Source organism: Falsochrobactrum tianjinense, assembly GCF_019100495.1.
GTDB classification, from domain to species: Bacteria; Pseudomonadota; Alphaproteobacteria; order Rhizobiales; family Rhizobiaceae; genus Brucella; species Brucella tianjinense.
In genome coordinates this window covers 1-57408 of the sequence record NZ_JAHRVA010000004.1, presented here as the reverse complement: position 1 = coordinate 57408, position 57408 = coordinate 1, and the positions used below count along the sequence as shown (strand labels likewise).

Sequence of the window (57408 nt, the reverse complement as noted above, 5' to 3'; positions counted from 1 at the left end):
TTGCTGATATAGTGAAAATTATACCTCGTCGGGTGCGGTTCATTTTTGCTGCTTTTCATTCCAGCGCAGGACGAATTGTGATTTCTCGAAGATAAGAACCACGATCAGCGAAATGGCAAAGGGTATCAGAAGATAGAGCAGGCGAAAAACAATCAGTGCAGCCAGCACATCGGCCTGATCCATATCCGGCAATCCGGTGAGGAAGACCAGTTCGAGCACGCCTAGTCCCCCTGGCGCGTGTGAGATCAGTGCCGCTGAAAAAGAGACAAGGAAAATTCCGAGAATGATCAGAAAACCCGGATTACCAGCCTCTGGCAGCGCAAAGTATATGATGCCGGCTGCGCCGATCAGTTCCAGTGGGGCGACGATCAGTTGCTGGGTGACGACTGATAAGCGCGGATATTCCAGGCGGAATTTTCCAATTTGTAGCGGGCGCAATTGCAGCCAGCTTCCGAATATATAAAGCAATATGAAAGCCAGCATGACCAGCGCGATGGCGATGGAAACCGCTGGCGTTAGCTCCTCATTGAAGCGCATGAGAATATGCGGCTCCAGAAGCAGAACGATACTGGATGTGATGATGACGCCTAGCACGAAGGTAAATGAGCAGAAGGCTATCAGGACTGCAATTTCACTGCCGGGCATGCCTTGCGATGAATAGGCGCGGTATCGTACGACAGCACCCGAGACCACAGAGGCACCGATATTGTGCGAAAGGGCATAGGTGGTGAAGGAGCAAAGAGCGATAAAAAGCCAGGAGATTTTGCGGCGCAGATGAAGCAGCGCGATACGATCATAGCCTGCAAGCGAACTATAGGCGAGCAAAGCGGCGGCTGATGCCAGCAGCCAGTGATGCGCGCGGATCGCATAAAGACTATCTATGACATCATCAAGTGAAATGCTGCGCAGCTCGCGATAGAGAAGCCATGCGGAAACAGCGACTGCGCCCAAGCCTATGACCGGCCAGATATAATCCTTGATTTTCATTAATCGGCCACCGCACCTTTATAAATAGCCGGGCATGAGGTCATCATGCCCGGCTTGAGGGTCACTTCTGCGTAATAGCCGTCTCCTCGGCGGCTTTGTGGGCGTCCTTGTGACGCTGCCACCAGTCGCCGAGCAGAAGAAGGATCGGAGCCGCGATGAAGATCGATGAGGAGGTCGCGATCACGATGCCGAACAGCATGGGCACGGCAAAATTGTGAACGGCGCTACCGCCCCAGATCGCCATGGGCAGCATGCACAGGAAAGTCGTGAGCGATGTATACACACAACGCACGAGCACCTGATTGATACTTATATCGATGATTTCACGCAGCGGTTTGGACTTGTAGAGCCGCATGTTTTCACGCATGCGGTCATAGACCACCACCTTGTCATTGACCGAATAGCCGATGCTGGTGAGTAGGGCTGCAATGGCAGTCAGGTTGAAATCGAGCTGCATGAGCGCGAAAAAGCCTACCATTTTGGTTGTATCGAGAATGAGTGTCACAATTGCGCCCATCGCGAAGAACCATTCGAACCGCCACCACAAATAGACCAGCATGCCGAGAGCCGAAAGCACGACGGCGATAAAGCCGGAGCGCGCCAACTCGCCCGAAACCTTCGGCCCGACAACTTCGGTACGCTCGATCTTCACGCCCGGATCGAGTTCAGTTACGGCTTCGCGCATCTTGTTGACGGCAATCGTCTGCGCTTCCTCGCCCCCTTCCTGGCGCTGGATACGGATCAGCACCTGACTGGGGCTACCTGCTGTCTGAAGCGCTACTTCTCCCAGTTCTAGCGAGCCGAGTTTCTGGCGCAATTGCGCCAGATCGGCTGGTTGGGAGGTGGTGATTTCCGCCTGAATGCCGCCCATAAAGTCGATGCCGTAATTAAGGCCGGGCTTGAGAAACAGGAAAATCGACGCGACCGACAGCACGATGGAAACACCGATGCCGAAGAAGCGCGCATTCATGAAGCTGATGCTCGTCTTTTCCGGCACGAATTTCAGGAAAGGCTCGATACGGAGCACCTTGAGCTTACGCTTGCGCACAAACCAGGCCATCGCCATACGAACCAACGTCACATCCGTGAACATGGAAATAGCGATACCCAGCATCATGGTGATCGCGAAACCGCGAACCGGCCCCGTGCCGAACATGAAGAGCAGCAATGTCGAGATCAGTGAGGTAACATTGGCGTCTACGATTGTCGCAAAAGCGGCATGGAAGCCTTTATCGAGCGCTGCCATTGCGCCCAGGCCTTTGCGCGTTTCTTCACGGATACGCTCATTGATGAGAATATTCGCGTCGACCGCGATGCCGATACCCAGAATAATACCCGCTATGCCGGGCAAAGTCAGCGTTGCTCCAATAAGGCTCAATGCTGAAAAGGTCAGCAATGTATGCAGCAGCAACGCCACATTGGCAATCGTTCCCCAGACGCCATAAAGCAGCTGGATGAAGACGGCTACGAGAACAAAGCCGATGATACCGGTTATCAGGCCCATTCTGATGGCGTCGCCGCCCAGATCGGGACCGACAGTGCGTTCTTCGATAACGGTCAGCGGTGCAGGCAGGGCGCCTGCACGCAAGAGGGCAGAGAGAACGACCGTGTCCTGAACCGTGAAGCTGCCGCTGATCTGACCGGAGCCACCAGTGATCGGCTCGCGGATGACCGGTGCACTCAAGACCTTACCATCGAGGACAATGGCGAAGGGACGGTTTACATTCTTGGTGGTGATATCCGCAAACTGACGCGCACCGAGGCTGTCAAAGCGGAAGGAAACGATCGGCTCATTGGTGCGCTGGTCGAAGCCGGCGCGCGCATCGGTGAGGCGCTCGCCGGAAAGCGCGACCTGATCCTCGATCGGATACTTGATATTCGGATCCTTGGAATCAGGCAGAATGCTCACACCGGGCGGCGGAGTATCGTTGGGGTTGGCGTCCGCGACCATGTGGAAGCTCATCTTCGCAGTACTGCCAAGAAGCTGGCGAAGCTCGGCCGGGTTCTGAAGACCGGGAAGTTGAACCACGATGCGGTCGGAACCGACGCGCTGGATCGACGGTTCGGCAACACCGACCTGGTCGACGCGCTGCCGGATGATTTCAAGGCTTTGCTGAAGCGCGGAATCGAGACGGTAATTGAAGCCAGCCTCGGTCAGTGTCAGGCGAACCTGATTGTCGTTCGACGTTACGTCGATATCATTGATCGCGGTTCCGAATCCGCTGGTATTGACCTGCGAGATCAGCGTACGCAGGGCCGCATCGGCTTTTGCGCGCTGCTCGGCATCGGGGATCGTAACAATAACGGAATCGCCTACGGCGCGGATCGACTGCGGCTGGATGCGTTCCGCGCGCAACTTGCTGCGGGCGTCATCAAGCACTGCCCGCATGCGGTCCTTCTTGAGACTTGCCGCATCTACTTCCAGAACGAGATGGGAGCCGCCGCGCAAGTCGAGACCAAGCGTAACCTGCCGTTTGGGGAACCAAGAGGGCAGCGCGTCGAGATGCTGTTGAGTGAAAAAGTTGGGCAAGGCGATAATGACGCCAATCAGAACGATCAGGCCATATAGCACGGCGACCCATTTTGAAGTACGCATGAGTTCAGGTTCCGGAGCTTGCGCGTCTATAAATTTCCATTAAAAAACAGGGTTTTATGACGCAATTCTTGTGAAATGATTCAGGATTGGTTCCGGCCAATCACATTGAAATGATTCAGATGGCCGGAGGCGGCGCCCGCGCGCTCGCATGGTAGCTAGCCGTGATTTTCAAGGGGCGGAGAATGGCTGCCGTTTCGACGGGCCCCGAATCGTAAAATGCCATATCCGCAGACCGGGCGAGGAGACCGTTGCTGTTTCCGCCCGGATAGGCCACTTTGATTTTTGTCGAGGCAGCTTCCACGAGGATTGCCCGTATGGTCTGCGAGAGGGATGCGGATTGCTGGCGCGGGGGGATTGCAGATGTGTCTTCAACCTGCTGTGCCGTGTTATTCCGGGGAATGTTACGAGACGACTCATCGCTTAACGCTGCGAAATCCACGGCGAATATAACGGCTGCAAGCGAAAGGACGCATGTCACAAACAGCATGAAGCCATGCTGTCGGTAACGGTCGGCGTGCCAATGCCTTGTGTTGATGCCGTTAATCAAACGCCCGGACTTCCCTTTGTCATTGCGTAGTAATGAGCTGATTATAACACTCTTTGCGAATCCTCATTAACCATTTGTGTCCACACGAACAAGGAAATACTGGTGAAGAGGTCTATCGTGGCATTATTCGTATGGTTGGTGGAAACAGATATTTCCAGGTGGAAGCGGCTTTGTCGCTTCTGGGACCTGCCTTATGTTGGAGCATCGGACTTGAAACTGGCAGAGTTCAAATTGGCGTATACTTCAAGCTTGCGCATTCTCGCATTTGTCGTGCTTTCTGCATTTTTCAGCGGCCTTGCAGACGTACAGGCTCGGGACGCTCCGGCGCAAGGGGTCGTGCAGCAGCAAGGGCCTCAACTCGACGATCTCAAGCAGCAAGCGAAAGCCATCGCTGATCAACTGCAACAGCCAGCAAGCAGCGACGAGACGCTGGTCAATTTCAGATTGCAACTGGACGGGCTTTCCAAGAGACTGCTGGATACGAGCGATACTCTTCGCCACCGGCTGGCGGAAATCAACCGCCGGATGGAGCAACTCGGCGCGGTTCCTTCCTCCGATACGTCTGCGGAGCCAGCTATTGTTACGGAGGAACGTTCTCGCCTGAGTGCTGAAAAAGCGGAAATCAATGCGGTATTGGGCGACACGGAAGACACATCGCTTCTTGTAAAACAAATGTTTGCCAAGGTGAGCAATTTGCGCCGTGAGTTATTTACCGGCACATTGTCGCAGCGCGTAGATCTCGATTCCGCACTTGGTTCGCGGGTTGTTACGGCCGCAAGAGACCAGTTTGCCGAGCTTGGTGCCATCCTGGGTTCATGGTGGCGCTTTGTTATTACTTTCAAGCTCAATTCATTTCTGGCCGCAACCTTTTTCGCTTTCGCAGCCGCGCTAATTATACAGCGTGGCGCGCGGCGGGTTTTGGGGCCGCTTTATAAGCGGGATTCAGCGATTGAAGCGCCGCCCTATCTGAGCCGTCTGTCAGTCGCCTTCTGGTCCACCGCGATTCCGTCCGGCGCGGTCGGTGCCTTTTTCGCGACAACATACTTTTTCTTCAGTTATTTCAATATATTGAGGCCTGATATTGCAGATCTGCTGCGATCGCTTTTTATCGTTCTCGGTATTGTCTTTTTTATCAGCCGACTGGCTTTCGCCTGTATCAGCCCTTATATGCCAGCATGGCGACTTGTACCCATTGCACCACGACCGGGCCATTTTCTCGTTTGGCTGATAATAGCGATAGCGCTGGTGAATGGAGCCGATTCCTTCTTTGGCGAAATCAATCGGGTGCTTACCGCGCCACTCTCGCTGACCATGGCGAAAAGCCTGATCCTGACGCTGGTGGTCAGTCTTCTCATTCTCATTGTGGCTTTTCTCAAGCCGGTCGAGAAGGAGGACGGCGGCGTGCGACCATGGTCGCATGTGTTCCGAGCGTTTCTTGTTCTATTGGGGTTGCTACCGATTATGGCAGCCTTGCTGGGTTTTATCGGGCTGGCACGTTTCATTTCGCAACAAATCGTCGTTACAGGTGCATTTCTGGTGGTCATGTATCTGGGCTTACTGACCGGGCGCGCCATTTCAGAAGAGCAGGCTTTCGCCTCCAGCCCGGTCGGGCGCATGATGCGGGAGCGTTTTCATTGCGATGAAGCGACACTTGACCAGCTCGGCTTGATCGTTGGCATCTTCATCAATTTTGCAGTCGCATTGATCGGCATACCGCTGGTGCTCATGCAGTTTGGCTTCCAGTGGGCCGAACTCAAGAACAGTTTTTATCATCTGCTGACGGGTTTCCAGATCGGCAGCATTTCCATTTCGCTGATGGGATTGCTGACTGGTCTGGCGCTATTCGTTATCGGTTATCTTCTCACGCGCTGGTTTCAGAATTGGCTCGATAGCAATGTTATGGCACGCGGACGGGTCGATGCGGGCGTACGCAATTCGATCCGCACGGTGATCGGTTATGTCGGTCTGGTGCTGGCCGCGCTGGTCGCGGTGTCTGCTGCGGGGTTCAATCTTTCCAGTCTGGCGCTGATCGCGGGCGGACTTTCCCTCGGTATCGGTTTTGGCCTGCAAAACATCGTCCAGAATTTCGTTTCCGGCCTTATTTTGCTGGCAGAGCGCCCGTTCAGGGTCGGCGACTGGATTGAAGCCGGAGGCGTCAGCGGCATTGTCAAGAAGATCAGCGTCCGCGCGACGGAGGTGGAAACCTTCCAGAAACAGTCGATCGTGGTGCCCAATTCCAGTCTGATCAATGGTAATGTCGGGAACTGGACCCTGCGCAACAAGCTTGGGCGTATCGATATCAATGTGCAGACCGGTTATACGGAAGACCCCCGGCGCGTCCATATGCTGCTTATGGAGATTATACGCAGCCATCCTTCGATCCTGAAAAACCCGGAACCGTTTGTAGCGTTCCAGAATATGACGGATTCGCTGCTGGTGTTCGATATTTATGCCTTTGTTGCAGATATCACCGCAACCGGGGGCATCAAGAATGAACTGCGTTTCCAGATTGTCGAGCGGTTCCACGCCGAGAATATCCATCTGGCATCGTCATCGACGACATTGGTTCTCGATGCTCGCGAGATCGAGAAGCTGCCGGAGCCGCCTGAAAAGGAAAGCGCCCCTTCTGCCAAGGCGCGTCGCGTTGAATAGCAGTCACGCGACACGCTTTAGAGCGCGTTTCGATCTGACTCAATCAGATCGGCGCTCTAACTATTTGTTTTGACCGCGCATCTTGTCCGAAAGCCGCTTCACACTTTTCGGGATGCGCTTTATTATTATTCCAGCGGTTCTTCAGCTTCGCGGCTTGAGGTTCTCCGGGTCGTAAAGCGGCTTATAGCCGATGGAGACCACTTCGACCGGATAGGTTTCTCCAAAATATTCCACGCTGAGCTTGCGGCCTTCCTGACAATAGGCGCAGGGCAGATAGGCGAGCGCGATATTTTTGCCGATGCTTGGACCATAGGCAATCGAGGAAGTGTAGGAGCGGCGACCGAGTTTATCGACCAGCGTTTCTCCCGTTTCCGGATCCATCACTGGCAAAATGCCGACCGGATAGCGGGCAACGCCATTGGAATCCACATTTTCGGTCATCACCAATGTACACAGCATGGCCGGCTGGTGATCGCGCGCCTTGTATTCGAGGTGCTTTGCCTTGCCCCGGAAGTCGGCTTCCTTGACCTTGGGGCGAGCGAGATCAGCTTCGAGCAGATTATATTCGGTGCGCAGATCAGCATTCTGGAGGCGCAGGCTTTTTTCCATGCGGCGGGTATTGGCGTAGGTTTCGACGCCAACCGCAATCACGCCCGTCGAGCGCAATGCATCCCAGACGGCAAGGCCGTCCTCGTAGCGCATATGCAGCTCCCAGCCCTGTTCACCCACATAGGAAATGCGGAAAGCAGTGACATCCTTGCCCGCGATGCGGATCGGCTTGATCGCCGCAAAGGGGAAGTTTTCGATATTCAGACCGTCCGGCTCTTCGACGACTTTTTTGAGGTTCTCGCGGGCATTCGGCCCCCAGATGCCGATGGTTACATATTTTTCTGTCACATCGGTAATGGTGACGTCAAAGTCCTTATCCTGCGCCACGCGCCGCATATAGTGGTAATCGCGCGGGCCTGCATCGGCACCATTGATCATGCGAATACGATCGGTCATGCGAATAGCGGTGAAGTCGGCGCGCACCATACCCTCATCATCGAGGAAATGCGTATAGATGCCCTTGCCGATATTGGCGTCGCCGCCGATTTTTGCGGCGCAAAGCCATTCCATCAGTTCGACATGGTCGGGACCTTCAATGTCATACATAGCGAAATGCGAGAGGTTGATGATGCCGCAATCCTCGCTCAGCGCCAGATGCTCGGCATTGGATACGCGCCAGAAGTGGCGGTTATCCCATTCATCCTTGCGAAGGGGAACGCGGTCGCCATATTTTTCCAGCAGATGTTCATTGGCGGCGTAGCCATGCGCGCGCTCCCAACCGCCCAATTCCATGAAATAGCCGCCAAGCTCTTTTTCCCGCTCATAAAAGGGGGAACGGCGAATGTTGCGACCCCGTGAGAAAGGCTCGCGCGGGTGTACAGCCGGATTGTAGACCTTCATCGCGGTTTCAGTGCAGCGCTCCTCGATATATTGCTCTTGCATCTGGTGAGGATAGAAGCGTGAATAGTCGATGGCATTATGGTCGATCGCCGTGCGACCGTCCGTCATCCAGTCGGCAAGCAGCTTGCCCATGCCGGGCGCGTCCTTGACCCAGATCGCAACCGCATACCAGAGACCGCGCACTTTCTGGCTTTCGCCGATAGAGGGGCCGCCATCGGTCGTGACCTGAAGGAAGCCGTTGAAGGAATGGCTTTCATTATAGCCAAGCTCACCGAGGATGGGCGTCAGTTCGATAGCGCGTTCCAGCGGCTCGATAACCTGCTCCATGTCGAGATCGCGCTGCGACGGCGAAAGACGGGCTTCGTGCTTTTCCTGAAGCTCGCGCGGATGGCACAGGCGCGGATTGGTTTCTTCATAATAGCCCCACTCGATCTGCCCGCCTTCGGCGCTTTTGGGATCGCCAGTGTCGCGCATATAGGCCGAATTGCCCTGATCGCGCAGAAGCGGCCAGCCGATTTCCTTGCCGGTGCCTGCAAATTCATTATAGGGGCCGAAGAAGGTCAGCGGATGATCAATGGGCATGACGGGCAGATCTTCGCCCACCATTTCAGCGATCAGACGTCCCCAAAGCCCCGCACAGACGATAACATGATCCGCCTTGATGGTTCCGCGATGGGTGACGACGCCCGTGATGCGGCCATTCTCAACGAGGAGAGACTGCGCGGGGGTATTGGCGAAGCTCGTGAGCTTTCCCGCAGTTTCGGCCTGATCAATGAGCTTGCCTGCGACGGTCTGGGACCGCGGAATAACAAGTCCCGCATCGGGATCCCACATGCCGCCCTGAACCATGCTTTCTTCGACGAGCGGGAATTTTTCCTTGACCTCGGCTGGTTCCATCAGGCGGGCGCGGGTGCCGAATGCCTTACCCGACACGACCTTGCGCTTGAGTTCATTCATGCGCGCATCGTCGCCAACACGCGCCACCTCGATGCCGCCAATGCGCGCATAGTGGCCCATTTTTTCAAAGAAATTGATCGAGTAGAGCGAGGTCCAGCACGAAAGGAAGTCGTGACTGGTTGCATAGCAGAAATCGGAGGCATGGGCAGTCGACCCGATATCGGTCGGAATACCGGACTTGTCTATGCCGACAATATCGTCCCAGCCTCGTTCGACGAGATGATGGGCGACCGATGCGCCGACAATCCCGCCCAATCCGATGATGACGACTTTTGCCTTCTCAGGAAATACTGCCATTAGATGCGACCTTAGTTTGCAAGGAACAAAACTGACGAGACCATAGTGGCTGGCAAGGGGCGACAATTGTCTTTCTACGACATAATCGCACCCATGGGGCGACCGGGCATGACGCGATCAGTCCGGTTTGAGGGTCTATGCGGCGGCGAGCATTTTGCGTTCGGCGCGCTCTTGCTGTGGAGAGCGCCCGTATAATTCGCGATAGCATTTGGAAAAATGCGACGCGGAAACAAAACCGCAGGCAACAGCCACCTCCACAACCGGCATGGAAGATTGCAGCAGCAGATGGCGGGCGCGGTCAAGGCGGATTTCCAGATAATAGCGGGCAGGGGAGCGCCCCATTTCCTGTCGGAAAAGTCGCTCGACCTGGCGGCGAGACAGACCGATATTATGCGCTACATTGATGAGCGCTTCCGGTTCGGAAAGATTGGCTTCCATCATTTCGATGATGGTCAGGATTTTCGAGTTCTGGATGCCAAGGCGCGCGCGCAGGGGCAGGCGTTGACGATCATGCGGATTGCGTACGCGGTCGGTGAGGGCCTGCTCGCAAATCCTGTTGACCAGATTGCTGTCGAAATCGTCGCCGATGAGCTTGAGCATCATATCCAGCGAAGCTGTGCCGCCCGCGCAGGTATATATATTTCCGTCGACTTCAAAAAGATCGGCATAGACCTCGGCTTTGGGAAAAGCTTCGGAAAAGCCGGGCAGGTTCTCCCAGTGGATTGCGCAGCGTTTACCGGAAAGCAGACCTGCTGCGGCAAGAATATGAGCGCCGGTACAAAGGCCGCCTACCGCCACTCCGCGATTGAACTCCTCACGAAGCCAGGCAAAGACCGATTTGTTACGGAATTCTTCGACATAGACGCCGGAACAGACAAAGACCATGGATGGTCGCTGCTCGCGCGGGAGGAATCGGCGCTCTTCCTCCAGCGAGGCATTGACTGCACATTCCACACCGTTGGATGCGGTGACGGGCTTGCCGTCAACAGATGTCAGTCGCCAGCGATAGGCTTCATAGCCGAGCATTCGATTGGCGATGCGCAGCGGTTCAATTGCTGTCGCAAATGCAATCATCGAAAAATTTGGAACAAGAAAAAAAACAATAGACCGCTTAATCGATGAAGCTTGATTCATAGCCTGATCGTTCCCATTCTCAAAAGCTTTCACCGCGGTTCCCGACGCGGTTTCAGCCTTGTGCCTCCGTCATGACACGGGGACCAGATTGCGGCCCCGTTCCGGTCGTTCTTTGACCGGCTATCCGTCTGCGTCCTGCCCAACTCTACAGGGGATAGAGCATGGCGCAAACAGAATAGGCATGTATTGAGACATAGAACTTTCAGGTTGCATAGTGCGGCTAAATGCCTGCCGTATAATAGTATATGAGTGTCGGAAAATTGAGGGCAGATTGCAGCTGCCCTCAATTGATTTCAGCATCTTTTATCAAGGGATCTGTTGGGCGCATCCGGCAGGCGGTCGCTGAGATTGGGCCAGCCGATATCGTGCAAGACTTGCTCCGGTAGGGATTCGAGCACGCGAAGGCTGCGCTTTACTCGTCTTTGACGAATCCATGCCGCACGCCCTCGTGCAATAGAAACACGCGCGCGATGAAGCCAGTTGGCTGACCGGAGCGGCGGGGCCCTGTGAGCGGATAATGTTTCACACTGAATGCTCATTTTCATTCTCCTGATGAAAAGCAATAGAACGCGTTATTGCAGTTGGTGGATCTCAATCGTCGCCGACTGTGCTCCCGTCTTGACGTTCAATCAAATGAAATATAGAAAGGCTTTGGATCAGAAAAATTGAACCTCAACCAGACCGCGAGGCCACTATGACTGCACCCGTTCAGCATCCATTGCCTATGCTCGATATTGAGGTGCTACGGACGTTTGCAGCGATCTCCGATACGGGTAGTTTTTCCGCCGCAGCCAATGTGGTTTTCCGCACGCCTTCGGCGGTGTCGATGCAGATCAAGAGGCTTGAAGAACAGTTGGGCGTAGCCGTATTCGCTCGCGATGCGCGTTCGGTCACGCTGACCGTTGATGGGGAAGTGCTGCTTGGCTATGCCCGACGCCTGCTGGCGCTGAATCGTGAGGCAGTGTCGAAATTTATCGCGCCGAGCGTGACAGGCGTCGTGCGGCTTGGTTCGCCGGATGATATAGGTCAATGCGTTCTGCCGCTTGTTCTCAAGCGATTTTCCGAGACCCATCCTGGCGTAACCGTTGATGTCGTCATAGATCAAAGTGTCAATCTGCGAAAACGCCTCGATGAACGGCGCCTGGATGTAGCATTGGTCAATATTTCACACACTGTCCCCGGTAAGGGCGATACCGAGATTTTACTGGATGAGGATTTGGTCTGGGCAGGGGCCAAATGCGGCGCGGCCTATCGCCGTGATCCACTGCCGCTTTCCATATGGGAAGAGGGATGTGCATGGCGCGGTAATGCGCTGGAAGCGCTTGAGAAGGCAGGCCGGGCCTATCGGATTGCCTATATGAGTTCGCATTCGACCGGACAGCGCTCGGCGATCATGGCTGATCTTGCGGTCGCTCCGTTTGGCAAGACGTTGCTTGGTGAGGGAATCGTCGCACTTGGAGCCGAACACGGATTGCCGCAACTGGGCCGCTATCAGCTCGGCATGGCCATCAAGCCCGATGCCGCACAACATATTCAGGTTGTGGCGGATCATCTGCGCAGTGTATTCGAGGCTTACCGGCTCAGTGGGCGATTTGAGACTTTCCGCATCTGCTGACAAGCAAATAAATAGCTGCATAAACAGCGAGTTCGTTCCCTTGCCGGCGAAAAGTCCTGCGCTAGTTCTCTATATGATAGCCGGGAAACGGCTTTACCGCCAAAATACCGGGCCGGGTGCTTGAGGTAGTTTGGGAGGCATATTAGTTTGAAACGCGCGTCGCAATGGAGAGATTATCATGAAGTTATCCCGCATCGTTCCGGTTGCCGTCATTCTGTGTGCTTTCACACTTGTATCTTGTGCCAATACCGTGCGCGGCGTTGGGCGCGACGTTAAAAGCACAGCGAATGCCGTGCAGGAAACAGTAGAATAGCCGATTTTATGAGGGTCCGGACAGTTCAGTCCGGGCCTTTTATTTCAGTAGAAAGTAGCTGACGGTGAAGTGCATATCCGGGGCAGTTTTATAGGCTATTGTTGTTGTATTGATGTCCGCTGCCGGGGCCGCAACTTGCGCTTCAGCCATGAGCGCTGAAATCCGCTCATTGGGGATTGCATCACCGAACCACATTACCAGAACCGGCTTTGACACCCTGGAGGCTCCGGCTGGGGTTTCGGGATGAATAACCTGAATTGCGGGATCGAAAAGCCTGAAATTGCCAGCTATTTGCGTATTATCGGTTAGGATCGTTCTGAACTGGCCGTGTGTCTGCACTTCGGCATATAGACGCTGATAGTCCAGCTGCCCGTAAGGCGGTGTGCCAGAGCCGTATGTCAAATAGTAGCTCAGGATCGGTGGAACTATGAGCGCTGCTACGATGCCCGCCGCCGTGAAATCCGCCAAGGCACGGCTGCCGCTTCGGTAGCGGGCAAACAGGCCGGCGATGGTTGCGGGGGCGAGGAAGAGAACCGGTTGCAACCAGCGGTCCTTGATATTATTGATACCAATTATCACAACGCCCGCCAGAACGATCAGCATGCCAATGACGATGATGTGGCGCATGAATCTTTCGCCCGGCGTGAAGGCTCGTTCAGGTGCTGTGCGTTTGCCCATGTGAATTAGAGCAATGATACCGGCAATTGCCGCCACCAGAATCGAGAACAGGAACGCCGCCTCGATATAGCTCTCGATGCCGTTGATACGGTCAAGGAACAGATTTCCCGATACGCCGATTTGCAGCTTTTCCGCGCGGGCGATGACGCTTGATTTATGCTGGAGCATCCACAGACCGGTGGGGGCAATGCAGATCGTAAAGGCAAGAGCAGTGACGATAGAGAGCTTTGAGAGCAGGATCTTGCGATATTCCGGGATCGACAGGCCGGTTAGGATCAGCGTGACGACGAAAAGCGAGGCATTAAACTTACCCAGAATGGCTGCAACCATTGTGATGCCCAGAGCGGCTGCGGAAACGGGGTGGCGCGCGCGCATATGCCAGGCGAAGGCGCAGAATGCCCAACCGCAACCGGCGGTTCCAGCTACAGAATGGGTAAGTGCGCGTTGCGATTCCCAGCCGATCTGCGGAATAAGGAACAGTCCCAGCATGCCTGCCGACGCGACCGCGCGCGAAAAACCCAAGAGCCGCATGGCAGCGAAAATGCTCAGAAACAGGCTGGCGAGGATGCTGAATTTGACGATTTGCAGCGTCAGCATCGATGTGCCGAGTATGGACGTGGCAAGGCTGGCTATCCATGTATAGAGCGGCGGCTGCGAGCCGCCATAACCCCAGTCGAGATAGCTGATATTTGCGAGTTGTTCTGCATCGTCAAGCCCCGCGCCATTGGATGCGAAGGTAACGAGAAGGGCCTGAAAAGCAAAATAGCACAATATAAAAATGACCGCCAATGGCAGCCCGAAAATGGTTTTATGGGCGAGGGATGTGGCGGATGATTTGCTTATGGTCAAATTTCATATGCCCTGATAATGGCTGCGCTGTAATTGGCTGTAGTTGCGCGTAGCTTTCACAAGAAAATGGCGGTAGTTCAATCGCCATTATCAAATGTCACCTCAAAATCACGTATATTTTATGATTCGGCAGCAACGGCAAAAACCGCACTGCCTTGTGGCGCACGGTTTTGCCAAATACGCATGGCATCCCGCCAAACGATACACAGGCGGGAGAGACTAGAAGCTCCGGTACGCAATACCTGATCCGGAGCGTCGAGAGGGTGTACCCCGTCTCTCACTCCTTTCTAGCTCAACATTGTTACCGGACGGTTATCAGAGACTTAAGCAAATCTAAACAAGGCAAGTTTTTTCGTGGCTCAGAGAAATTTCCATCAAGGGCCTTTTACGCCGCTGCGCAGGAAATTGATGATAGCTGAAAAATCTTCCGTGCCATGCCCGCCGTGTTCAAAACGGCTGTAAAGTTCTTCGGCATGAGCACCGAGCGGCGTTTGTGCGCCGGTACTTTTTGCTGCTTCCTGCGAAAGTCGCAAATCCTTGAGCATGAGGGCGGCGGCGAAGCCGGGCTTGTAGGTTTTATTGGCAGGGGAGGTTGGAACCGGGCCCGGGACCGGGCAATAGGTGGTCAAGGACCAGCACTGGCCCGACGATGTGGATGCTACATCGAATAATGCCTGATGTGAAAGCCCCAGCTTTTCTGCCAGAACGAAAGCTTCACTAACGCCGATCATGGAAATGCCGAGAATCATATTATTGCAGATTTTTGCAGCCTGCCCGGCACCATCGCCACCGCAATGAACGATCTTGCCAGCCATCGGCTTCAAAAGAAGTTCGGCGCGACTGAACGCATCGTCGCTGCCGCCTGCCATAAAGGTAAGCGTACCTGCCGCAGCCCCGCCTGTGCCGCCCGAAACGGGAGCATCAACTGACAAGTGGCCGTGTTTGGCTGCAACTTCGTGGGCCTTGCGGGCCGAATCGACATCAATGGTCGAGCAGTCGATGAAAAGTGAATCTTTTCGGGCCTTCGCGGCTATGTCCTCATAAACTGAAAGAACGTGCTTACCTGCGGGCAGCATGGTGATGACCGCATCGACATCGCTTACGGCTTTGCTGGCGCTGGTTGTAATTTCAAGCCCGTTCGCCCTTGCTTCATCCAGATGCTGCGGCAGCAGATCGAAACCGATCACCTTGTGCCCTGCCTTGACCAGATTGGCGGCCATCGGCCCACCCATATTGCCCAGACCTATGAATGCGATAGTGGCCATGATGAAATCCTCCCGGAAGATGCGAAATTTCAGCGTCCGATCATGTGGCGAGCAATAATGACGCGCATGATTTCATTGGTGCCTTCGAGTATCTGATGCACACGCAAATCACGAACCAGCTTTTCCACACCGTAATCATGCAGATAGCCATAGCCGCCAAAAAGTTGCAGTGCGTCATTGGCGACATTGAAGCCCGTATCGGTAACGAACCGCTTGGCCATGGCGGACCATTTGCCTGCATCATGCGCCTTGCGATCAAGCTTGCTCGCTGCGGTGTAGAGAAGCTGGCGCGCGGCGGCGAGTTCAGTTTCCATATCGGCAAGGCGGAATTGCAATGCCTGGAAGCGGTCGATCGTCTGGCCGAAGGCTTTGCGCTGGCTGCAATATTCCAGTGCCTTGTCGATGGCCGACTGGGCACCGCCCAGCGAACAGGCAGCTATGTTGAGTCGCCCGCCATCCAGTCCCGCCATGGCGATTTTAAAACCCGAACCTTCCTCACCCAGCCGGTTTTCGACTGGCACGCGGCAATTGTCGAAGATTACTGTTCGGGTCGGCTGGGCATTCCAGCCCATTTTATGCTCGTTTGAGCCAAATGACAGGCCAGGGGCATCTTTGGGTACGATAAGCGCTGAAATTCCTTTAGGACCGTCCTCGCTGGTACGCACCATAGTTACATAAATATCCGAGGCTCCCGCGCCGGATATGAATTGCTTGGTTCCAGAGAGGATATAATCATTGCCATCGCGCACTGCCCGGGTGCGAAGCGCTGCGGCGTCGGAACCGGAGCCGGGTTCGGTCAGGCAATAGCTGCCGAGCCATTCCATAGAGGCGAGTTTTGGCAAAAACTTCCGGCGCTGTATGTCATTGCCGAAATTGTCGATCATCCAGGCGGTCATATTGTGAATGGAAATGAAAGCTGAAAAGGCGGGGCAGGCCTTGGCGAGAGCTTCGAAGATCAGCACGGCATCGAAGCGTTTGAGCGCCGAGCCACCGACATCGTCACGCACATAAATGCCACCCATACCGAGCGGTCCGGTATCGCGAATAACATCGACGGGAAAATGCTTGTCGCGATCCCATTGCAGTGCAAGGGGTGCAACACGGTCGGCAGCGAAGTCGGATGCCACTTGCTGGATGGCGATCTGATCGTCGTTGAGCTCAAACTGATTCTGGTCGACCGTATCCATGGTTTCCTCCCTATGAGTACCGCGCCTCCTCACTTGACTAGATCACAAGAGCCGAAAACTGCCAACGCTCCGCTGGAATAATATTGCTCACATTTGCAATAAACCGATGCGCATTTTTGCATATAAGATTGCGCGGCAAACCCTCATTGCCAGCACTTGAAACTTCGGATAGGCACGGTAGCATGACGCGAGCAATCATGTTTCAGGGAACGGGTTCAGATGTCGGCAAGAGCGTACTTGTCGCCGGGCTTTGCCGCGCGGCGCGGAATCGCGGCCTAAAGGTTCGCCCGTTCAAGCCGCAGAATATGTCGAACAATGCTGCCGTCAGCGATGACGGCGGCGAGATTGGCCGTGCGCAATGGCTTCAGGCACTGGCCTGCGGCGTTCCATCCTCGATTCATATGAATCCGGTGCTTCTCAAGCCGCAGACCGATATGGGCAGTCAAGTGGTCGTGCAGGGTCAGGTGCGCGGCGAAGCTCGCGGGCGTTATTATCAGCAATTGAAGCCGCAATTAATGGCGGCGGTGATGGAATCCTTTGCTCGAGTCAGTGATGGTGCCGACCTCGTATTGGTGGAAGGGGCCGGGTCTCCTGCGGAAATCAATCTGCGCGCAGGCGACATCGCCAATATGGGCTTTGCCACCCATGCGGATGTTCCGGTGGTGTTGATTGGCGATATCGACCGGGGCGGGGTGATCGCGTCTCTGGTAGGGACCCATGTCATTTTATCGGAAGAAGACCGCGCGATGGTGCGCGGCTTTCTGATCAACAAGTTTCGCGGCGACATTTCGCTTTTCGATGACGGCTTGACTGCCATAACCGGCTTTACCAACTGGCGCTCGTTCGGCGTTGTGCCATGGCTGAAAGCAGTCTCGCGTCTTCCGGCTGAAGATTCCGTCGTGCTGGAGCGTGCCATAAGTGCGCATGAAAAGGCGTTTCGGATTGTCGTTCCGATGCTGCCGCGAATCGCCAATTTCGATGATCTGGACCCGCTCAGAGCAGAGCTGGGGGTAGAAGTCGTCATGGTTCCCCCAGGATCTAAGCTTCCCGCCGATGCGGGGCTGGTGATTCTGCCGGGAACCAAATCTACGATAGCCGATATGTTTGCCTTGCGGGAAAATGGCTGGGATGTGGATATTCAGGCTCATGTCAGACGAGGGGGACATGTGTTCGGCATTTGCGGCGGTTATCAAATGCTCGGCATGTCCATCCGCGATCCCGATGGCGTGGAAGGAGAAATCCGCGAGACTGCGGGGCTGGGATTGCTCAATGTCGATACCATCATGGAGCCTGAAAAATGCGTGCGCAATGTTACGGGCCGGTCGGTGCCCCATGACGCGCCGCTTGAGGGTTATGAAATTCATGTCGGGCGCACCGAGGGAGCGGATTCAGAGCGCCCGTTTGCGATGATCGGTGCGCGACCTGATGGCGCAATATCCGCGGATGGGCGCATAATCGGCACGTATCTGCATGGCGTTTTCGGGGCGGATAGGTTTCGGCGCAGTTTTCTTGCTGCTTTGGGTATCGAACCTCATGGTGAAGGCAATTATCGTGCGGGCGTCGAGGCGGCTCTCGATGAGTTGGCGCAGGGGCTGGAAGCCAGTCTGGATATCGAGGGGCTTTTCGCAGTGGCCCGAACTGTGCAGTTGGACTGACGTGCTTTAGGGAGTTGGTGCAAACAATGGCTCTGTCCGCAAAAGTCATCTTCGTTCTTGGCGGGGCACGCTCAGGTAAGTCTTCCTATGCCGAAAAGCTGGTCGAAGCTTCCGGGTTCAAGCCAGTTTACCTAGCGACAGGACGCGCATTCGATTGCGAGATGGAAAGCCGCATCGCTACTCATCGCGACAGGCGCGGTCCACAATGGCGAACGCTGGAAGAGCCGCTCGATCTTGTGACCATGCTAAAAGACAACGCGGCTGCGGATAGTTTCGTGCTGGTCGATTGCCTGACGCTATGGCTTACCAATCTGATGATGGCGGAGCGCGATATAACGGCTGAAAGTGCTGCGCTCGTTACAGTGCTGCCAGAGCTGCATGGTCCGGTGGTTTTCGTTTCCAATGAGGTCGGGTTGGGCATTGTACCTGAAAATCGCATGGCGCGAGCATTTCGCGATTCGGCTGGCTTCCTGCATCAGTCTGTGGCGTCTGTGGCGGACGAAGTTTATTTCATGGCGGCAGGCCTGCCGCTGAGAATGAAGGGATAGTGCGAGGCGCTTGCTGATGCGATTGTAAAGAAAACAATTGAACATCCTCAAAAAATGAATCCGGAAAGGGCGTCAAATGACTGAGAAATCAGAAAAAATTCTATCCATGACGGAAGAGGAACTGAATGCGCGCCATGCGGAGAAAATGCGTAAGGTGAAAGCTGCGCGCGACAAGATTCAGGCCACCAAGACCGAAGAAAAAGGGCTGGTTATTGTCCATACCGGCAAAGGCAAGGGCAAATCGACAGCCGGTTTTGGTATGGTCTTCCGGGGGATCGGCCATGGCATGAAGATCGGTGTCGTCCAGTTCATCAAGGGCGCATGGAATACGGGCGAACGCTGGGTGCTGGAGAAGTTTCCCGAACAGGTGACGATTTCCGCATTTGGCGAGGGCTTTACCTGGGAAACGCAAGACCGCGCCCGCGACATAGCCATGGCGCGCGCCGCATGGGAACAGGCCAAGGCCATGATTATGGATGAGAGCTATGACATGGTGCTCTGCGACGAACTCAATATCGTCTTGCGCTATGATTATCTGCCGGTAGAGGAAGTGATTGAGGTGCTTGCGGCCAAGCCGGAAATGAAACACGTCATCATTACCGGGCGCAATGCGAAGGAAGAATTGATGGAAGCTGCCGATCTCGTCACCGAGATGGAAATGGTCAAACATCCGTTCCGTTCGGGGGTCAAGGCGCAGAAGGGCATTGAATTCTGATTATGCTCGATGGGTCGCAATGCGGCCTGTTACATATTTAAAAGCCAATCCATTGCCGCAAGGGATTGGTCTGATCCATCAGAAGGCGTGCCGCCAGAGCAAGACTGACAACGATCAATAGCGGCTTGATGATGCGTGAGCCGACTTTCATCGCGAGGCTCGCGCCGATTTGCGCGCCGATGAACTGGGCAATGCCCATACAGATGCCGATCTTCCAATTGATGACGCCAAAGGCGGCGAAGGTGGCAAAAGCGCCAACATTGGAGGCGCAATTGAGAAGCTTGGTGTGTGCTGTCGCCTTCAGGACGCCGTAACCAGCAAGAGCTACGAAAGCCAGCATGAAAAACGAGCCGGTGCCGGGGCCGAACAGGCCATCGTAAAAGCCGATCAGCGGAACGATCGTCATGCCAAAGAGGAAAGGTCCGATGCGACGTGAGCGGTCCAGATCGCCAATATTGGGCTTGATGGCAAAGTAGATCGCAATCGCCACCAACAGCGCAGGCAAAGCCGCGCGCATGATCTCAACGGGCAGAATGGTTGCCAGAAAAGCGCCCAGAACGGAACCGGCAAGCGAAGCAATCGCCTCCGGCCATTGCTCCTTGATATTGACATACCCTTTTCGTGCATAGGCGATTGTTGCCGATGACGAGCCGAACAGTCCCTGTAATTTATTTGTGCCGAGTGCTTCTACCGGGGGAATGCCGGCCAGAAGCAAGGCGGGAATGGTAATCATTCCGCCGCCGCCCGCGATGGAATCGATAATGCCTGCGATAAAGGCAGCCAAAATCAGAAGTAAAGTCAACGTATCGAAGAATTCGAGCATGGAGGGGTCCAGAAATTGATAGCGCACCATAGAGCAGGCAATCTTCTTGCGCCAGACGTCCTGTTGGATGTTTTTATTCGCAAAATTCATGCAAAAAGCGTCATTGTACTTGCGTTGCCCTATCGTTCCGGCAACATTAAAATGCAGAACCGGCCTACATAGGAGAAGGATGCCCATGAGCGAGAGCATCTTCGAACGCATCACAACGTTTCTGGGTAAAAAGAGCGCTGTGCAGCGCGTAGCCGAAGATCCGGCGCTGGCGGCGGAATTGCTTCTTTTGCTGCATGTGGTGTTTGCGGATGGTGATCGCCATCCGGCAGAAATCACCATCTTCAAAGAGATCATTCTCGAGAATTTCGGCATTCCTCCGGAAGAAATCCCGGAAGTTGCGGAATACCTCAAGGACTTTGCCTATGAGACCACGACCAAACAGGCAGCCAGCATGCTGGCGGAAATGGCCCCGGAACGGCGTTTGTCACTTTTAAACGATCTGATGAAGATCGCCTGCGCCGATAGCCGGATTGATCAGTCGGAGACGGCGATGATCCAACACATTGCCGAAGTGCTGGGCGTGACTGCGGAGGAATTGCGTGAGGCGCGGCAGGCCTCGCCCTGCGGCAGCTAGATGTGTCACCAGACAGGCAATTAACTAGTGTGGCGCTTCGCTTTGCGGAATTGAAATGGTGACGACGAGGTCAGCGGGCAGATCGTATTCGGCGCAGATATGTTCGCAGATTTCCATCGTCAGGCGGCGGGAAAGCGGATCGAGCGCCGTTTCATCAACTCCTTCACCGGCTTGAAAAATAATGCCGCTGCCGGGCGGGGCGGGAAAGACGGTGGATATGATGGTTGTGCCTTCGCTGTCGCCCGGTTCATCCTGCATATGGTCCTCATGGCGGATTATGCCTGCCATGGCATAGCCTTCGCCCAGACCTTCATAAGCGAGTTGAAAATACGGCACTTCGCCATCGGGTAGGATAATGCCGACAGGATCGGGAAAATTGCCTGTTATGAGCGCGGTCAATGCGGCCTTGGCGGCTGCGGTCGCATAGGTTCCGATGGCCTCTTCAGGTGTTTCGGTGGATGTTTTATTTTCTGGGAGGGTTTCATCATTCATGGACGGTTTATAACCTATCTGGTAGCTCTGACGCCAGTGCTGTGGGTCTGAAACCAGAATGCGCTCACAGTTTTCGCAGATGCACGATCTGCCGCATTCTTGTTGGAGGAGCGTGGAGTGTTTTACGCATGAACGGTTTCATGATTGCAGCACCGGCATCGGGTTCGGGCAAAACCACGGTAGCGCTGGGATTGCTGCGCGCGTTGAAGCGGATGGATGTAGCGCTGGCGCCGGTCAAGGCAGGTCCCGATTATATCGACCCTGCCTATCATCGGGCCGCAAGCGGCGCAGAATGCTTCAATCTCGACCCATGGGGCATGCGGGCTGAACTCATCAGTGCGCTTTCCTCGCGCATGACCGAGGGTGGAAAATTGCTTGTCGCGGAAGCCATGATGGGCCTTTTCGACGGCGCGTCGAACAATAAGGGATCGTCTGCCGATCTGGCGCGAATGCTCGGCCTGCCGGTCGTTCTGGTGGTGGATTGCGCCAGACTATCGCATTCGGTCGCCGCAATCGTTTCCGGGTTCAGCCAGTTTCGCAAGAATGTGCTGATTGCAGGGGTGATTCTTAATCGGGTCGGTGGTGCGCGCCACGAAGCCATGCTTCGGGAAGCCTTGGCACCACTCGGTATTCCAGTGCTTGGCGCTCTGCCGCGTGACGAGGCGCTGCTGTTGCCCGAGCGCCACCTGGGACTGGTGCAGGCGGGCGAGCACGCCGATCTCGAACGATTTCTTGACCACGCAGCGGACGTGATGGAGGCGCATATCGACTTCAAGACGCTTCGCCATATATGGCTTGGCTCCCAACGCCCGCCCGCAATGGCCAATGTGCCGCGGATTGAGCCATTGGGCAGCCGCATTGCGGTTGCACGCGATGATGCTTTTGCCTTTGCTTATGCGCATCTTTTTGAAGGGTGGCACAGGAGAGGGGTCGAAATATCCTTCTTCTCACCGCTGGCAGACGAGGGCCCTGCGCTGGACGCCGATGCTATCTATCTGCCTGGCGGCTATCCCGAAATTTTTGCCGGAAAGCTTGCAGAGGCCAAGCGATTTCAAGTGGGAACCAAGGCTGCTGCGGCGCGCGGCGTTACGATCTATGGCGAGTGCGGCGGCTATATGGTGCTGGGCGAGGCTCTGGAAGACGTCAATGGTGTGCGTCATGGGATGCTGGGCCTGTTGCCGGTGGAGACCTCCTTTGCTCGGCGAAAGCTGCATCTTGGCTATCGCACGCTGGAACCGCTTGAAGGTGCGCCGTGGAGAACGCCGCTCAGTGCCCATGAATTCCATTATGCAAGCATTGTGCGCGAAGGAGCAGCACAGCGGCTTTTCAAAGTGCGCGATGCGCTGGAAAAAAATATGGGTGAAGCCGGGCAGCGCGTTGGTTCTGTTTCAGGTTCGTTCATGCATATCATCGATTTTAATGGAGATAGTGCGTGACTATGCCTATCGAACATGGCGGGGCGCTGGATCGGGCGACTGCACGTTTTGGCGGCAGCGCCCAAGAGTGGCTCGATCTTTCGACCGGGATCAATCCCGAGCACTTTCCGCTGCCCACGCTGGGCGCGGCTATCTGGAACCGCCTGCCCGACGAGGGTCTTTTGCGGCGCACGCTTGCAGCGGCGCGGCGCTATTATGGCATTGTGGACAATGCACCGATCGTTGCTACACCCGGAACGCAGGCGCTTATCCAGCTTCTTCCCACGCTTTTGCCACCCACCACGGTGGCCATTCTGGGGCCGACCTATCAGGAGCACGGGGCGTCTTTCGCGGCGTCCGGCTGGAATGTGGTGGAATGTGCAGGGCTTGAAGATATTCCAGGCACTGCGAGTGTTGGAGTGATCGTTAATCCAAACAATCCGGACGGGCGCGTGATTGCGCGGCAGGATTTGATACGCCTTGCACAAATACTGGGCGAGCGAGGTGGCTTTCTCGTTGTTGATGAAGCTTTCGCCGATGCGCATCATCAAATTAGCGTCGCGGCGGATGTTACAAGCGTACCTATGATTGTGCTTAAATCTTTCGGCAAGTTCTTTGGGCTGGGGGGACTGCGGTTGGGTTTCATGCTTTCGGGCGCTGCCATCGCGGCGAAGGTTACGCAGCGTCTTGGCCCTTGGGCGGTATCGGGGCCGGCACTGACTATAGCCAGCCATGCTTTTGAAAACCGTTCCGAACTATCCGATTTTCGTGCAAGGATCGATTTGCGGCGTCTTGGCCTGTCTGGTGTTCTGGAGCGTTCGGGCCTCAGCGAGATTGGCGGTACGGCTTTGTTTTCGCTTGTGCAACACCCTGGCGCACATGCCCTTTATGACGCGCTTTGCAAAAGACATATTCTGGTGCGCAAGTTTTCCTATGCGCCGGAGTGGTTGCGCATCGGGCTTGCCCTGGATGATGCCGATTTGATGCGGCTGGAGCAAGCCCTGCAAGATATTCTACGCTTGAAAAACTGATTCAGGGAAACTGGCCAAGCTAATGGAAATTAAACTGATTATCCTTTCGCTGGCGCTTGTTCTGGATCGGCTGGTCGGCGATCCACCGGTCCTTTGGCAAAAAATTCCACATCCAGTGGTGCTGTTCGGCAGGGCAATCGGCTGGGGCGAGCGGCGCTGGAACCATTCCACTTCACCGGATGACAAGCTGCATCGCAGCGGCATGTGGCTGACCATCGGGTTGGTTACTTTCTGCATCCTTCTTGGACTTCTTATCGAAGCCCTGCTGCCATTGCTTGGAACTGCGGGTGCACTTGTCGAGATTATTATCGTTGCGGTTCTGCTGGCGCAAAAGAGCCTTGCTGATCATGTTCATGCCGTCGCGCAAGGCTTGAGGAAAGAGGGCATAGAGGGCGGGCGCAGGGCCGTATCCATGATTGTCGGGCGCAATCCCGAACAACTGGATGAAGGCGAGGTGAGCCGCGCTGCCATCGAAAGTCTTGCCGAAAACGCTTCTGATGGCATTGTCGCACCGGTTTTCTGGTTTATTATCGGCGGCTTGCCGGGACTTTTTGCCTATAAGTTGATTAATACTGCCGATTCCATGATCGGGCATCTGAATGATCGCTATCGCCACTTCGGGCGTTTTGCCGCCCGGCTCGACGATGTGATCAATTATATCCCTGCACGTCTGACGGGATTGCTTGCAGTTCTCGCGGCACTATTCAATATAAGCAAAGAAAGCGGGCGCGCAGCATTTTCCGTCATGTGCGCCGATGCGCGTCTGCATCGCTCACCCAATGCAGGCTGGCCTGAATCGGCCTTTGCCGGTGCATTGGGGCTGGCTCTTGCTGGTCCGCGCCAATATGGCGAGGAGAAGGTTGCCGGACCGATGCTCAATGCACAAGGCAAGCGCGATGCCGGTGCCGATGATATTGATGCGGCGCTGGCGCTGTTCTGGTCGTCCATGAGTTTGCTGACGGGGCTGATGATTGCCGCCAGCCTCATGAGGCTTATCTATCGGCTGGTATGAAATGCTTGCCTTCATAGCGCTGCAAACGGTTTGGATTGTCAGTCCTCATACCGTTCGCATCGAACTTGATGGTGCCCAACACGGTTTCAAAGGAACTGTCACTCAGAATATTCTGGACCGTGCGGTTTTGTTCCTGTGCCTGTTTGAGGGCCTCCGCCGCCAGTTCGACTGTTGCATAGCCGGTGATGGAATAGGCTCCAACCAGCGAGTCTGCCTTACGAAGCGCGTCGATGGCGGGTTTGGCCGTCGGTAGATCCTGCGGGTTCAATGGCGCAATCATGAGCGTTCCCTCGCTCAAGGGCTGCGGGCTGGGAGCAGCTTTTAAAACGCTTCCGCCTGCAATTACCAGCGAATATTTGAGGGTATGAGCACTAGCGCCGATGGCTGCAATATCATCGCGCTCGCCGCCGACATAGACATGCGTGGCGCCGGCGCGGCGTAGGCGCGCTACAAGAGCATTTTGGTTTTCAAGTCCGGGACGGTAAGTGTCAGTGAAGACGGGCTGGAGCTGTTGCTCTTTGAGTTGGGCTACAAGGCGCGCGGCGCGTTCGCGACCTTCGATGGTGCCGTCATCGATGATGGCGAAGGGCTGCGAGCGCCAGAGGCTTGCAAGAAAACTGCCGGTGGCGTGCATTTCCTTTTCGAGCCCGGTCGTCAGGTGAAAGATGGGCATGGGTGCGGTCGAGCGCCGCTCGGTGAGGGTAAGGTTGCTGATACCTGAGGCGATGACGGGAATATTGTTCTGGTTCAATACTGGCAAGGCTGCTTCCAGTGCTTCGGAACACAGAAACCCTGCCGCTATCTGGACGCCTTCCCGGATGAAGTTTTCGGCAACGGCCTTGCCGCCTTCCGCATTGCATTGATCGTCGGCTATCGTGAGGGATACATTTTTTACACTGGCGGCGACTTGCGCACCATCGCCTAATTGCTTGCCGAGGAGCGCGAAGCCGCCACTCAAGGGTGCCGCAAACCCGATGCGGATATCTTGTGAACGGGCTGGCGTTGCAATTGCCAGGCACAGGAGGGCCAAGGCCGAGAAGCTGGCAGAAAAATACTTCAGATAATTGTTGCCACGTAGTTTCGGGCGAAAAAACGCTCCATATGGCTTCAGAAACTGTTCAGGCTCAATCACGCGACCGGTCTTCTTTAAACATTTCATGGCAATTTGAACGAAAATTGGGTAGCGGTTTCCTCGCCATTGTGCAATGCCCCTAATCTGTGCAGGCAATCAGGATACAGTTCCGGGGTGGCCCGCAAGACAATACGGATGCTTATTGACGTGCAAATGGTAAAAAATATTATTTCAGATGCAGTGCCCATCGAGCCGAAGGCTTATCGCGACGCAATGAGCCATTACGCAGGGGCGGTGCAGGTTGTCACCACGGCTGGGGCCGCCGGGCGGCGCGGGCTTACGCTGACAGCATCCTGTTCAGTTTCGGATAACCCCCCGACAATTTTGGTTTGTCTGCAAAAGGTGCATGAGGAAAACCGGATTTTCATCAAAAACCGTGTTTTCGCCGTCAATACGCTGGCGGGTTCGCATGAACAATTGGCGGACGCGTTTTCCGGGCGCATCGGGCTTACACAAGACGAACGTTTCGAGCTGTCGGAATGGGATGTTCTCGCCACGGGGGCGCCGACCCTGAAGGGCGCTCTGGCGGCATTCGATTGCCATGTGACGAGTGTTCAGGAACATTCGACCCATTATGTCCTTTTCGGTGAAGTGGCGGCCTTGCGTTCGAGCGAGGACGAGGAGGCGCTGATTTACCTCAATCGCCGTTATCACAAGCTGGAGCTATAGAGGGCTGATCGGAGGCGTGATGCGCAAGCGGACCGGATTATTCGCAGGATTGTTTCTCTTATCTGCCGTTTCCGCCTTTGCGCAAGGGCCGCTTCCGCCATACAAGGACGATTATTTCTCCTATCCCGGTATTTTGGGTGCTGCCGATAATGGCGATTATAAAATCGTCGATTACAATGAAATGCGCGATATCAACGGACGCGACGCCGTGCCGGAAAAGCGAGCCAGGGACGCCTATGTCTCGCTGAAAGCTCGCGCCTACCAGAAAGATGCGGTTTTTCAAACCAGTGTCGGCTCCGTCAAGGCCATGGCGGTGGGCAAGCGGGAAGGGGCATCCTTCATCGTTATTTACCTGCATGGGCGCGGGGGAAACCGTTTGCAGGGTGTGAACGATTTCACATTTGGCGGCAATTTCAACCGTGTGAAAAATCTCGCAAGCCGCAATGGCGGGCTTTATCTTACACCAGATTTCAAGGATTTTGCGGCGGCAGGCGAAGCACAGATCGCCGGACTGATCGAGACGGTGAAAATATCCGCACCATCCGCGCCACTCATTCTGGCTTGCGGGTCACAGGGCGGGGCATTGTGCTGGCGGATTGCTTCCAACAAGAAGGCAGGGGGGCAGCTTGCCGGGCTGATCCTGATGGGATCACTTTGGGACGAGAGCTTTTTTAAATCGCTTGCTTTCAAAAGGCGCGTGCCGATATTTTTCACGCATGGAAGCCGCGATCCAGTTTTTGCCATCGACAGGCAGGAAGGCTTCTATCGCGAGATACGCAGGCGTGCACCCGGTTATCCGGTGCAGTTTCGCCGCTTTGAGAGCGGTAATCACGGCACGCCGATCCGCATGAGTGACTGGCGCGAAATGCTGAACTGGATTTTCGCGAAACAGGAATGATACGACTGTGGATGCGAAGCGAAAAATCGGTAATGTGACTTTCCTGCCACTCGACAATGGGTTGAGAGCGGTACAATGGAAGATAAATCACTCTATCGCGCAAATCCTGTGAGGTTGACCATGCACAGACCTGTCCATATCGGAGCCCGTTTCCTTGTTATTGCGATGCTGGCTCCTTTGGCTGCCGCCTGTACGACAAGCGCCCGAACCCCGACGCCTCCGGGACTATCCGAAGCACCTGTGACCGCGCCAACCATATCTGCTCGGCGCTTCATTCCAACCTCGACGGTGGCCCCGGCATTGGCGCAGCCCTGCATTACCTCTGCTGCTAATAAATATTTCTTGCCTGAACGTGCAATCAGCGCTGTCAATTCGCGCCCGCGCGCAGGCGGCGGAACGGATGTCGATCTGCAAGTTGATCTGCGTACGGCAGTCTGTCAGGTTTCTTCCAATGGTTTGGTGCGAGCGGTTATCGACACTTCGCCCAAAAGTGCTGACCAAATCGCTGCCGAAGCTGCTGCCGCGAAGGCGAAATCGGAAGCGCCGGTAACATTACCTAAAAAGCCGCGGAAGAAATGATTCAATAAATTTTCCTAACCTGTTAAAAAGGCAGGGATTCCTCTGCCTTTTTAAAGCGTATTACCGGCGGAATCCTTCACTCGCGCGCATCAGGTTTTTCGTATAATCGGCGTCTATATCGCCGCTGATGAGCGCGCCTGATTCCAATTTTTCGATCACTTCCCCATTGCGCATGACGGCAAGCCGTTCGCACATATGGGTGATGACAGCCAGATCATGGCTTACCATCACAAAGGTAAGGTTGCGATCTTGCCGTACCTGCTCCAGAAGATTAAGCACTTCTGCTTGCACGGAAGCGTCGAGCGCAGATGTGGGTTCGTCCAGCAGCAGGATACTCGGCTCTATGATGAGGGCGCGGGCAATCGCGATACGCTGACGCTGGCCGCCGGAAAGCTGGTGTGGATAGCGGAAGCGGAAACCAGACCCCAGCCCCACCTCGTCCAGCGCGCGGACGATACGCTTTTCACTGTCACCGATGCTGTGAACCGCAAGCGGCTCAAGCAAGAGACGGTCGACAGTCTGGCGCGGATGAAGCGAGCCGTAGGGATCCTGAAAGACCATCTGAACGTCACGGTAAAATGCCTTGTCGCGCGGGTTCTTGAGCTGCTTCCCGTCAATGCGGATATCGCCGCTGTCAATGGGCGCAAGCCCGGCCACCGCACGCAGCAGGGTGGATTTTCCGGAACCGGACTCACCAACCAGTCCGAAGGATTCACCATGGGCCACATCTATGTTGACTGATTTCAATGCGTGGAAATGGTCGAAATAGACGTCGATCTTATCGACGCTCAATGCCGTATTCATAGCTGCCATTCCTCCTGACGCTGCAAGGTGGGCAGGGGATGCTGATCGGCTCCGATTTTGGGCATGCAGTTGAGCAGTCCTTGCGTATAGGGATGTTTGGCGCTGGCGAGATCGCTGGCAGCAATCTCCTCAACGATACGGCCCGCATACATGACGATGACCCGATCACAGAAGGATGAGACGAGACGCAGGTCATGGCTGATGAAGATTAGGCCCATGCCGCGTTCGGCCACCAGCTTGTCGAGAATACCAAGCACTTCAAGCTGAACAGTTACATCGAGTGCTGATGTCGGCTCGTCCGCGATCAGCAATTCCGGTTCGGCCACCAGCATCATGGCGATCATGACACGCTGGCCCATGCCGCCGGAAACCTCGTGTGGATAAAGCTTCATGACCCGTTCGGCATCGCGGATTTGCACCGCTTCCAGCATGGAGATCGAGCGCTTGCGGATTTCGTCATTGCTATACTTGCCGTGGGCCTTGAGCGTTTCGGCAATCTGTCTACCGATGGACATGACCGGGTTGAGCGAATATTTCGGATCTTGCAGCACCATTGCGATGCGGCTACCGCGCAGAGCGCGGCGCTCCCGGGCCGAAATATTCAACAGGTCGATGCCGTCGAACTGGAGCGTTTTGGCCGAAATTTGCGCATGAGGCGGGGTAAGTCCCATGATCGCGCGACCAGTCTGGGATTTGCCCGAGCCCGATTCGCCGACAATTCCAAGCCGTTCGCGGCCAAGCGTGAAGCTTACACCGCGCACCGCCTCGATCACGCCCGTTCGGGTCGGAAAAGTGACGCGCAACTCGTCTACCGTCAGGAGTGGTGTCACTGGTTACTACCCCGCGGATCAAGCGCATCGCGCAGGCCATCGCCGAGAAAGTTAAAGCCAAGGCTGACGATAAGGATAGCAATGCCGGGCATGGCTGCAACCCACCATTGGTCGAGGATGAAACGGCGGCCCGATGCAATCATCGCACCCCATTCGGGCAGCGGCGGCTGTGCGCCCAGGCCAAGGAAACCCAGGCCTGCGGCTGTGAGAATAATGCCAGCCATATCGAGCGTGACACGCACGATCAGCGAGGAAGTGCAGAGCGGCATGATATGGCGTAGGACGATGCGGAAGGGCGAAGCGCCCATCAGGCGAACAGCGGAAATATAATCGGAATTGCACACTGTAAGTGTCTCGGCGCGAGCAATGCGCGCATAGGGCGGCCATGAGGTAATGGCAATCGCAATGATCGCGTTTTCAATGCCGGGGCCAAGCGCCGCGACAAAGGCAAGTGCCAGAATGAGCTTTGGAAAAGCGAGGAAAATATCGGTGATGCGCATGAGCACTGCGTCGACCCAGCCACCAGCGTAGCCTGCAACCGTGCCGACCAACAGACCGATGGGAGCTGCGATGATGGCGACCAGCAACACTACATAGAGCGTGAGACGCGAGCCGTAGATCAGGCGTGAGAGAATATCACGCCCCTGGCCATCGGTGCCAAGCAGATAGCCGGGTGTGCCTGGAGGCAAAAGGCGGGCATTGGCAAGATCACCAGAGAATGGCGAGTGGGGTGCCAGTAACGGAGCAAAGGCCGCGACCAACAACAGGGCAATGATAACGAAAAGGCCGATCACCGCCAGCTTGTTGGCTGTAAAGCGGCGCCAGACCATATAGGACCGACCGAGACGGGCCTGCATGCGCGACTGCGGGCGCTCGGAAAGCAACCAGTCGCGCCATGAGAGATTATTTGAAGCGTCTGTCATTTGGCTCATTTTGTGCGCGTCCTCGGATCGAGAAACCGATACAGAAGATCGGACAGAAGATTGAGCGCGATGAAAACCGAACCGATGATGATCGTACCACCCAGAACGGCATTCATATCAGCGTTTTGTAGCGAATTGGTGATATAGAGACCAAGGCCTGGCCAGGCGAAAATGGTCTCGGTAAGAACCGACCCTTCGAGCAGTCCAGCATAGGAAAGCACAACTACGGTGACAAGCGGCACAGCGGCATTGCGCAGCGCATGGCCCCAGATGATCCGGGTTTCTGATATGCCTTTGGCGCGGGCGGCGATGATGTATTCCTGCCCAAGCTCATTGAGCATGAAAGAACGCGTCATGCGGCTGATATAGGCCAGTGAGAAATAGCCCAGCAACGCTGAAGGCAAAACGAGATGAGAGACGATATTGCGAAAGGCCGGCCAGTCGCGCTGCATGATCGCGTCGATAAGATAAAAGCCAGTAATTGGCGTGAACGTATATTCGAAAGTGATATCGAGGCGTCCGGGGCCGGAAGTCCAGCCGAGGCGGGCATAGAAGACAAGGAGCGCCAAAAGGCCAAGCCAGAATATCGGAACGGAATAGCCGATAAGACCGATTACGCGCACGATCTGGTCGATGATGCTGCCGCGCTTTACCGCCGCCAGCACGCCCAAAGGAATGCCAAACAGTGCACCGATCAACGTGCCGATAGTGGCAAGCTCCATGGTCGCGGGAAAGACGCGGCGAATGTCGGTCATGACGGGATTGGTGGTCAGGACGGATGTTCCGAAGTCGCCTTGCAGTACGCCTTTTACATAAATGAAAAACTGCTGGTAATAGGGTAGATTAAGACCCATTTCCTCGCGCACTCGCTCAACTACGTGCGAAGGAGCACGGTCGCCGACGATGGCCAGGACAGGGTCGATCGGCACGATGCGGCCAATGAAGAAGGTGACGGCCAGAAGGCCGAGATAAGTAGTCGCGACGATGACCAGAAAGCTGGCTATCGCTGTAAGGATTGACGAGGAGCGCCGTCGGGCGCTCCTCTTGGTTGGCAGGTTCTCTGTGGTGCTCAATTGTCCGGTCGCTCTTTAAATCAATCCTTGCTGACGGGGGCGAGGAAGTTCGAATCGAAAGTCGGTCCGAGCTTGAAGTCCTTCACATTACCGCGCACGCCGGCGACTTCCGTCTGCTGGAAAATCATGACGAAGGGGCTTTGATCGAGTGCTTCCTGCTGTAGCTTCCGATAGATTTCAGCGCGCTTTTCATTGTCACGCTCCAGAAGGGCGGCTTGAGTCTGTTTGGTCAGCTCCGGAATATCCCAGGCGTTGCGCCAGGCAAGCGTCTTGTTGGCGGCATCGTCGCCATTGTCGGGATTGCTGGTGAATGCTTCCGCATTGGAATTGGGGTCCCAATAATCCATGCCCCACTGGCCGATATAAAGATCGTGATTGCGTGCGCGATATTTGGTCAGCGTCTGCTTGCCGTCGCCGGGAATGATCTCGATCTTGATGCCTGCCTGAGCAGCGTTTTGCTGGAAGGATTCGGCAATGCCAGTGACGGGCTGAGTATTGCGCACGTCGAAAGTAATGGAAAGACCATCCTTGAGGCCTGCCTTTTCAAGCAGTTCCTTGGCTTTTTCGATGTCCATCTTGTATGGATTGGAGTCTAGTGCGCCCAGAACGCCCTTGGGCTGATGGGTTTGGCGGATTTCGCCAATGCCTTTGATCAGCGTCGCGCCAATAGCGTCATAATCGATCAGATACTTGAACGCTTCGCGGACTTCCGGTTTGGCAAGGTTTTCATTCTTCTGATTGAGGCTGATGTAATAGACGGTACCCTTCGGAGCACTGACGGTGGTCAGGTCGGAATTCTTCTGAACCGCTTCATAATCGCCAGGTTCCAGGTTACGCGCCACGTCAACATCACCGGATTCGAGCATCAGGCGCTGTGTGGCGCTTTCCTTGACGTGACGGTAGAAAACACGAGCCAGCTTGGCCTTTTCGCCATAATAGTTGTCGTTGCGCTCCATGACGACGACTTCATTGGCGCGCCAGTCGCGAATCTTGAACGGGCCCGAACCGGCATAACCGGTCTTGAGCCAAGCATTGCCGTAATCGGTGTCATATTTATAGTCGTCGGTTGCCGTAACTTTTTGCGCGTGTTCTTCGAGAAGCTTCTTGTCGACGATCGCGCCCACCGTTGCGGTGAGGCAGTTGAGCACGAAGCTTGGCGCATAGGGCTTGTCGACGGTGAGAACGAAAGTGCTTTCGTCGGCGGCCTTTGCTTTTTCAGTGACGTTCTCGCCGGTCAGGCCGAACTGGGTGAGAATGAAGGCCGGGCTTTTGTCGAGGCGTACGACGCGCTCGAAGGAATAGGCCACATCTGCAGCGGTGATCGGGTTGCCGGAAGCAAATTTGGCGTCCTGCCTGAGCTTGAACGTATAGGTAAGGCCGTCATCGGATATGGTCCAGCTTTCGGCGATGCCTGGCACGACGTTTGACGTATCGCTGGGATCGAGGCGCACCAGCATGTCATAGGCGTTGCCGAGGATTTCCGCGGGACTGATTTCGAAGGACTCAGCCGGATCGAGCGTGATGATGTCATCGATGGCCCATGCTTCGACCAGCGTGTCGGCGGGCGTTGCCGTCCAGGCCGGACTTGCGGCCAGAAGGGCTGACACTGCTGCGCCCGCAGCGAGAATGCGAAAACGTCCAAAATGCATCATCTTGAGTTCCCTTTCGTGTTTTATGTAAGTTGTAGACCAGTCAGACTGCTTCGTGCCAGGCTTCTTTGAGAACTCTTATCCAGTTCTGTCTGCAAAGTTTGGCAAGCTCGTTTTCACCATATCCGGCTTTTTGCAAAGCGGCGACAAGGTTCTGCGTTCCGGCAGCATCACTTATCTCTGAAGGTATGGTCGCGCCGTCATAATCCGACCCGAGCGCCACGCAGTCTATGCCCATGCGTTCAACCATATAGTCGATGTGACGCACCATGTCGGAAAGCGGCGTAGCCGCATTTTCTTGCCCGTCAGATCGCAGCATGGTGGTTGCAAAATTGAGACCTGCAACGCCTTTGCGTTCGCGGATCGCATCAAGCTGGCGATCAGTCAGGTTACGGGCGACTGGTGTGAGGGTATAAACGTTGGAGTGGCTCGCGATCAGCGGCTGATCGCTGAGTTCCGCCACATCCCAGAAACCTTTTTCGGTAATATGGGCTAGATCAATGAGGATGCCTTTGCGATTGCATTCTCTTACGAGGCGTTTGCCTGCATCTGTCAATCCGGCGCCGGTATCAGGAGACATGGGATAGGCAAAAGGCACGCCATGACCGAATATGTTGTTGCGGCTCCAGACTGGCCCCAGTGAACGCAGGCCCGCAGCATAAAAGACGTCGAGCGCTGCCAGGTCTGCATCAAGGGCCTCACAGCCTTCCATATGGAGGACGGCAGCGAATTTATCAGTTGCAAGTGTTTCGTCGAGGTCCTTGCCGCTGCGGCAGATTTTCCAGCCTCCGGCCTCTTCCAGGCACAGGGCGATGGAAGCAATCTCCAGCGCGATCTCGAGAGAGGGGCTGCGTTCGAGCGGCGGGGCCAGCGGCGTTTCATAGGCGCCGTCAGCATTCGTTCTAGCCAGTTCAATATGGTGGCTTGAAGGAATGTAAATGGCGCAAATGCCACCTGCCATTCCGCCTGCTTTGGCGCGGGGCAGGTCAAGATGGCCAGCCTTGGTGCCGTCGATGAATTCCTTGACAGGGTTCCCGCCGTTTCGGCGGTTTTCCCATAGGCGCAGGAGGACATCATTATGTCCGTCGAAAACACGTTGCATTTATCATTCCTAGCTGAACGGCCGGATAGCGGATGAAGAAAGCCCCATTTAAATCGATGTTATTAAGATGTTGGGGCATGGAAGTGTCAAGCTCGTACGAGTGGCGGGCATCCGGTTTCGGATTGACAAAAGGTCTAATAGAAAAGGCTGCGCGGGTAAGCGCAGCCTTTGTTGCAAAGAGCGGATCGGTTCATGCGCAATCGGCATGACCTGCGTGGTAACTGGAATCAGAAACGATAGTTCAGGCCGGCCTTGATAGAGTGATTCTTCAGGTCGTTACGCTGGCTCACACCATTCACCTTCGATTTCACATTGTTGAAACGCTGGAAGTCATATTCAGCCTTTAGGGAAAGCGGGCCGGAAATGGCTTGCTCCACGCCTGCGCCAATCAATACACCACCTTCCCAGCCAGGTGCGGAAGTGGTTGCGTCCTTGGCCTTGAAGCGCGTTACGCCATAACCGGCAGTGCCATAAACCAGCGTTTTGTCGAAAGCATAGCCGACCTTGGCTTTTGCATTACCGTTCCAGGATTGCTGGAGGCTGCCGCCATTGCCGATGCGATGTTCGGCTTCGGCAAAATTGCCCTCCAGTTCACCACCGAAAACGATATTGCCGCTCTGCATGTTCTTGCCTACGACTGCGCCGCCGAGCAGGCCGGTGCGATTTGTGAACGGGCTGGGAACTCTGGACGAGGAAGCGCCGATCTGCGCGCCGACATAATTGCCGGACCAGTCATGCGGCCCTGCGGCGACGGGGTCATTGTAGCTGTAATCCGTATCGCCGAATGCATCGGCTGCGAAAGACGGGCTTGCAAAGGCGATAATTGCGGCACCGAGCGCCGCAGCAACGTTGGAACGCTTAAACATTTATTACTCCGGTTTTCCCGCCCGAAACGCTGGCGGAAAGTATGCTTGCATGGCTGAAGGGCTGATGCCGCCATCTTCAAACTATGGCTCTGGTCGCTTGCGATTGTGTCCAAATTTAAGAAAAACGGCGAACGCGCAAGGGTTTGCGCATCGTTTTGCCGATTATACTTAACGAGAAGTAACGCTGCAACGCAGGCGGTGAGACGAAATCAGATAAGCTTCAGCCCACGCATGCTCACATGGCCATGCTTGCCGACGATAATGTGATCATGCACTGTGATATTGAGCGCCTTGGCCGCCTCAATCAGGAGTTTGGTCATGTCTATATCCGCGCGCGAGGGGGTCGGGTCCCCGGAAGGATGATTGTGGACCAATATGATGGCGGTGGCGGAGAGTTCCAGCGCGCGCTTTACCACTTCGCGCGGATAGACGGGCGTATGATCGACGGTTCCCTGCTGCTGTACTTCGTCGGTTATCAGGCGGTTTTTCTTGTCGAGAAACAGAATGCGGAATTGTTCGCGCGGCTCAAAGGCCATGGCGGCGGTGCAATATTCGACGACTTTGCTCCATGAGCCCAGCACCTCACGTTCCATGACCGTGCTTCGTGCCGAGCGCTTGGCTACGGCTTCAATGATTTTCAGATCAAGGGCTATGGAAGGGCCGACGCCCGGTGTTTCCGCAATCAGTTGTTCGGAGGCTCCCAGAACTTCTGCGAGCGAACCGAAGCGGCTCAGCAGGGCTTTGGCGCGCGGTTTTGTATCTGCGCGCGGGATGACCCGGAAAAGCAGAAGTTCAAGCAGTTCATAGTCGGCCAATGTGTCGGGCGCCGCCTTGAAGCGCTGGCGCAGCCGCTCACGGTGGCCCATATGGTGCGGCTTTTCCAGAGGGGCCGCCATCTGGATTCCATCATTAAAGCCGGGGAAGTCAGGGTTTCCCGACTTTTTCCTGTCTTGTGCCATTCTGTTCTAACCCCCACCGAAACAGACAGACAATCTTATTCCATTCTTATCGCATGGTGGGCGGGCCGAAGACATTCTCTGGTGAAAGGGTAAAGATTTCACAACCATTGCTGGTGACGCCAACTGTATGCTCATATTGTGCGGTCAGCGAGCGGTCGCGTGTTACCGCAGTCCAGCCATCCGACAGAACCTTGACGCCGGGCTTGCCGAGATTGATCATCGGTTCGATCGTAAAGATCATGCCTTCCTTGATCTCCACGCCGTCATTGGGCGTGCCATAGTGCAGGATATTGGGCGCGTCGTGAAAAAGCTGGCCGACGCCATGGCCGCAGAAATCGCGCACCACCGAGCAGCGTTCATCCTCGGCATAGGACTGGATTACAGCGCCGATCGCTCCAGTCTTCACGCCCGGCTTGACGACAGAAATGCCGCGCAAAAGGCTTTCATAGGTCACTTCCAGCAGGCGTTCAGCGGAACGCTTGATTTCGCCCACTGCATACATGCGGCTTGAATCGCCGTGCCAGCCATCCAGCAGGTATGTCACGTCGATATTGACGATCTCGCCCTCGCGCAGCGGCTTGTCATTGGGAATGCCATGGCAGACGACATGATTGATCGAGGTGCAGGTAGACTTCGTATAGCCGCGATAGTTCAGCGTCGCGGGAAACGCGCCGTTATCCATGCCGAACTCAAAGACGAAACGGTCAATTTCATTGGTCGTAACGCCGGGCTTTACGACATCGTTCAGCGCGTCGAGACAGCGCGCGGTGATATTGCAAACCTTGCGCATGGCCTCAAAAGCTTCCGGCCCATAAAGCCTGATCTGGCCCGTATATTTCAGGGGCGCGCTTGTCGCTTCAATATAAGTCACCATTTCTCGACCTGTCTTTCTATTCTATCGGCACCACCTGCGTGGCATGAATGCCTTTATCTGTTATTTGGCACCGAACTGCCCAAGCCTCAACCCCGGATGCGAGGGCGCGCTCAAAAGCACGCGCATAAGTGGGGTCAAGATCGCCTGAAATGCTGAATCTGTCGCAATCACTACGCTGAATAATAAACAGCATCACGCCCCGATGACCAGCGGCAACGACATCAACTAGTTCATCGAGGTGTTTGGCCCCGCGTGCGGTGACAGTGTCGGGAAATTCGGCAAGCTTTAGCGTACGGGTGAAGTGCACATTCTTCACTTCCACATAAACGCGCGGGTCTTCGCCGTCATCAAGCAGAATGTCTATACGCGAATTGCGTCCGTATTTTTGCTCGCGTTTGAGGCTGCGATAATTGCTCAATCCCGGGAGGAGGCCGGAAAGGATTGCTTCCTCGGCGATTCGATTGGGCAGGCCAGTGTTAACGCCGACAAGCGTATTGTCAGCCTCTACGATCTGGAGCGTGTGGGCATATTTGCGATGCGGGGCATCAGAGACACTTAGCCAGACGCGGGAGCCGGGCGTTGTCAGCCCCAGCATGGAGCCGGTATTGGGAACCGAAGCCGTGATAGGCTGGCCGTCATCAAGGGTGACGTCGGCCAGAAACCTCTTGTAGCGACGCTCAAGGCGACCGGTAACGAGGGGTGAGGGAAAAAGCATGGAAAGAAACCCCTATTTAGATTCGGAAAAGGGTTGTCGCAAGCCTCGGCTGTCGTTCCTATTGCCTGACCCAGTTGAAGATGAGTTCCTCGCGGAAGGCAAAGCGCACGATATGGCTTGCAACGACACCTTCCATCTGGGGCAGGGCATCGTCGGGAGCGTCAACTTCAACGACAAGTTGCTCCGGCTCGACTTTGAGAATCACGATGCGATTTTCGCCCAGATCGATGTGTCCGTGCTCCGGCGTAAATTCCGTGGTAAATTTATGCGCCCAGTGTTTGCAGAGTTGCTGCAAGTAGCGGCTGGCATGGGCGGTGGGAACGATTGCAGTGCTTTGAGGCATGAGGTGAATCCCGTTTCACTATATGGCACAAAGGTGCCTACAGTACCGGACAGGCGATGTCATCTATTGCTGGATCAATTCTAAGCGAGAAGCACGCTGGCAAATGGTACGCCCAAGGGGAATCGAACCCCTGTTTCCGCCGTGAAAGGGCGGCGTCCTAACCGCTAGACGATGGGCGCCCGTTGCTGGTGCGAGTGGGCTTATATGCAGGAAAATTCCTATGCGCAAGTGCTTTTGTGCAAATTTCAATAAGAAAAACAATGTGAAGGACCGAAAGATCATCCACGCCGTATTTAGTTTTTAAGGAGAGGTCAGCAAGTGGTACGCCCAAGGGGAATCGAACCCCTGTTTCCGCCGTGAAAGGGCGGCGTCCTAACCGCTAGACGATGGGCGCCCGTTGCTGGTGTGTGTGGGCTTATATGCAGGAAGCCCCTGACTCGCAAGCCCTTAATACAAGTTTTCCGGAAAAATATTGCTTCAGGGGCATATTAATGACGGAGCTGCTGTGGGTGATTTGTCTATCTTATTGAAATAAAAGAAAACTCTTGCGTAGTCATTTCCGGCAGCGCCAGTTCCAGTCGCGTTCGGGGCCAACATCCACATGGACCGACTTTGTGTGGCAATAAGTGCCAACGCCACCACGGCCCGGCATGGAGCGGGCATACCGGGCAAGTTCCCGTTTGGAAACACCATCGATCTGGATATCGGCCGCCGCGCAAATCATATGTAGCGACCTGCGTGCGCCATTGACCTTGCGATTATAAGAGGGGCTGCGGTAGCCAGACGTCACCATGACAGGGCGGCGGAAATGCCGCTCCATCGTTTTCAGCATCGTGACGAGTTGCGGCTTGAGGCATGCCACGTCAACCGTTTCGCGCTGTACTTTCAGGCCGTTTGGTGCAAGGCGCGCAAGCCCGGGTGCCGATGCAAGCTGTATGCCTGAGTAATAGTCATATTCATTGGCATCGATATCACTGTCGTCATAGATGCTCTTGCGATGCTTGATCTCAATGCCGCCATTGGGGCGGACGCCGGGGAGAGAGTAATCATAGTCTTTTGCGGACGAGGAAGCCGGCTTTACGACAGCTCGTTCTTTGTTATCCGATTTGCCGGAGCTGCTTGCCACTTCATCGTTGAACAATCTTGCAATGCTGCCTTGGGAGGCAGCAGGTCGTTGCGGCGACACAAAAGCACTGGCATTTTTAGCGGAGCCAAAAAGAGAGGTGACTTCGGTAGGCTTTTCCTGTTCGGCTGGTTTTTCCGCCGCAGTTTGTGGCGGTTCTTCTGCCGGGGCAACGGTGGCGACAGACGCAGGTTCGTCAGTTGACGGTGTTTCAGCCGTATCGGGGGAAGGAGGGGGCAGGGTTTTGCCGGATTTACTACCAAACAGGCTAAATAGAGAGTTGGGTTTTGTCGGGGAGGCAAGGGCAGCAACCTGAGCGGGTTCTTCTTCAGAAGGTTCGCTTGCGCTGATCGCTGCTTGCTGTGGCTTTCCCGGATCGGCTGCTTCGGCGATTGTTGCCTGCTTTGGCGTTTCGGATCGCGTCTCCACTTTCTCTGCTTCAGTGTCGGTTTCTGCCGCTGTTTTGGCGGTTGCGCTCTGGTCCGCTGCGCTTTGAAGCGCTTCTGCAACCATTGAGCCATCGGTGCTGGCGCTCATCTGCATCGGTATCGTACCATCGCCGGTGGAGGTGCAGGACGACAGAACGAGCGCGAGAAAGGCGACGCTGCCGGAAAGAAGCCTTCTGGTCGTCTGACGTGAAGATTCTACATATTTCAAGAGTCTGCTCCGGCTCGATTTCTCCGACCAGCCTGGCGAACCGGAGACATCCGGGCCTGCCTGATTTCGGGAGGGCGGTTCTCCCGTGTTGTCTCGCCACTTGTGCTAGACGAACTTCCTTACAAGGCCCGGTTTTTTACCGGGTAGATAAACCAATCTCGTCAATGCGCTATCGCAAATACACATAGGATATATTCAGACAGATGCATGAAGGCGCAAACCACCTATTGGTAATCAGGACCAATATTTATGCTTTTTAATTGGTAAACGCAACTATGGAAAGCATGGAGCGCCTTATTCTGGTCAAAAGGATCGCAAGATATAGTAATATAACGTTATATTACTATATGTAACTTTAGGTTATATTGAGTTAATGCATGAAGCAGACGGCAAGGGAATAGGCGCGGTCCGAAACTCGCTTATTGACAGGGAGTGTCGAGTTGGTGCTATCCCTTTTACCGTGAAATATTTGCTGTGCGCAGAGTGCGCAGGTGTTCAAGAGACGAATCGGGAAACGGAACTATGATCAAGCGCGCGCGGCAGATTGCCAATCTCATGCTGGCAGCGACAGCCGCAGCTTTCCTTGCCGGTTGTGCGGGCGGGCCGGAATTTCAGGGCGTGCCGCAGGAGGGAGCGGCGAAGACAGGTACTTATCCGACCTTTGGTCGCATGCCCAAGGCTGCGACTGTGCAGATTACGGCGGAAGAAAAAGAGCAGATCACATCGACGCTTGATTCCGACCGCACTCGTCTGGCAGCCACGCGCTCTGCGAATGCAGGCGTGACGCCTGCTCAAGCTGCCGCGCTGCGCAAGCAGGCGCAGGAAGAAACGGATGCAACGCTCCGAGAGATCGAAGCCGGACAAGAATAAGCTTTTTCTGATAAAAAAAGCCTCATTTCAAGACTGCAACAAGTCTCGACCCGATTCGATAACCGGTGTATAGCTCCTTTGCGGCGCGTATGCGCTCTTACTTTTAACCCTCCTTTGGAATAGGATCATGTCGGAAGAGTTTCATAAAGTCCGTCGTTTGCCACCCTATGTCTTTGAACAGGTCAATCGCCTGAAGGCATCGGCGCGAGCGGCGGGAGCCGACATTATCGATTTAGGCATGGGTAACCCCGATCTGCCTACGCCGCAGAACATTGTCGACAAGCTTTGCGAGGCGGTGCAGGATCCGCGCGCGCATCGTTATTCGGCATCCAAGGGCATCCCGGGCCTTCGCCGCGCTCAGGCGCAATATTATGCGCGCCGCTTCGGCGTGAAGCTCGATCCGGATACGCAGGTTGTGGCGACGCTCGGCTCCAAAGAAGGCTTCGCCAATATGGCCCAGGCGATCACTGCTCCCGGCGATGTCGTGCTTTGCCCTGATCCCACCTATCCGATCCATTCGTTTGGCTTCATCATGTCGGGCGGAGTGATCCGCTCGATTCAGGCCAAGCCGAATGACCAGTTCATTCCGGCGCTGGAACGCGCGGTCAAGCATTCGATCCCCAAGCCACTGGCGCTCATTCTCAATTTCCCATCCAATCCGACGGCCTATGTGGCGACGCTGGACTTCTACAAGGATGTGGTGGCTTTCGCGCGCAAGAATGATCTCATCATCCTTTCGGATCTGGCTTATTCGGAAATCTATTTTGATGGCAATCCGCCGCCGTCGGTGCTGGAAGTTCCCGGAGCGATGGATGTGACGGTGGAGTTTACCTCCATGTCAAAGACGTATTCTATGCCCGGCTGGCGCATGGGATTTGCGGTCGGCAACGAACGCCTGATTGCCGCGCTGACGCGGGTGAAATCCTATCTCGATTACGGTGCGTTTACGCCTATTCAGGTTGCTGCCACGGCAGCGCTCAATGGCGACGGGTCGGACATCACCTATGTGCGCAATATCTACAAACAGCGCCGCGATGTGCTGGTCGAAAGCTTTGGCCGCGCTGGCTGGGATGTACCGCCACCGGCTGCGACGATGTTTGCCTGGGTTCCGATTCCCGAACGCTTCCGGGCCATGGGTTCGCTTGAGTTCTCCAAGCTTCTGGTCGAGATGGCCGATGTCGCGGTCGCGCCGGGTATCGGCTTTGGCGAGCATGGTGATGAGTATGTCCGCATCGCGCTGGTCGAGAACGAGCACCGCATCCGCCAGGCAGCGCGCAATATCAAGCGCTTCCTGTCCACCAAGGATGAGAACCTGCACAATATCATTCCGCTTGAAGGTCGCCGTTGACGGATGGCCCTCAGCATGCAAGAGCCGCCATATGGTCGGCTCTTGCTGCTTCTTGCCCCTTTACAGCCAATAATTCAGCCAATAATTCAGAAGGTCGAAATAATGAGTGATGCATTGCGGATCGGCGTTGCCGGACTGGGCACCGTTGGTGCTTCGGTGTTGCGTATTCTATGTGACAATGCCGACATGCTCACTCGCCAATGCGGCAAGCAATTGACAATTACAGCCGTGAGCGCGCGCGACAGGACGCGTGATCGCGGTGCTGATCTTTCCGGCATGATGTGGTTCGACGATCCGGTAGAACTCGCCAAGAGTGATGAAATCGACGTTTTCGTCGAACTGATCGGTGGCGACAACGGGCCTGCCGAGGCGGCTGTCGAGGCTGCGTTGCGCACGGGCCATCATGTCGTGACGGCCAACAAGGCGCTGCTGGCCCGCCATGGTGTCAAGCTTGCAAAAATCGCCGAAGAAAAGGGCGTGCTGCTGAATTTCGAAGCGGCGGTGGCAGGCGGTATTCCGGTCATCAAGGCGATGCGTGAATCGCTTACTGGCAATACGGTTTCACGCGTCTATGGCATTCTCAACGGCACCTGCAATTATATTCTCACCCGTATGGGGGAAGAGGGCATCTCCTTCAAGGACTGCCTCAAGGACGCGCAGCGCCTTGGCTATGCGGAAGCCGATCCGACTTTCGATATCGAGGGCAACGATACAGCGCACAAGCTTGCGTTGCTGACCAGCCTTGCCTTCGGCACGCAGATCGCCGCTGACGATATTTATCTGGAAGGCATCAGCAACATTTCGCTGGCCGACATTCGTGCGGCGGACGAGTTGGGCTATCGCATCAAGCTTCTAGGCGTAGCGCAGCAGACCGAATCCGGTATCGAGCAACGCGTGCATCCGACCATGGTGCCAGTGTCATCGGTCATTGCGCAGGTGCATGGCGTAACCAACGCTGTGGCGATCGAAACCGATCTTTTAGGCGAACTTCTGCTGTCAGGCCCCGGTGCAGGCGGCAATGCGACCGCTTCCGCTGTGATCGGTGATCTGGCTGATATCGCCAAGAGCCGCCCGGGCTTCCAGCATGGACCGGTATTCGGCACGCCTGCCAAGGCGTTGCAGCCATATAAGCGTGCCAAGATGCGCAAACATGCGGGCGGCTATTTCATCCGCCTTACGGTTCATGACCGGATCGGCGCATTCGCCGCGATCGCCAAGCGCATGGCCGAAAATGACATCTCGCTTGAATCCATCGTTCAGCGTCCGCGGATGGACAGCGACGTGCAGGACGGTATCAAGACGGTGATTCTCGTCACCCATGAGACAACGGAATCCGCGGTTCGCAAGTCGCTCGAAGCGATTCTGAAAGACGATCACCTGGTGAACAAGCCGCAGATGATACGGATTGAACGGGCGGGCTGAGGCCGTTACAAACTTTGCACGATTAAAAGGCCGCGCTTGGGAGTTTTGATCTTAAATCGATTAAGTCTTTGAGCGCACACTGTTTTCAGGTTTCGCCTCTTGCGAGCGGCGGGGGAGTTTGACAAAAGGTTTGCACGATATCGCTATAATGGCTGTGTGGGTTGCTATAGTGATGGTTGAGCGGCCTTCTGCCGCATTTGATGTAATTCGAATTCGGGACTTGTTCACATGGCCAAGACTGTAGAGCAGCAACCTCAGGGGCTGGATCGTATCCTTACGCTGGAACTGGTCCGCGTGGCGGAGCGTGCAGCCGTAGCAGCGGCGAGATTGCGTGGGCGCGGCGATGAAATGGCCGCCGATCAAGCTGCTGTCGACGCAATGCGCCAGGAACTCAACCGCCTGCCGATTGCCGGTACGGTCGTCATCGGTGAAGGCGAGCGCGACGAAGCGCCGATGCTTTATATCGGTGAGGAAGTCGGCACCAAGCAGGGACCGGACGTCGATATCGCGCTCGATCCGCTGGAAGGCACCACCATCTGCGCCAAGAACCTGCCCAATTCGCTGGCCGTCATTGCCATTGCAGAGAAGGGAAATCTTCTCTACGCACCGGACGTTTACATGGAAAAGATCGCGGTTGGCCCCGGTTACCCCGCAGGCGTCGTCAATCTCGATGCGACGCCGACCGACAACATCATGTCGGTCTCCAAGGCAAAGGGCGTGAAGCCGCACGAAATCACAGCCTGCATCATGGACCGTCCGCGCCATGCCCGCCTCATCGAGGAAGTGCGCGCAACGGGCGCTGCGATCCGCCTGATCGGGGATGGCGATGTGGCGGGTGTGATGCATACGACTGACCCGGACGAAACCGGCATCGATATTTACATCGGCATTGGCGGTGCCCCGGAAGGTGTTCTGGCGGCGGCGGCTCTTCGCTGCATTGGCGGCCAGATGCAGGGTCGGCTCCAGCTCAATAGCGAGGAGAAAATCGTACGCGCAGCCAAAATGGGGATCGCGGATCCCAAAAAGATCTATACGATGGAAGAAATGGCCAAGGGCGATGTGCTGTTCGCCGCGACCGGCGTAACAGATGGCAATATGCTTTCAGGCGTCAAATTCGCCCGCGACTATATCCAGACCCATACGATCGTCATGCGTTCAAGTTCGCAGACGATCCGCGAAATCAAGGCGCGACATCAGGATCTCTCCAAATTCTGACAGGACGCTATTGTGATTGGCAAAGGCGGCATTGCAAAAATGCCGCCTTTTGTGTCTTAACAGGGATATGACAACAGAACGCCTCTTCCTCGGAATCCGCCAATCCGTAACTGGCCAGAAATGGATTGACCGACTCGGCCTGCGTGAAGCCAACACGGCACTCGCCATTGCGCAGCATCATGGCATTTCCGATCTTGTATCGCGCGTTCTTGCCGGGCGCGGCGTCACCGTGGAGGGCGCGCCGGAATTCATCGATCCGAGCCTGCGCAATCTCATGCCCGATCCCTCATCGTTGACCGATATGGAAAAAGCCGCAGGCCGTATCGCCGATGCCATAGAGCGACGTGAGACTGTCGCGATCTTTGGCGATTACGATGTGGATGGAGCCTGTTCATCGGCGCTGATGGCGCGCTTCCTCAAGCATTATGGCATTGCGCATTCGATCTATATTCCCGACCGTATTTTTGAGGGATATGGCCCCAATCCCGACGCGATGTGCGAACTGGTCGCCAAGGGCGCGTCGCTGATCGTCACCGTCGATTGCGGCACCAACAGCGCGCCATCGATCACGGCGGCAAAACAGGCGGGGGCCGATGTGGTCGTGCTCGATCATCACCAGCTTGCCGGCGATCTGCCCGAAGATGCGGCGGCGATCGTCAATCCGAATCGCGAAGACGATATTTCGCAGCAGGAACATCTCTGCGCTGCGGGTGTGGTCTTTCTGGCGTTGGTGCTGGTTGTCAAAATTCTGCGAGAGCGGGGCAGGGGGGCGGGGCCGGATTTGCTGGGCATGCTGGATCTGGTGGCGCTGGCAACGGTTTGCGATGTGGTGCCGCTTAAGGGGGTCAACCGTGCCTTTGTGGTCAAGGGGCTGCTGGTCGCCCGCAGCCAGAGCAATGCCGGGCTTGCGGCCCTTGGGCGCGTCGCGCGGATTGGCGAGCCGCTCAATGTGTTCCATCTGGGCTTCCTGATCGGCCCACGCATCAATGCGGGCGGGCGTATCGGCGATGCGGGGCTTGGCGCGCGGCTGCTCACTTTGGACGATCCGGGGCTGGCGCAGCCCATCGCCATTGAGCTTGATCGGCTTAATCAGGAACGGCAGGCCATGGAAGCCGAGATGTTGATGGAAGCAGAAGCCGAGGCAGCGCTTGAGCTATCCGGCGGCGGCGGCGCGTCCGTGATCGTGACCGCCAACGACCATTGGCATCCGGGCATTGTCGGACTTCTTGCCTCCCGTCTGAAAGAAAAAGCGCGCCGTCCGGCTTTCGCCATTGCCTTCAACGCCAATGGTATTGGCTCCGGGTCGGGGCGCTCAATCGCTGGACTTGATCTTGGCAGGTTGGTGCGCAAAGCGGTGGAAAAAGGGCTTCTGGTGAAGGGCGGTGGTCATGCCATGGCTGCGGGCATCACCATTGAGCGCAGCAAGCTTGGAGCGTTACGGGCGTTTTTCGAGGAAGAATCGGCGGCGACCGTCGCCGGCTTGCGCGAAAGGCAAAGCCTCTCCATCGATGGAGCGGTGGCAGCTTCCGGCGCGACGGTAGCCCTTTATGAAGCCTTGCAGAAGGCCGGGCCTTATGGTTCGGCGTATCCGCAGCCCGTTCTGGCGCTCCCGCATCATATATTGGCCGATGTTCGTGGTGTTGGTCGCGACCATGTACGCGTGGCACTGCGCGGTGCGGACGGCAAGCGGATCAATGCCATCGCATTCCGCGCGGCAGAGAGTGATCTAGGCCGGTTTCTTTTCAATAATATAGGCCAGAATGTACATGTGGTGGGCAATCTTTCTCTCAATCACTGGAATGGTTCGGTTACGCCGCAGATTCAGATTCTCGATGCGGCATTGCCGCTTTGAAAAATCAGGATTTATTTGCTTCATGCACTTGTGAAATGCAGGGTTTCATTCCCATATGCGTGCGGACTTTAAATTCCAATCGGGAGAAATTTATGCCGGGTTCTGCAAAACGCCTGACTAAACTGACAGCTGCACTTATATTGGGGCTTGCCGCCTCCTTTGCCGCTGTCGATTTCGCCGAGGCGCGCCGTGGCGGCGGCGGTTTTGGCAGCCGGGGCGCACGCACCTATCAGGCACCCGCGCCCACACGCACCGCGCCGAATAATGCGGCGCCGATCCAGCGTTCGATGACGCCCAATACCGGCACGAACACACAGACCAATCGCCCTGCCGCAGGTGCGCAGAATGCGGCAGCGCAACGTTCGGGCGGCATGTTCGGCAATTTCGGGCGCTCCATGCTGGGCGGCCTGCTGGTCGGTGGTCTCATTGGCATGCTGCTTGGGAACGGACTTGGCGGACTTGCAGGCATGTTCGGCCTGCTGCTTCAGGTGGCAGTCATTGCTTTGATCGCCATGTTCGTCATGCGCATGTTCGCCAATCGCCGCCAGACGGCAGCAGCCGGCGCAGGCAATGCAGGCGCCCAGGGCTTCGGCGTGGCGAAAACCGCAGCACCACAGCCAGGTTTTGGCGCTCGGGCTCCATCGGTTAATCCTTTTGAGCAAAAGCAGCCAGAAGCCCCTGAGGTAGCAGCAGCGGGGGCGGCGGAAGATGAGCCAATTGAAATCGGCCAGAGCGATCTCGACCGATTTGAAGAAATGCTGACAGAAATTCAGGGCGCTTATAGCCGCGAGGACTATGCGGCGCTGCGGGCGCTCACCACGCCGGAAGCCATGTCCTATCTGGCGGAAGAACTGGGCGAAATCGCTTCGGGCGGCATGCGCAATGAAGTGAAGGATGTAAAGCTGCTTCAGGGCGATATTTCCGAAGCCTGGCGCGAAGGCGACACTGATTACGCCACCGTCGCAATTCGCTATTCGGCAATCGACATTATGCGGGATCGCAATACGGGCGCGGTCGTGCAGGGCGATCTTGAAAATCCGGAGGAAAGCGTCGAAGTCTGGACCTATACCCGCAAGGATGGCGGCGAGTGGAAACTTGCCGCAATTCAGGGAACGGAGTGATCTAACCTCAGGAAAAGCCCGGTCGTGTGACCGGGCTTTTTTGTCTTACCAGCTTCCGATATTTTCAGCCGAAGCCCATGGCTCCTGCGGTGCAAGGCTTTCGCCCTTCTGGATCAATTCAATGGAAATACCGTCCGGCGATTTGATGAAAGCCATATGGCCGTCGCGCGGCGGGCGATTGATGGTGACGCCCTTATCCTGCAATTTCTGGCAGGTCGCGTAAATATCATCGACCATATAGGCGAGATGGCCGAAATTACGTCCGCCGGTATAGGTTTCGGCGTCCCAATTATAGGTCAGTTCCAGTTCAGGCGCGCGTTCCGCCTTGGCGCGGTCCTTGTCCGAAGGCGCGGCAAGGAAGATCAACGTAAAGCGGCCTTTCTCGTTCTCCGTGCGGCGGATTTCCTCAAGCCCAAACTTGTTCACATAAAAATCTAGCGATTCGTCGATATCGCGAATTCTGACCATTGTATGCAGATAGCGCATAATCTTCTCCTGATTCGTGGGATGGTGGATGATGGAAGTTAACCTATTCCCGCGCGTTTGGTTCAGCTTCCGGCCGGATTTATTGGCAGGCTGACAGAATAAAAAGGCAAGCGGCGAAGTTGCCGAATTGGCGATCTGCCATATGTTCCGCCACAGCCAGAATTGGACGATAAAGGCATAAAGCCTGTGGTCATCCTAGAAACTGTCAAAGATTAGGCTTGCCGCCTCCGGTTAAGGAAGTGTTATTCTTTGGGCAAGAATCAGGTCAGAATTGCAACGGGACAGTAGAGGAGGGGTGAGCGTATGGCGGAAAAATCTGTGTCGGACGACCAGTTTCGCAATCAGAACTCCTCGGAAGAGCTTGGCGAACTCAAGGAAGTTTCAGGTCACATCAAATGGTTCGATGTGGCCAAAGGATATGGCTTCATCGTTCCAGACGAGTCGGGGCTGTCGGATATTCTGCTTCACGTCACTTCGCTGCGCCGCGACGGTTTCCAGACTGCGCTGGAAGGCGCCCGTATCGTCTGCGAAGTGCGGCAGGGCGAACGCGGTATGCAATGTTTCCGAGTTCTTTCGATGGACACGTCAACGGCTGTCCATCCGGCGCAGATGCCGCCGCAGCGCACGCATGTCACCGTAACGCCGTCGAGCGGGCTGGAGCGGGTTATCGTTAAATGGTTCAATCGCACCAAGGGTTTTGGCTTTCTGACGCGCGGTGAAGGTACGGAAGATATTTTCATCCATATGGAAACCCTGCGCCGTTTCGGCATGATGGAACTGCGTCCCGGCCAGGTGGTCCTGATTCGCTTTGGTACCGGCGATAAGGGGCTGATGGCTGCGGAAATCCATCCTGACATTGGAACGGCTGTCCCTGTTTCCCATTGATTTTGAACTATCCCGGATTACAGCGAGCGTGCGGGAACTGAGGTCTTGCTGCTGTCAAGACTGATTGGTAGTCTTTGAGACTCAACCGTATTGTGCGGTCAATCTGGATAAAGCACCCATGGGCCGCATTCTTCTCGCACTCGTATTCATGTTTTTTGCCGTTGGAGCGCAGGCGCAGGAAACGAAGCCAATGCAACTGCCAGTGGACCCGCAGTTGCTGGTTTTCAATACCCAAAATGGCAAGGTTGCCTTCGGCGTCGAGATTGCGAACACGGATGCCGCGCGTGTGCGCGGTCTTATGTGGCGAACCGATTTTCCAAAAGATCGCGCGATGCTTTTCGTCTTTGGCGAGATGCGTAGAATCATGATGTGGATGCAAAACACGCCATCACCGCTCGACATGGTATTTCTTGACGATACCGGACACGTATCGTCCATTTATGAAAACGCCGTACCTTTTTCGGAAGATATTATTTCATCCGAAACGCCTGCGGCTTATGTCGTTGAACTTCTAGCCGGTACTGTTAAAAAGACCGGTATCAAGCGTGGTGACAGGGCGATCCACCGGATCATTTGCGGCGAATGCCGAAATTGAGCATACAGCTGCGAGAATTAAAGGAAATAACAGGTGAGTGCGCTCGATATCGAATATTTCGAACATGACGGCATGCGGCTTGCGTACCGTCAGGATGGGGAAGGCGACCCCATCCTGCTCATTCATGGCTTCGCTTCTTCCAGTCTAGTCAACTGGGTCTCGCCGGGCTGGTTCCGTACATTGATGGAAGCGGGCTATCGCGTGATCGCCATCGACAACCGCGGACACGGGTTTTCTACAAAAAGCCACGACGCGCAGGATTATACGCCAAGCAAAATGGCGGGAGATGCGGCTGCGTTGCTCGATCATCTGGGCATCGAAAAGGCCCATGTGATGGGCTATTCCATGGGCGCGCGCATCAGTGCATTTCTAGCCATCGAGCACCCGCAGCGCGTGCACAGCGCCGTATTTGGCGGGCTTGGCATCGGAATGGTGACGGGAGCAGGTGACTGGGAAACCATTGGCGAGGCGCTGCTGGCGGAAGATCCGCAGACCATCACGCTGCCACGCGGACAGATGTTCCGCAAATTTGCCGACCAGACCAAAAGCGACCGCATTGCGCTTGCTGCTTGTGTTGTCACTTCCAAGGAACTGGTGTCCGCAGCCGCGATTGCGCGCATCATGCAGCCCGTTCTGGTTGCGGTCGGAACCACCGACGATATAGCCGGAAACCCACAGGAACTGGCCGATATGCTGCCCAATGGGCAGGCGCTGGATATTCCGGGGCGAGATCATATGTTGGCAGTGGGCGACAAGGTTTATAAAAAAGGCGTATTGGCGTTCCTTGAAGAGAACGCTCTTTGACGTGATGCGATGCATATATCACTTGTATGTTTGCAGGGCGGCACCGATATGTGCGGGTGTCAAGGCACCGTATTTTGCGATATGGTATACGCTCAATTCGCATCGTAGATCACAGGTGAGAAACCGGAGTAATGCATGATGTCGGCTTCTACGACGGCAAAAGCGCCCTCTAAGTTGGGGCAGCTCGATCCTATATGGCATTCCATTCGTGCTGAAGCGGCAGACGCTGCCAGCAGCGATCCGATTCTGGCGTCGTTTTTATATGCTACAATTCTCAACCAGCCGACGCTGGAAGATGCGGTGATGCATCGTATCGCGGAACGTCTCGGCCATGCGGACGTGAGTGCGGATATTTTGCGGCAGACCTTCGAGAAGATGCTGGACGCGAATCCAGGATGGTCGCAGATTTTGCGCGTCGATATTCAGGCGGTATATGATCGCGATCCCGCCTATAATCGTTTCATGGACCCGGTTCTTTATCTGAAAGGCTTTCACGCCATCCAGACGCACCGGCTGGCGCACTGGCTCTATCAGGAAGGCCGTAAGGACTTTGCTTATTATCTGCAAAGCCGGTCATCATCGATGTTCCAGACCGATATCCACCCGGCGGCAAAATTTGGCAGTGGACTGTTTCTGGATCACGCTACCGGATTGGTGGTCGGCGAAACAGCCCTGATCGAAGATAATGTGTCCATCCTGCATGGGGTGACGCTTGGCGGGACGGGCAAAGCTGGCGGCGACCGCCATCCGAAAATCCGCCACGGTGTGCTGATCGGTGCGGGCGCAAAAATTCTCGGCAATATCGAGGTCGGCCATTGCTCGAAAATTGCCGCTGGTTCGGTCGTGCTCAAACCCGTTCCTCAAAACAGCACCGTTGCAGGCGTTCCAGCCAAGGTCGTGGGCGAAAGCGGCTGCGCCGAGCCTTCGCGCATTATGGATCAGACGTTGGGCGAACGGGCTTTTGACGAGCATATGCTGGGCGACGGCATCTGATTTTCTGACAATTACCGGATATGCCCGCTGTCTTTTTGCAGCGGGCGTCCTATATGCTGCATGTGGCCATGAACTATCCGTGCATGGGCTTTTCCACTTTCGGATAGGTCTTTACATCGTATAATGCCGGGTGCATTAAACCGGCTCCAAATCATTATCAGGAGAAGCCGGTTGAAACCCGAAGAACTCAAGAAACTGGATGCTTATTTCAAACGGACCTTCAACAATCCTAGCTTGCAGGTGAAGGCGCGTCCGCGCAAGAACGATTCGGCTGAACTTTATCTCGGCGATGAATTTCTGGGCCTCGTCTATAAGGACGAGGACGAGGGCGAATTGTCCTACAATTTCTCGATGGCGATCCTCGACGTCGATCTGTAATATCGAAGCTTGCACGAGCAGTTTGCCGCGCCCTCTCCGCCAACGGGGAGGGCGTTTTTATTGGTTTCGCTTTACGGGCTTTGCTACTAAACAGACTTACCACGGAGGAAAGCCATGCCCATCTACGCGTATAATGGACACAGACCGCAGTTTGCCGACCAGAACAGCAACTGGATTGCACCGGATGCAAGCCTTGTCGGCAAGGTCGTGGCGGGGGAAAATGCCAGTTTCTGGTTTGGCGCCGTGCTACGCGGCGACAATGAGTTGATCGCCATCGGCGAAGACAGCAATATTCAGGAACATTGCGTCCTGCATACGGATATAGGCTTTCCGCTTACAGTCGGAAAAGGTTGCACCATCGGTCATCGTGCCATTCTGCATGGCTGCACGATTGGTGACAATACATTAATCGGCATGGGGGCGATTGTGCTCAATGGCGCAAAGATCGGCAAGAACTGCCTGATCGGAGCAGGGGCACTGGTCACTGAAGGCAAGGAGTTTCCCGATAATTCTCTGATCGTTGGGTCGCCTGCGCGCGTGATCCGCGAGCTTGATGCGACCGCCATTGATCGGCTGAGAGATTCCGCACAACACTATGTAGAGAAGGGGCGGTCTTTCATGCGAGGATTGGAGCCTGCATAGATCAGTTGCGGATGCTGCCGACCAGCAGATCGCGATCACTTCGGATCGAAACCCATACGCCAGTGTTGGCTGTGGATTGGCGCTTGAGGTACGTATAGTCGGTTTCGTTCCAGGCCAGAACACGCTGGTCGAGATTGTCGAGAATGAAATCGCCGCGGTCGGTACGAACCGTCAATACGGCATGACCTTCGCCGTTGGACTGACGCACCACCGTGAACAGCAAGGTATGGGCCGGAATGCCAAGGGCCATCAGTTCACGGCGCTTCAACAGCATGTAGTCGTCGCAATCACCAGCGGTCGTGGGATATTCCCAATATTCCTCGCGGCCCCAAACCTCCATATCTGTGCGCGGGGCAATTTTTTCGTTGACGCTCGCGTTTACTGCAATGATTTGCTGCCAGAGCTTCATTGTGAGCGTGACCGGAGCATTTGCTAGGCTGCGGATATTGCACTCCGCTGGATGGCGTTCGCAAAATTCATAATGGCCGATAGGTTGCGAGGTGCGCTCTCCGGTCGGCATCCAAGGCGAGTTGGAAGCAGGGTTGGCAGCTTGTGCCAAAACCGTTCCCGACAGCATCAGGATTGCTGCGATGATTGCCGTAAAGCTCGTTTGCCTTGCCATTCTTCGTCTCCGTGTTGGAAACAAAATGACGGCAAGAATTTGAGGGCGGGCAAACTTGAGCGTGAAAATGCGAGTCTAATTTGACTAAAACTGCTCATAATCCGGCAATAATTTGTTCAGAATTGCCAGATTTAGTCCTTTTATTGCTGGTTTTTGACCTGTTTTATGCGTTTCGGGTCGATATTTGGGTTTGCCAATCCGTAACCTTAGTTTGCGTTTACTTTTGGGAACCTGCCGGATTCAGGCTTTTCCGCCTGCGATGACGCGCAATAGCGGCGTTTGAGGCCGAGGGTGAATACGGCTCCGGCTTGGGGTGCGGATTGGTGCATTAACGGTCATGACCGACGGACGGCTAGTTTCTTGCGTGAATGCCAGATCGGGCGCCAGTGGCTCGATCGCATTGAGACTGGCCAGTACAAGCGGATCGGCTCCAGCCCATGTGACGTCATCAAGCAGCGATATGGCGCCGAGAAGGTTCGTTTTCTGTCCCTTATGCGATTCGAGCGGAGCGAGCAGCATTTCAAATGCGAGGCTGCGCCCTGCAAGGCTGATGCCATCATGATAACTTATAGCGGGAACCAGCAGGTCATTTATTTCCAGGATCAGTTCATCCAGGGCAGAGTGGTTGCGTCCGGGCCAGAGGGAAAGAAAACGTGTGGCTTTGAGTTCGCGCCCGAAGAGAGCGCAAACGCGTGTCCCGGCGAGGCGGAAGATCAGTTCGCCGCTTTCGTCCTCTTCAAGGAAAAACAGATCTGAGAGATGCCGCCCCAATTTGCGCGGTGCGATAGATTCTCGCGAGGGTGCATGCAGGCTGCCGTCCCAGCTGAAAGCCAGTCGCTGCCATTCGCTGAAAATTGCGATCGTGCTACGGTGTTTCATCATATGCTGGTTGCCCTGAATCTGGACTTTTGCGGGCCGGCCCCGACAATCAGCACATTAAAATAGTATTAACGCAGGCGAGACCAGCTTAACGCTTCATTCATCCACCGAGCGCGTCTATTAAGGTTAACAATAAGTAATAGTTGCAAAGCTCCGATTACAGCGGTTTGATGACATGTCGGGAGAAGCCATTGGGTTAATTGAGCTTTTTTCTGATCTCCAGACTGCATCTCGCAAGTGCTTAACATTTGCGACAAGGCCGACCGGGATACTTCGGCGGCCTTTATTTTTGACAGATTGTCACTTATCAAGAATCAGTATTCTCCAGGCGCGCGGTCGGCTTGCGTCGCGTCAGTTCTCTTGCAGATGAAAGCGGCCACTCATGAGCATGCCCCAGCCTCAAATGCGCAATAATGGAAATCGACCGGCGGGCAGCGAGCCGATATTCAACATCCCCGGCGTCGTCCTTGCATTTATCGGTATTTGCGCCGCTGTTTATATTTTTCAGACCTATATAATAAGCGAGCAAGAGAATTACGGGTTCATGCTGAACTTCGCGCTCATACCGGCACGTTTCTCATTAGCAGGTGGTTTTTTCGATCCTGCGGCGCTATTCACCCTTATCAGCTATTCGTTCATGCATGGAGGAACCGCGCATATCGCCGTCAATATGATCTGGCTTGCAGCGTTCGGTTCGCCGCTTGCGGGGCGCATTGGCACAGGGCGAATGCTGGTGTTCTGGGGCTTCACCTCAATCATCGCCGGGCTGACGCATTATGCGCTTTACCCTGAAAGCGTAACACCGCTTGTCGGCGCCTCCGGGGCTATTTCCGGCATGATGGGGGCTGCGGCCCGTTATGGTTTCCGCCGTGTTGGGCATGGACGGCGCTCGGAATTTGCCGGGCCGGTTCTGCCGGTGGGGCTGACGCTGACATTGAAACCGGTGCTGACTTTCGTTGGAGTCTGGTTTCTTATCAATATCCTCACGGGGCTTTATTCGACTGGCGGGGCCGATCTCTCCGGCATTGCATGGGAAGCGCATATCGGGGGATTCGTGGCTGGTTTCTTTGGCATTTCATTGCTCGATCGGCCACGCGGTTATGATGCCGTTCTAAGGCGTTAGAATTATTCGACATCCCATTTTAGTGCGCTTGCAAAAGCCGCATTGCAGGTGCACCATCACGGAACGTAGCAGGAGGAGTTGCGTTATCCTGTAGCGGTGTTTCCGTATAGTGGATTTTCAGACCTTGGGAGGGACTTTGGCATGACTGTTAGATCCATTCTCGAATTGAAAGGCCGAGACGTCGTGGTGATTGCACCCGACGAGACGCTCGCGCACGCCATCGCCGTTTTGAACCAGCGCAAGATCGGCGCGCTTGTGGTTTGCGATGCGACCGGGCAAATCAGGGGAATCCTTTCGGAACGGGATGTCGTACGCGCTATCGCGTTAATGCAGGACAAGGCAGTTGGGCAGCCGGTGTCTGAATTCATGTCCGCCAATGTTCAGAAATGCCGCGAACATCACACGATCAACCAGGTCATGGAAGTCATGACACGCAGCCGTTTTCGGCATATGCCCGTTGAAGAAAATGGCAAACTGGTGGGAATCATCTCCATCGGCGACGTTGTGAAACGGCGCATTGAGGACGTGGAGCGCGAGGCGGAAGATATTCGCACTTACATCGCCACCGCCTGATGGTCGAGCCGGTCCGCGTGAAACACGCGGCCCGCTTTCAGACTGCGGCGCGGGCGCGCAGATAGCGCTCGGCAGCATAGAGGGAAATTGCCGCCGCATTTGATACATTGAGCGACTTGATCTCGCCTGGCATATCGAGCCGTGCCAAAGCTGTGACGGTTTCGCGGGTTTTTTGTCTCAGGCCCTTGCCTTCAGCGCCCAGAACGAGGGCGATTCGGTCCCCATTCAGCGTGGCTTCCATTTCCAACGGGCCTTCCGAATCAAGGCCGATGGTTATGAAGCCGAGTGTATGAAGCTCTTCGATGGCTTCTGCAAGGTTACGCACTTCAATATGAGGGATCAGTTCCAGAGCACCGGATGCTGCCTTGGCCAGAACGCCGCTTTCCTGCGGACTATGGCGGCTTGTCGTAATGAGGGCATCCGCGCCGAAAGCTACCGCGGAACGCATGATTGCGCCCACATTATGCGGGTCCGTTACCTGATCGAGAACCAACAAAAGTACACTTTCCTTGAGTTCCGACAGCTTTTTTGGACGCAGCGGCTCCGCTTCGATCATCACGCCCTGATGGACGGCCTCCGACCCGGTTTCCTTGTCTATGTCGCGCGGTTCAACGATTTCAACAGGGAAGGGTAGATTCTGCGCCTCGCCGATTTCTAGGCGCGCGAAGCCGTTGCGGGTTGCGCGCATGCGCAGAATCTTGCGTGCGGGATTCTCTGCCGCCGCACGCACTGTATGCAGGCCATAAAGCCGTACCGTGCCTTCCGTGATCTTATTGGCGCTAAAGACCGGGCGTTGCGGCTTACGCGCAGGCTTACCTTCAGTGTCGGCTTTTTGGTCGCGGTACTGACGACGCAGGCGCGCATAGTGAGAATCTTTTGGTGTGCGAGGGGAGTTTTCATCGTTCATGGTGCTGCTTATATCGTGTTCACCATGTAGAAGATAGCAGGTCGTGCGATTAAAAGCACGCGTGGATGGTGTTTGTTTGTTCGCGCAAAAGCGCGGATTTTTCGGGGGTGTAGCCCCATGCGCGGACGCGACTTTCGCGAGGCTGTGGAAGGACATGCATTCTTTTCGCTTTTATCCTGTTGACAGGCGGAAAGCTTATCTGCATAAGGCCCCTCGCGGATCGATGGCTGGCTCGCAAGTCAGTCGGAAGCCCGCGAAATGCCTAGTCGCTCGACTCTGCTGATAGTGTTATCCGGAGGAATGCCCGAGTGGTTAAAGGGGACGGACTGTAAATCCGTTGGCTATGCCTACGTTGGTTCAAATCCAACTTCCTCCACCACTATTGGACCGAGTCAGAGTGCGCGGGTATAGCTCAATGGTAGAGCAGCAGCCTTCCAAGCTGAATACGCGGGTTCGATTCCCGCTACCCGCTCCAGATTTATCGACGGCGGATAGGCGCGTAAGGAATCATCGACGGGCGGTTCGCCGTTCCGTTTTGGCATAAATGCCGGTCCAGAAGTCGAACGGCTTTCGGGCTGGCGCTCGAGCGGTTCTAGAACAAAGAGAACAACGGCGATGGCAAAGAGCAAATTCGAACGTAACAAGCCCCACGTTA

At 55.4% G+C, this 57408-nt stretch carries 53 protein-coding genes, 4 tRNA genes and 1 pseudogene; 29 read left to right on the top strand and 29 right to left on the bottom strand.

Features of this window, described 5'->3' with window-relative positions:
• Positions 1-39: 39 nt before the first annotated feature.
• The 3 genes from KUG47_RS10185 to KUG47_RS10175 form a co-directional block, all read right to left on the bottom strand.
• Positions 40-987 (bottom strand): lysylphosphatidylglycerol synthase domain-containing protein, encoded by a 948-nt coding sequence (locus tag KUG47_RS10185; RefSeq protein WP_217677865.1) that lies wholly within the window; start codon positions 985-987, stop codon positions 40-42.
• A 61-nt stretch (positions 988-1048) separates the two neighbouring features.
• Positions 1049-3583 (bottom strand): protein translocase subunit SecD, encoded by a 2535-nt coding sequence (gene secD / locus KUG47_RS10180; RefSeq protein WP_217677864.1) that lies wholly within the window; start codon positions 3581-3583, stop codon positions 1049-1051.
• Between the two features lie 115 nt (positions 3584-3698).
• The gene (locus KUG47_RS10175; RefSeq protein WP_217677863.1) at positions 3699-4130 is read right to left on the bottom strand and encodes a hypothetical protein; all 432 of its coding nucleotides are present in this window, start codon (positions 4128-4130) and stop codon (positions 3699-3701) included.
• A 270-nt stretch (positions 4131-4400) separates the two neighbouring features.
• Between KUG47_RS10175 and KUG47_RS10170 the strand changes: the two genes are divergently transcribed.
• On the top strand, positions 4401-6782 hold the full coding sequence (locus KUG47_RS10170) for a mechanosensitive ion channel domain-containing protein (protein WP_422718083.1): 2382 nt from the start codon (positions 4401-4403) through the stop codon (positions 6780-6782).
• Positions 6783-6923: 141 nt separating this feature from the next.
• Here the strand turns inward: KUG47_RS10170 and KUG47_RS10165 are convergent, their stop codons facing one another.
• The gene (locus KUG47_RS10165; protein ID WP_217677861.1) at positions 6924-9485 is read right to left on the bottom strand and encodes a GcvT family protein; all 2562 of its coding nucleotides are present in this window, start codon (positions 9483-9485) and stop codon (positions 6924-6926) included.
• Between the two features lie 135 nt (positions 9486-9620).
• Entirely contained in the window at positions 9621-10619 is a 999-nt protein-coding gene (locus tag KUG47_RS10160) for a GlxA family transcriptional regulator (RefSeq protein WP_217677860.1), read from the bottom strand.
• Positions 10620-11313: 694 nt separating this feature from the next.
• Here KUG47_RS10160 and KUG47_RS10155 point away from each other — a divergent pair.
• Positions 11314-12234: a LysR family transcriptional regulator gene (locus KUG47_RS10155; RefSeq protein ID WP_217677859.1), complete on the top strand. Its 921-nt coding sequence runs from the start codon at positions 11314-11316 to the stop codon at positions 12232-12234.
• Between the two features lie 178 nt (positions 12235-12412).
• The gene (locus KUG47_RS10150) at positions 12413-12547 is read left to right on the top strand and encodes an entericidin EcnAB (RefSeq protein ID WP_217677858.1); all 135 of its coding nucleotides are present in this window, start codon (positions 12413-12415) and stop codon (positions 12545-12547) included.
• Between the two features lie 39 nt (positions 12548-12586).
• On the opposite strand, the gene KUG47_RS10145 is transcribed toward KUG47_RS10150, so the two are convergent.
• The 3 genes from KUG47_RS10145 to KUG47_RS10135 all read right to left on the bottom strand — a co-directional run bounded on the left by KUG47_RS10145 (position 12587) and on the right by KUG47_RS10135 (position 16526).
• A complete protein-coding gene (locus tag KUG47_RS10145; protein ID WP_254799496.1) occupies positions 12587-14074 on the bottom strand; it encodes an ArnT family glycosyltransferase in 1488 nt (495 codons plus the stop codon).
• A 374-nt stretch (positions 14075-14448) separates the two neighbouring features.
• Positions 14449-15339, bottom strand: a complete 891-nt coding sequence (mmsB, locus tag KUG47_RS10140) for a 3-hydroxyisobutyrate dehydrogenase (protein WP_217677857.1) — start codon at positions 15337-15339, stop codon at positions 14449-14451.
• 29 nt (positions 15340-15368) lie between these two features.
• Complete coding sequence (locus KUG47_RS10135; RefSeq protein WP_217677856.1) at positions 15369-16526, bottom strand: isobutyryl-CoA dehydrogenase; 1158 nt, start codon at positions 16524-16526, stop codon at positions 15369-15371.
• Positions 16527-16708: 182 nt separating this feature from the next.
• Between KUG47_RS10135 and KUG47_RS10130 the strand changes: the two genes are divergently transcribed.
• From KUG47_RS10130 to cobO, 3 genes are all read left to right on the top strand, one after another.
• Positions 16709-18181, top strand: a complete 1473-nt coding sequence (locus KUG47_RS10130) for a cobyric acid synthase (protein WP_217677855.1) — start codon at positions 16709-16711, stop codon at positions 18179-18181.
• A gap of 26 nt (positions 18182-18207) precedes the next feature.
• Entirely contained in the window at positions 18208-18729 is a 522-nt protein-coding gene (gene cobU, locus KUG47_RS10125; RefSeq protein WP_217677854.1) for a bifunctional adenosylcobinamide kinase/adenosylcobinamide-phosphate guanylyltransferase, read from the top strand.
• A gap of 76 nt (positions 18730-18805) precedes the next feature.
• Positions 18806-19444: a cob(I)yrinic acid a,c-diamide adenosyltransferase gene (gene cobO / locus KUG47_RS10120; RefSeq protein WP_217677853.1), complete on the top strand. Its 639-nt coding sequence runs from the start codon at positions 18806-18808 to the stop codon at positions 19442-19444.
• 37 nt (positions 19445-19481) lie between these two features.
• On the opposite strand, the gene KUG47_RS10115 is transcribed toward cobO, so the two are convergent.
• A complete protein-coding gene (locus KUG47_RS10115) occupies positions 19482-20267 on the bottom strand; it encodes a TSUP family transporter (RefSeq protein WP_217678169.1) in 786 nt (261 codons plus the stop codon).
• Positions 20268-20442: 175 nt separating this feature from the next.
• Here KUG47_RS10115 and KUG47_RS10110 point away from each other — a divergent pair, with 175 nt between their 5' ends.
• Positions 20443-20892 (top strand): tellurite resistance TerB family protein, encoded by a 450-nt coding sequence (locus KUG47_RS10110; RefSeq protein WP_217677852.1) that lies wholly within the window; start codon positions 20443-20445, stop codon positions 20890-20892.
• A gap of 36 nt (positions 20893-20928) precedes the next feature.
• On the opposite strand, the pseudogene KUG47_RS10105 reads toward KUG47_RS10110, so the two are convergent.
• A pseudogene (locus KUG47_RS10105) lies at positions 20929-21384 on the bottom strand (cobalt-precorrin-5B (C(1))-methyltransferase); the annotation flags it as partial.
• A gap of 128 nt (positions 21385-21512) precedes the next feature.
• Here KUG47_RS10105 and KUG47_RS10100 point away from each other — a divergent pair.
• Genes KUG47_RS10100 through cbiB form a run of 3 tightly spaced genes read left to right on the top strand, consistent with a single transcriptional unit; the run spans position 21513 to position 24842 of the window.
• Positions 21513-22820 (top strand): cobyrinic acid a,c-diamide synthase CobB, encoded by a 1308-nt coding sequence (locus tag KUG47_RS10100; RefSeq protein WP_217677850.1) that lies wholly within the window; start codon positions 21513-21515, stop codon positions 22818-22820.
• Positions 22817-23830 carry a threonine-phosphate decarboxylase CobD gene (gene cobD / locus KUG47_RS10095; RefSeq protein ID WP_217677849.1) on the top strand — a complete coding sequence of 338 codons (1014 nt, stop codon included), beginning with the start codon at positions 22817-22819 and terminating at the stop codon, positions 23828-23830. Before KUG47_RS10100 ends, cobD begins: the two co-directional genes overlap by 4 nt.
• A gap of 22 nt (positions 23831-23852) precedes the next feature.
• On the top strand, positions 23853-24842 hold the full coding sequence (cbiB, locus tag KUG47_RS10090; protein ID WP_217677848.1) for an adenosylcobinamide-phosphate synthase CbiB: 990 nt from the start codon (positions 23853-23855) through the stop codon (positions 24840-24842).
• Here cbiB and KUG47_RS10085 read toward each other — a convergent pair.
• On the bottom strand, positions 24823-26070 hold the full coding sequence (locus KUG47_RS10085; protein ID WP_254799494.1) for a branched-chain amino acid ABC transporter substrate-binding protein: 1248 nt from the start codon (positions 26068-26070) through the stop codon (positions 24823-24825). The two genes, cbiB and KUG47_RS10085, sit on opposite strands and share 20 nt — an antisense overlap.
• Positions 26071-26121: 51 nt before the next feature.
• Between KUG47_RS10085 and KUG47_RS10080 the strand changes: the two genes are divergently transcribed.
• The 3 genes from KUG47_RS10080 (at position 26122) to KUG47_RS10070 (ending at position 28120) form a co-directional block, all read left to right on the top strand.
• A complete protein-coding gene (locus KUG47_RS10080; protein WP_422718079.1) occupies positions 26122-26643 on the top strand; it encodes a flavin reductase in 522 nt (173 codons plus the stop codon).
• A gap of 19 nt (positions 26644-26662) precedes the next feature.
• Positions 26663-27541 (top strand): alpha/beta hydrolase, encoded by an 879-nt coding sequence (locus tag KUG47_RS10075; protein WP_217677845.1) that lies wholly within the window; start codon positions 26663-26665, stop codon positions 27539-27541.
• Positions 27542-27661: 120 nt separating this feature from the next.
• The gene (locus tag KUG47_RS10070; RefSeq protein WP_422718078.1) at positions 27662-28120 is read left to right on the top strand and encodes a hypothetical protein; all 459 of its coding nucleotides are present in this window, start codon (positions 27662-27664) and stop codon (positions 28118-28120) included.
• A gap of 60 nt (positions 28121-28180) precedes the next feature.
• Here KUG47_RS10070 and KUG47_RS10065 read toward each other — a convergent pair whose 3' ends face one another.
• From KUG47_RS10065 to KUG47_RS10000, 14 genes are all read right to left on the bottom strand, one after another.
• A complete protein-coding gene (locus tag KUG47_RS10065) occupies positions 28181-28924 on the bottom strand; it encodes an ABC transporter ATP-binding protein (RefSeq protein ID WP_217678167.1) in 744 nt (247 codons plus the stop codon).
• A complete protein-coding gene (locus KUG47_RS10060) occupies positions 28921-29754 on the bottom strand; it encodes an ABC transporter ATP-binding protein (RefSeq protein ID WP_217677844.1) in 834 nt (277 codons plus the stop codon). Before KUG47_RS10060 ends, KUG47_RS10065 begins: the two co-directional genes overlap by 4 nt.
• Positions 29751-30686, bottom strand: coding sequence for an ABC transporter permease (locus tag KUG47_RS10055; RefSeq protein WP_217677843.1), 936 nt, complete (start codon positions 30684-30686; stop codon positions 29751-29753). The genes KUG47_RS10060 and KUG47_RS10055 overlap by 4 nt, the downstream gene beginning before the upstream one ends.
• Positions 30683-31750 (bottom strand): ABC transporter permease, encoded by a 1068-nt coding sequence (locus KUG47_RS10050; protein ID WP_254799493.1) that lies wholly within the window; start codon positions 31748-31750, stop codon positions 30683-30685. The genes KUG47_RS10055 and KUG47_RS10050 overlap by 4 nt, the downstream gene beginning before the upstream one ends.
• Before the next feature lie 20 nt (positions 31751-31770).
• Positions 31771-33402, bottom strand: a complete 1632-nt coding sequence (locus tag KUG47_RS10045) for an ABC transporter substrate-binding protein (protein WP_217677842.1) — start codon at positions 33400-33402, stop codon at positions 31771-31773.
• Between the two features lie 40 nt (positions 33403-33442).
• Positions 33443-34501, bottom strand: coding sequence for a dipeptidase (locus KUG47_RS10040; protein ID WP_217677841.1), 1059 nt, complete (start codon positions 34499-34501; stop codon positions 33443-33445).
• Between the two features lie 227 nt (positions 34502-34728).
• Entirely contained in the window at positions 34729-35367 is a 639-nt protein-coding gene (locus KUG47_RS10035; protein WP_217677840.1) for an outer membrane protein, read from the bottom strand.
• Between the two features lie 209 nt (positions 35368-35576).
• Positions 35577-36326 carry a RadC family protein gene (gene radC, locus KUG47_RS10030; RefSeq protein ID WP_217677839.1) on the bottom strand — a complete coding sequence of 250 codons (750 nt, stop codon included), beginning with the start codon at positions 36324-36326 and terminating at the stop codon, positions 35577-35579.
• A 46-nt stretch (positions 36327-36372) separates the two neighbouring features.
• Positions 36373-37200, bottom strand: a complete 828-nt coding sequence (gene map / locus KUG47_RS10025) for a type I methionyl aminopeptidase (protein ID WP_217677838.1) — start codon at positions 37198-37200, stop codon at positions 36373-36375.
• Between the two features lie 16 nt (positions 37201-37216).
• Positions 37217-37915 (bottom strand): DNA/RNA nuclease SfsA, encoded by a 699-nt coding sequence (gene sfsA / locus KUG47_RS10020; RefSeq protein WP_217677837.1) that lies wholly within the window; start codon positions 37913-37915, stop codon positions 37217-37219.
• Between the two features lie 58 nt (positions 37916-37973).
• Positions 37974-38258 (bottom strand): DUF2218 domain-containing protein, encoded by a 285-nt coding sequence (locus KUG47_RS10015; RefSeq protein WP_217677836.1) that lies wholly within the window; start codon positions 38256-38258, stop codon positions 37974-37976.
• Positions 38259-38362: 104 nt separating this feature from the next.
• Positions 38363-38437: transfer RNA gene (locus KUG47_RS10010), tRNA-Glu, on the bottom strand.
• Between the two features lie 140 nt (positions 38438-38577).
• Positions 38578-38652: transfer RNA gene (locus tag KUG47_RS10005), tRNA-Glu, on the bottom strand.
• 159 nt (positions 38653-38811) lie between these two features.
• A complete protein-coding gene (locus tag KUG47_RS10000; RefSeq protein ID WP_217677835.1) occupies positions 38812-40038 on the bottom strand; it encodes a YcbK family protein in 1227 nt (408 codons plus the stop codon).
• Between the two features lie 522 nt (positions 40039-40560).
• Between KUG47_RS10000 and KUG47_RS09995 the strand changes: the two genes are divergently transcribed.
• The 6 genes from KUG47_RS09995 (at position 40561) to KUG47_RS09970 (ending at position 47866) form a co-directional block, all read left to right on the top strand.
• Positions 40561-40908, top strand: coding sequence for a hypothetical protein (locus KUG47_RS09995; RefSeq protein WP_217677834.1), 348 nt, complete (start codon positions 40561-40563; stop codon positions 40906-40908).
• A 127-nt stretch (positions 40909-41035) separates the two neighbouring features.
• Entirely contained in the window at positions 41036-42256 is a 1221-nt protein-coding gene (locus KUG47_RS09990; protein ID WP_217677833.1) for an LL-diaminopimelate aminotransferase, read from the top strand.
• 102 nt (positions 42257-42358) lie between these two features.
• Positions 42359-43678 carry a homoserine dehydrogenase gene (locus KUG47_RS09985; RefSeq protein ID WP_217677832.1) on the top strand — a complete coding sequence of 440 codons (1320 nt, stop codon included), beginning with the start codon at positions 42359-42361 and terminating at the stop codon, positions 43676-43678.
• Positions 43679-43906: 228 nt separating this feature from the next.
• Positions 43907-44893 (top strand): class II fructose-bisphosphatase, encoded by a 987-nt coding sequence (gene glpX / locus KUG47_RS09980; RefSeq protein WP_217677831.1) that lies wholly within the window; start codon positions 43907-43909, stop codon positions 44891-44893.
• Positions 44894-44960: 67 nt separating this feature from the next.
• Positions 44961-46745, top strand: a complete 1785-nt coding sequence (gene recJ / locus KUG47_RS09975) for a single-stranded-DNA-specific exonuclease RecJ (RefSeq protein ID WP_217677830.1) — start codon at positions 44961-44963, stop codon at positions 46743-46745.
• A 92-nt stretch (positions 46746-46837) separates the two neighbouring features.
• On the top strand, positions 46838-47866 hold the full coding sequence (locus KUG47_RS09970; RefSeq protein ID WP_217677829.1) for a Tim44 domain-containing protein: 1029 nt from the start codon (positions 46838-46840) through the stop codon (positions 47864-47866).
• 45 nt (positions 47867-47911) lie between these two features.
• Here KUG47_RS09970 and gloA read toward each other — a convergent pair whose 3' ends face one another.
• Entirely contained in the window at positions 47912-48352 is a 441-nt protein-coding gene (gene gloA / locus KUG47_RS09965; RefSeq protein ID WP_217677828.1) for a lactoylglutathione lyase, read from the bottom strand.
• A 303-nt stretch (positions 48353-48655) separates the two neighbouring features.
• Here gloA and KUG47_RS09960 point away from each other — a divergent pair, with 303 nt between their 5' ends.
• The 6 genes from KUG47_RS09960 (at position 48656) to KUG47_RS09935 (ending at position 52649) form a co-directional block, all read left to right on the top strand.
• On the top strand, positions 48656-49237 hold the full coding sequence (locus KUG47_RS09960) for a cold-shock protein (protein ID WP_217677827.1): 582 nt from the start codon (positions 48656-48658) through the stop codon (positions 49235-49237).
• Positions 49238-49355: 118 nt separating this feature from the next.
• Positions 49356-49832 carry a DUF192 domain-containing protein gene (locus tag KUG47_RS09955; protein ID WP_217677826.1) on the top strand — a complete coding sequence of 159 codons (477 nt, stop codon included), beginning with the start codon at positions 49356-49358 and terminating at the stop codon, positions 49830-49832.
• A gap of 33 nt (positions 49833-49865) precedes the next feature.
• The gene (locus KUG47_RS09950) at positions 49866-50636 is read left to right on the top strand and encodes an alpha/beta fold hydrolase (protein ID WP_217677825.1); all 771 of its coding nucleotides are present in this window, start codon (positions 49866-49868) and stop codon (positions 50634-50636) included.
• A gap of 138 nt (positions 50637-50774) precedes the next feature.
• Positions 50775-51629: a serine O-acetyltransferase gene (cysE, locus tag KUG47_RS09945; protein ID WP_217678165.1), complete on the top strand. Its 855-nt coding sequence runs from the start codon at positions 50775-50777 to the stop codon at positions 51627-51629.
• Between the two features lie 171 nt (positions 51630-51800).
• Positions 51801-52007: a DUF3126 family protein gene (locus KUG47_RS09940; protein WP_217677824.1), complete on the top strand. Its 207-nt coding sequence runs from the start codon at positions 51801-51803 to the stop codon at positions 52005-52007.
• Between the two features lie 114 nt (positions 52008-52121).
• A complete protein-coding gene (locus KUG47_RS09935) occupies positions 52122-52649 on the top strand; it encodes a gamma carbonic anhydrase family protein (protein ID WP_217677823.1) in 528 nt (175 codons plus the stop codon).
• Position 52650: 1 nt separating this feature from the next.
• Here KUG47_RS09935 and KUG47_RS09930 read toward each other — a convergent pair whose 3' ends face one another.
• Together KUG47_RS09930 and KUG47_RS09925 are read right to left on the bottom strand one after the other, a co-directional pair.
• Positions 52651-53271, bottom strand: coding sequence for a transglutaminase-like cysteine peptidase (locus KUG47_RS09930; RefSeq protein WP_217677822.1), 621 nt, complete (start codon positions 53269-53271; stop codon positions 52651-52653).
• Positions 53272-53511: 240 nt separating this feature from the next.
• A complete protein-coding gene (locus KUG47_RS09925; protein WP_217678164.1) occupies positions 53512-54150 on the bottom strand; it encodes a PAS domain-containing protein in 639 nt (212 codons plus the stop codon).
• A 382-nt stretch (positions 54151-54532) separates the two neighbouring features.
• On the opposite strand from KUG47_RS09925, the gene KUG47_RS09920 reads away from it, so the two are divergent.
• Both KUG47_RS09920 and KUG47_RS09915 read left to right on the top strand, forming a co-directional pair.
• The gene (locus tag KUG47_RS09920) at positions 54533-55273 is read left to right on the top strand and encodes a rhomboid family intramembrane serine protease (RefSeq protein ID WP_217677821.1); all 741 of its coding nucleotides are present in this window, start codon (positions 54533-54535) and stop codon (positions 55271-55273) included.
• Between the two features lie 141 nt (positions 55274-55414).
• Positions 55415-55846: a CBS domain-containing protein gene (locus KUG47_RS09915; protein WP_217677820.1), complete on the top strand. Its 432-nt coding sequence runs from the start codon at positions 55415-55417 to the stop codon at positions 55844-55846.
• Between the two features lie 37 nt (positions 55847-55883).
• Here the strand turns inward: KUG47_RS09915 and KUG47_RS09910 are convergent, their stop codons facing one another.
• Complete coding sequence (locus KUG47_RS09910) at positions 55884-56753, bottom strand: TrmH family RNA methyltransferase (RefSeq protein WP_217677819.1); 870 nt, start codon at positions 56751-56753, stop codon at positions 55884-55886.
• A gap of 294 nt (positions 56754-57047) precedes the next feature.
• Between KUG47_RS09910 and KUG47_RS09905 the strand changes: the two genes are divergently transcribed.
• Positions 57048-57132: transfer RNA gene (locus KUG47_RS09905), tRNA-Tyr, on the top strand.
• Between the two features lie 22 nt (positions 57133-57154).
• Positions 57155-57228 (top strand) — tRNA-Gly (locus tag KUG47_RS09900).
• Positions 57229-57408: the final 180 nt, after the last annotated feature.

Bases quoted from the DNA above. Each gene is read 5' to 3' on its own strand.
- KUG47_RS09985 (WP_217677832.1), top strand. From the start codon at position 42,359: ATGAGTGATGCATTGCGGATCGGCGTTGCCGGACTGGGCACCGTTGGT.
- KUG47_RS10185 (WP_217677865.1), bottom strand. From the start codon at position 987: ATGAAAATCAAGGATTATATCTGGCCGGTCATAGGCTTGGGCGCAGTC.
- radC (WP_217677839.1), bottom strand. From the start codon at position 36,326: ATGGCACAAGACAGGAAAAAGTCGGGAAACCCTGACTTCCCCGGCTTT.
- KUG47_RS09925 (WP_217678164.1), bottom strand. From the start codon at position 54,150: ATGAAACACCGTAGCACGATCGCAATTTTCAGCGAATGGCAGCGACTG.
- glpX (WP_217677831.1), top strand. From the start codon at position 43,907: ATGGCCAAGACTGTAGAGCAGCAACCTCAGGGGCTGGATCGTATCCTT.
- KUG47_RS10015 (WP_217677836.1), bottom strand. From the start codon at position 38,258: ATGCCTCAAAGCACTGCAATCGTTCCCACCGCCCATGCCAGCCGCTAC.
- KUG47_RS09995 (WP_217677834.1), top strand. From the start codon at position 40,561: ATGATCAAGCGCGCGCGGCAGATTGCCAATCTCATGCTGGCAGCGACA.
- KUG47_RS10115 (WP_217678169.1), bottom strand. From the start codon at position 20,267: ATGCTCGAATTCTTCGATACGTTGACTTTACTTCTGATTTTGGCTGCC.
- sfsA (WP_217677837.1), bottom strand. From the start codon at position 37,915: ATGCTTTTTCCCTCACCCCTCGTTACCGGTCGCCTTGAGCGTCGCTAC.
- KUG47_RS09930 (WP_217677822.1), bottom strand. From the start codon at position 53,271: ATGGCAAGGCAAACGAGCTTTACGGCAATCATCGCAGCAATCCTGATG.
- KUG47_RS10110 (WP_217677852.1), top strand. From the start codon at position 20,443: ATGAGCGAGAGCATCTTCGAACGCATCACAACGTTTCTGGGTAAAAAG.
- KUG47_RS10130 (WP_217677855.1), top strand. From the start codon at position 16,709: ATGACGCGAGCAATCATGTTTCAGGGAACGGGTTCAGATGTCGGCAAG.
- KUG47_RS10035 (WP_217677840.1), bottom strand. From the start codon at position 35,367: ATGTTTAAGCGTTCCAACGTTGCTGCGGCGCTCGGTGCCGCAATTATC.
- KUG47_RS09935 (WP_217677823.1), top strand. From the start codon at position 52,122: ATGCCCATCTACGCGTATAATGGACACAGACCGCAGTTTGCCGACCAG.
- cbiB (WP_217677848.1), top strand. From the start codon at position 23,853: ATGGAAATTAAACTGATTATCCTTTCGCTGGCGCTTGTTCTGGATCGG.
- KUG47_RS10150 (WP_217677858.1), top strand. From the start codon at position 12,413: ATGAAGTTATCCCGCATCGTTCCGGTTGCCGTCATTCTGTGTGCTTTC.
- KUG47_RS09970 (WP_217677829.1), top strand. From the start codon at position 46,838: ATGCCGGGTTCTGCAAAACGCCTGACTAAACTGACAGCTGCACTTATA.
- KUG47_RS10055 (WP_217677843.1), bottom strand. From the start codon at position 30,686: ATGAGCCAAATGACAGACGCTTCAAATAATCTCTCATGGCGCGACTGG.
- KUG47_RS09920 (WP_217677821.1), top strand. From the start codon at position 54,533: ATGAGCATGCCCCAGCCTCAAATGCGCAATAATGGAAATCGACCGGCG.
- KUG47_RS09960 (WP_217677827.1), top strand. From the start codon at position 48,656: ATGGCGGAAAAATCTGTGTCGGACGACCAGTTTCGCAATCAGAACTCC.
- cobO (WP_217677853.1), top strand. From the start codon at position 18,806: ATGACTGAGAAATCAGAAAAAATTCTATCCATGACGGAAGAGGAACTG.
- KUG47_RS09910 (WP_217677819.1), bottom strand. From the start codon at position 56,753: ATGAACGATGAAAACTCCCCTCGCACACCAAAAGATTCTCACTATGCG.
- cysE (WP_217678165.1), top strand. From the start codon at position 50,775: ATGTCGGCTTCTACGACGGCAAAAGCGCCCTCTAAGTTGGGGCAGCTC.
- KUG47_RS10045 (WP_217677842.1), bottom strand. From the start codon at position 33,402: ATGATGCATTTTGGACGTTTTCGCATTCTCGCTGCGGGCGCAGCAGTG.
- KUG47_RS09955 (WP_217677826.1), top strand. From the start codon at position 49,356: ATGGGCCGCATTCTTCTCGCACTCGTATTCATGTTTTTTGCCGTTGGA.
- KUG47_RS10075 (WP_217677845.1), top strand. From the start codon at position 26,663: ATGCGCAAGCGGACCGGATTATTCGCAGGATTGTTTCTCTTATCTGCC.
- KUG47_RS10135 (WP_217677856.1), bottom strand. From the start codon at position 16,526: ATGGATACGGTCGACCAGAATCAGTTTGAGCTCAACGACGATCAGATC.
- KUG47_RS10100 (WP_217677850.1), top strand. From the start codon at position 21,513: ATGAACGGTTTCATGATTGCAGCACCGGCATCGGGTTCGGGCAAAACC.
- KUG47_RS10160 (WP_217677860.1), bottom strand. From the start codon at position 10,619: ATGAATCAAGCTTCATCGATTAAGCGGTCTATTGTTTTTTTTCTTGTT.
- secD (WP_217677864.1), bottom strand. From the start codon at position 3,583: ATGCGTACTTCAAAATGGGTCGCCGTGCTATATGGCCTGATCGTTCTG.
- map (WP_217677838.1), bottom strand. From the start codon at position 37,200: ATGGTGACTTATATTGAAGCGACAAGCGCGCCCCTGAAATATACGGGC.
- KUG47_RS09990 (WP_217677833.1), top strand. From the start codon at position 41,036: ATGTCGGAAGAGTTTCATAAAGTCCGTCGTTTGCCACCCTATGTCTTT.
- mmsB (WP_217677857.1), bottom strand. From the start codon at position 15,339: ATGGCCACTATCGCATTCATAGGTCTGGGCAATATGGGTGGGCCGATG.
- KUG47_RS09915 (WP_217677820.1), top strand. From the start codon at position 55,415: ATGACTGTTAGATCCATTCTCGAATTGAAAGGCCGAGACGTCGTGGTG.
- KUG47_RS10155 (WP_217677859.1), top strand. From the start codon at position 11,314: ATGACTGCACCCGTTCAGCATCCATTGCCTATGCTCGATATTGAGGTG.
- KUG47_RS10070 (WP_422718078.1), top strand. From the start codon at position 27,662: ATGCACAGACCTGTCCATATCGGAGCCCGTTTCCTTGTTATTGCGATG.
- cobU (WP_217677854.1), top strand. From the start codon at position 18,208: ATGGCTCTGTCCGCAAAAGTCATCTTCGTTCTTGGCGGGGCACGCTCA.
- gloA (WP_217677828.1), bottom strand. From the start codon at position 48,352: ATGCGCTATCTGCATACAATGGTCAGAATTCGCGATATCGACGAATCG.
- KUG47_RS10165 (WP_217677861.1), bottom strand. From the start codon at position 9,485: ATGGCAGTATTTCCTGAGAAGGCAAAAGTCGTCATCATCGGATTGGGC.
- recJ (WP_217677830.1), top strand. From the start codon at position 44,961: ATGACAACAGAACGCCTCTTCCTCGGAATCCGCCAATCCGTAACTGGC.
- KUG47_RS10040 (WP_217677841.1), bottom strand. From the start codon at position 34,501: ATGCAACGTGTTTTCGACGGACATAATGATGTCCTCCTGCGCCTATGG.
- KUG47_RS10065 (WP_217678167.1), bottom strand. From the start codon at position 28,924: ATGAATACGGCATTGAGCGTCGATAAGATCGACGTCTATTTCGACCAT.